General features: G+C 39.0%; 45 protein-coding genes, 2 pseudogenes and 1 other annotated feature (1 of these 48 running past the window's edge). Of the genes and pseudogenes, 40 read left to right on the top strand and 7 right to left on the bottom strand.

Features of this window, described 5'->3' with window-relative positions; genetic code table 11:
* The 6 genes from sppA to yihA form a co-directional block, all read left to right on the top strand.
* Positions 1 to 675: the 3' portion of a signal peptide peptidase SppA gene (gene sppA / locus ACH0AK_RS10355; RefSeq protein ID WP_077151451.1), read on the top strand. The gene continues 351 nt to the left of window position 1, outside the view; only the last 675 of its 1,026 coding nucleotides appear in the window; the start codon falls outside the window, past its left edge; it ends in the stop codon at positions 673 to 675.
* Between the two features lie 188 nt (positions 676 to 863).
* The gene (locus ACH0AK_RS10350; RefSeq protein ID WP_224434897.1) at positions 864 to 1,541 is read left to right on the top strand and encodes an RDD family protein; all 678 of its coding nucleotides are present in this window, start codon (positions 864 to 866) and stop codon (positions 1,539 to 1,541) included.
* Positions 1,542 to 1,629: 88 nt separating this feature from the next.
* The gene (locus ACH0AK_RS10345; protein WP_010735251.1) at positions 1,630 to 2,565 is read left to right on the top strand and encodes a hypothetical protein; all 936 of its coding nucleotides are present in this window, start codon (positions 1,630 to 1,632) and stop codon (positions 2,563 to 2,565) included.
* 151 nt (positions 2,566 to 2,716) lie between these two features.
* Positions 2,717 to 4,003 carry a trigger factor gene (gene tig, locus ACH0AK_RS10340; protein WP_010735252.1) on the top strand — a complete coding sequence of 429 codons (1,287 nt, stop codon included), beginning with the start codon at positions 2,717 to 2,719 and terminating at the stop codon, positions 4,001 to 4,003.
* Between the two features lie 187 nt (positions 4,004 to 4,190).
* Positions 4,191 to 5,438 carry an ATP-dependent Clp protease ATP-binding subunit ClpX gene (gene clpX, locus ACH0AK_RS10335; protein ID WP_499796885.1) on the top strand — a complete coding sequence of 416 codons (1,248 nt, stop codon included), beginning with the start codon at positions 4,191 to 4,193 and terminating at the stop codon, positions 5,436 to 5,438.
* Positions 5,439 to 5,553: 115 nt separating this feature from the next.
* Positions 5,554 to 6,141, top strand: coding sequence for a ribosome biogenesis GTP-binding protein YihA/YsxC (gene yihA / locus ACH0AK_RS10330; protein WP_029594239.1), 588 nt, complete (start codon positions 5,554 to 5,556; stop codon positions 6,139 to 6,141).
* A 67-nt stretch (positions 6,142 to 6,208) separates the two neighbouring features.
* Here yihA and ACH0AK_RS10325 read toward each other — a convergent pair whose 3' ends face one another.
* Complete coding sequence (locus ACH0AK_RS10325) at positions 6,209 to 6,358, bottom strand: SPJ_0845 family protein (RefSeq protein WP_010735255.1); 150 nt, start codon at positions 6,356 to 6,358, stop codon at positions 6,209 to 6,211.
* Between the two features lie 126 nt (positions 6,359 to 6,484).
* Here ACH0AK_RS10325 and ACH0AK_RS10320 point away from each other — a divergent pair, with 126 nt between their 5' ends.
* The 15 genes and pseudogenes from ACH0AK_RS10320 to ACH0AK_RS10250 all read left to right on the top strand — a co-directional run bounded on the left by ACH0AK_RS10320 (position 6,485) and on the right by ACH0AK_RS10250 (position 25,152).
* On the top strand, positions 6,485 to 7,810 hold the full coding sequence (locus tag ACH0AK_RS10320) for a hypothetical protein (RefSeq protein ID WP_438725207.1): 1,326 nt from the start codon (positions 6,485 to 6,487) through the stop codon (positions 7,808 to 7,810).
* Positions 7,811 to 8,064: 254 nt separating this feature from the next.
* The gene (locus ACH0AK_RS10315; RefSeq protein ID WP_153829773.1) at positions 8,065 to 8,817 is read left to right on the top strand and encodes a DeoR/GlpR family DNA-binding transcription regulator; all 753 of its coding nucleotides are present in this window, start codon (positions 8,065 to 8,067) and stop codon (positions 8,815 to 8,817) included.
* Positions 8,814 to 9,728, top strand: coding sequence for a 1-phosphofructokinase (gene pfkB, locus ACH0AK_RS10310; RefSeq protein WP_010735258.1), 915 nt, complete (start codon positions 8,814 to 8,816; stop codon positions 9,726 to 9,728). The genes ACH0AK_RS10315 and pfkB overlap by 4 nt, the downstream gene beginning before the upstream one ends.
* A gap of 18 nt (positions 9,729 to 9,746) precedes the next feature.
* Positions 9,747 to 11,678, top strand: coding sequence for a PTS fructose transporter subunit IIABC (locus tag ACH0AK_RS10305; protein ID WP_226076920.1), 1,932 nt, complete (start codon positions 9,747 to 9,749; stop codon positions 11,676 to 11,678).
* Positions 11,679 to 12,277: 599 nt separating this feature from the next.
* Positions 12,278 to 14,521: a DNA helicase PcrA gene (gene pcrA, locus ACH0AK_RS10300; protein ID WP_010735260.1), complete on the top strand. Its 2,244-nt coding sequence runs from the start codon at positions 12,278 to 12,280 to the stop codon at positions 14,519 to 14,521.
* A gap of 20 nt (positions 14,522 to 14,541) precedes the next feature.
* Entirely contained in the window at positions 14,542 to 16,584 is a 2,043-nt protein-coding gene (ligA, locus tag ACH0AK_RS10295; RefSeq protein WP_153829774.1) for an NAD-dependent DNA ligase LigA, read from the top strand.
* Between the two features lie 93 nt (positions 16,585 to 16,677).
* Complete coding sequence (gatC, locus tag ACH0AK_RS10290; protein WP_010735262.1) at positions 16,678 to 16,983, top strand: Asp-tRNA(Asn)/Glu-tRNA(Gln) amidotransferase subunit GatC; 306 nt, start codon at positions 16,678 to 16,680, stop codon at positions 16,981 to 16,983.
* Positions 16,983 to 18,455: an Asp-tRNA(Asn)/Glu-tRNA(Gln) amidotransferase subunit GatA gene (gene gatA / locus ACH0AK_RS10285; RefSeq protein ID WP_010735263.1), complete on the top strand. Its 1,473-nt coding sequence runs from the start codon at positions 16,983 to 16,985 to the stop codon at positions 18,453 to 18,455. Before gatC ends, gatA begins: the two co-directional genes overlap by 1 nt.
* Positions 18,452 to 19,882, top strand: a complete 1,431-nt coding sequence (gene gatB / locus ACH0AK_RS10280) for an Asp-tRNA(Asn)/Glu-tRNA(Gln) amidotransferase subunit GatB (RefSeq protein WP_010735264.1) — start codon at positions 18,452 to 18,454, stop codon at positions 19,880 to 19,882. The genes gatA and gatB overlap by 4 nt, the downstream gene beginning before the upstream one ends.
* A 9-nt stretch (positions 19,883 to 19,891) precedes the next feature.
* Positions 19,892 to 20,938 (top strand): diacylglycerol kinase, encoded by a 1,047-nt coding sequence (locus ACH0AK_RS10275; protein ID WP_499796884.1) that lies wholly within the window; start codon positions 19,892 to 19,894, stop codon positions 20,936 to 20,938.
* Positions 20,939 to 21,101: 163 nt separating this feature from the next.
* Entirely contained in the window at positions 21,102 to 22,466 is a 1,365-nt protein-coding gene (gene rlmD / locus ACH0AK_RS10270; RefSeq protein WP_023519797.1) for a 23S rRNA (uracil(1939)-C(5))-methyltransferase RlmD, read from the top strand.
* Between the two features lie 343 nt (positions 22,467 to 22,809).
* A pseudogene (locus ACH0AK_RS10265) lies at positions 22,810 to 23,307 on the top strand (GNAT family N-acetyltransferase); the annotation flags it as partial.
* Between the two features lie 627 nt (positions 23,308 to 23,934).
* Positions 23,935 to 24,060, top strand: a complete 126-nt coding sequence (locus tag ACH0AK_RS10260) for a hypothetical protein (RefSeq protein WP_264083012.1) — start codon at positions 23,935 to 23,937, stop codon at positions 24,058 to 24,060.
* A 383-nt stretch (positions 24,061 to 24,443) separates the two neighbouring features.
* Complete coding sequence (locus ACH0AK_RS10255) at positions 24,444 to 24,572, top strand: hypothetical protein (protein ID WP_010735268.1); 129 nt, start codon at positions 24,444 to 24,446, stop codon at positions 24,570 to 24,572.
* A gap of 253 nt (positions 24,573 to 24,825) precedes the next feature.
* Positions 24,826 to 25,152 (top strand): DUF3114 domain-containing protein, encoded by a 327-nt coding sequence (locus tag ACH0AK_RS10250; RefSeq protein WP_438846544.1) that lies wholly within the window; start codon positions 24,826 to 24,828, stop codon positions 25,150 to 25,152.
* A 481-nt stretch (positions 25,153 to 25,633) separates the two neighbouring features.
* Here ACH0AK_RS10250 and ACH0AK_RS10245 read toward each other — a convergent pair whose 3' ends face one another.
* Positions 25,634 to 27,121 carry an AcpB/EbpR/MafR family transcriptional regulator gene (locus tag ACH0AK_RS10245; RefSeq protein WP_194179803.1) on the bottom strand — a complete coding sequence of 496 codons (1,488 nt, stop codon included), beginning with the start codon at positions 27,119 to 27,121 and terminating at the stop codon, positions 25,634 to 25,636.
* Between the two features lie 308 nt (positions 27,122 to 27,429).
* On the opposite strand from ACH0AK_RS10245, the gene ACH0AK_RS10240 reads away from it, so the two are divergent.
* A complete protein-coding gene (locus tag ACH0AK_RS10240; RefSeq protein WP_499796883.1) occupies positions 27,430 to 30,159 on the top strand; it encodes a bacterial Ig-like domain-containing protein in 2,730 nt (909 codons plus the stop codon).
* Positions 30,160 to 30,224: 65 nt separating this feature from the next.
* Here the strand turns inward: ACH0AK_RS10240 and ACH0AK_RS10235 are convergent, their stop codons facing one another.
* On the bottom strand, positions 30,225 to 32,012 hold the full coding sequence (locus ACH0AK_RS10235; RefSeq protein WP_499796882.1) for an ABC transporter ATP-binding protein: 1,788 nt from the start codon (positions 32,010 to 32,012) through the stop codon (positions 30,225 to 30,227).
* Complete coding sequence (locus ACH0AK_RS10230; RefSeq protein ID WP_194179806.1) at positions 31,999 to 33,747, bottom strand: ABC transporter ATP-binding protein; 1,749 nt, start codon at positions 33,745 to 33,747, stop codon at positions 31,999 to 32,001. Before ACH0AK_RS10230 ends, ACH0AK_RS10235 begins: the two co-directional genes overlap by 14 nt.
* A gap of 97 nt (positions 33,748 to 33,844) precedes the next feature.
* Here ACH0AK_RS10230 and ACH0AK_RS10225 point away from each other — a divergent pair, with 97 nt between their 5' ends.
* Together ACH0AK_RS10225 and ACH0AK_RS10220 are read left to right on the top strand one after the other, a co-directional pair.
* Complete coding sequence (locus ACH0AK_RS10225; RefSeq protein ID WP_226076913.1) at positions 33,845 to 34,609, top strand: MerR family transcriptional regulator; 765 nt, start codon at positions 33,845 to 33,847, stop codon at positions 34,607 to 34,609.
* A 45-nt stretch (positions 34,610 to 34,654) separates the two neighbouring features.
* Positions 34,655 to 34,886: a binding site (T-box leader), on the top strand.
* 83 nt (positions 34,887 to 34,969) lie between these two features.
* Positions 34,970 to 36,100, top strand: a complete 1,131-nt coding sequence (locus tag ACH0AK_RS10220) for a 5-methyltetrahydropteroyltriglutamate--homocysteine S-methyltransferase (RefSeq protein ID WP_194179807.1) — start codon at positions 34,970 to 34,972, stop codon at positions 36,098 to 36,100.
* A 426-nt stretch (positions 36,101 to 36,526) separates the two neighbouring features.
* Here the strand turns inward: ACH0AK_RS10220 and ACH0AK_RS10215 are convergent, their stop codons facing one another.
* Positions 36,527 to 37,555, bottom strand: a complete 1,029-nt coding sequence (locus ACH0AK_RS10215) for a LacI family DNA-binding transcriptional regulator (RefSeq protein WP_023519788.1) — start codon at positions 37,553 to 37,555, stop codon at positions 36,527 to 36,529.
* A gap of 114 nt (positions 37,556 to 37,669) precedes the next feature.
* Between ACH0AK_RS10215 and ACH0AK_RS10210 the strand changes: the two genes are divergently transcribed.
* The 3 genes from ACH0AK_RS10210 to ACH0AK_RS10200 are packed head-to-tail and all read left to right on the top strand — an operon-like array spanning position 37,670 to position 42,699.
* A complete protein-coding gene (locus tag ACH0AK_RS10210) occupies positions 37,670 to 39,904 on the top strand; it encodes an alpha-galactosidase (protein ID WP_010735278.1) in 2,235 nt (744 codons plus the stop codon).
* The gene (locus ACH0AK_RS10205; RefSeq protein WP_224434820.1) at positions 39,888 to 41,765 is read left to right on the top strand and encodes a glycoside hydrolase family 2 TIM barrel-domain containing protein; all 1,878 of its coding nucleotides are present in this window, start codon (positions 39,888 to 39,890) and stop codon (positions 41,763 to 41,765) included. The genes ACH0AK_RS10210 and ACH0AK_RS10205 overlap by 17 nt, the downstream gene beginning before the upstream one ends.
* Entirely contained in the window at positions 41,746 to 42,699 is a 954-nt protein-coding gene (locus ACH0AK_RS10200) for a beta-galactosidase small subunit (protein WP_010735280.1), read from the top strand. Before ACH0AK_RS10205 ends, ACH0AK_RS10200 begins: the two co-directional genes overlap by 20 nt.
* A gap of 145 nt (positions 42,700 to 42,844) precedes the next feature.
* On the opposite strand, the gene ACH0AK_RS10195 is transcribed toward ACH0AK_RS10200, so the two are convergent.
* Positions 42,845 to 44,572: a cache domain-containing sensor histidine kinase gene (locus ACH0AK_RS10195; protein ID WP_023519785.1), complete on the bottom strand. Its 1,728-nt coding sequence runs from the start codon at positions 44,570 to 44,572 to the stop codon at positions 42,845 to 42,847.
* Positions 44,569 to 46,068 carry a response regulator transcription factor gene (locus ACH0AK_RS10190; protein WP_169058828.1) on the bottom strand — a complete coding sequence of 500 codons (1,500 nt, stop codon included), beginning with the start codon at positions 46,066 to 46,068 and terminating at the stop codon, positions 44,569 to 44,571. Before ACH0AK_RS10190 ends, ACH0AK_RS10195 begins: the two co-directional genes overlap by 4 nt.
* A gap of 225 nt (positions 46,069 to 46,293) precedes the next feature.
* Between ACH0AK_RS10190 and ACH0AK_RS10185 the strand changes: the two genes are divergently transcribed.
* The 13 genes and pseudogenes from ACH0AK_RS10185 (at position 46,294) to ACH0AK_RS10125 (ending at position 57,478) form a co-directional block, all read left to right on the top strand.
* Positions 46,294 to 47,583 carry an ABC transporter substrate-binding protein gene (locus ACH0AK_RS10185; protein ID WP_010735283.1) on the top strand — a complete coding sequence of 430 codons (1,290 nt, stop codon included), beginning with the start codon at positions 46,294 to 46,296 and terminating at the stop codon, positions 47,581 to 47,583.
* Between the two features lie 355 nt (positions 47,584 to 47,938).
* On the top strand, positions 47,939 to 48,808 hold the full coding sequence (locus ACH0AK_RS10180; RefSeq protein ID WP_010735284.1) for a carbohydrate ABC transporter permease: 870 nt from the start codon (positions 47,939 to 47,941) through the stop codon (positions 48,806 to 48,808).
* A 68-nt stretch (positions 48,809 to 48,876) separates the two neighbouring features.
* Positions 48,877 to 49,683, top strand: a pseudogene (locus ACH0AK_RS10175) (carbohydrate ABC transporter permease); the annotation flags it as partial.
* Positions 49,684 to 50,041: 358 nt separating this feature from the next.
* Positions 50,042 to 50,725: a DUF1538 domain-containing protein gene (locus tag ACH0AK_RS10170; protein WP_010735286.1), complete on the top strand. Its 684-nt coding sequence runs from the start codon at positions 50,042 to 50,044 to the stop codon at positions 50,723 to 50,725.
* Entirely contained in the window at positions 50,722 to 51,495 is a 774-nt protein-coding gene (locus ACH0AK_RS10165; RefSeq protein ID WP_010735287.1) for a DUF1538 domain-containing protein, read from the top strand. Before ACH0AK_RS10170 ends, ACH0AK_RS10165 begins: the two co-directional genes overlap by 4 nt.
* Complete coding sequence (locus tag ACH0AK_RS10160) at positions 51,492 to 51,866, top strand: P-II family nitrogen regulator (protein WP_010735288.1); 375 nt, start codon at positions 51,492 to 51,494, stop codon at positions 51,864 to 51,866. Before ACH0AK_RS10165 ends, ACH0AK_RS10160 begins: the two co-directional genes overlap by 4 nt.
* A gap of 1,045 nt (positions 51,867 to 52,911) precedes the next feature.
* On the top strand, positions 52,912 to 53,076 hold the full coding sequence (locus ACH0AK_RS10155) for a hypothetical protein (protein WP_010735289.1): 165 nt from the start codon (positions 52,912 to 52,914) through the stop codon (positions 53,074 to 53,076).
* Between the two features lie 10 nt (positions 53,077 to 53,086).
* Positions 53,087 to 53,374: a hypothetical protein gene (locus ACH0AK_RS10150; protein ID WP_010735290.1), complete on the top strand. Its 288-nt coding sequence runs from the start codon at positions 53,087 to 53,089 to the stop codon at positions 53,372 to 53,374.
* Between the two features lie 211 nt (positions 53,375 to 53,585).
* Positions 53,586 to 54,257 (top strand): LCP family glycopolymer transferase, encoded by a 672-nt coding sequence (locus ACH0AK_RS10145; RefSeq protein ID WP_010735291.1) that lies wholly within the window; start codon positions 53,586 to 53,588, stop codon positions 54,255 to 54,257.
* Positions 54,258 to 54,323: 66 nt separating this feature from the next.
* Positions 54,324 to 54,746 (top strand): hypothetical protein, encoded by a 423-nt coding sequence (locus tag ACH0AK_RS10140; RefSeq protein ID WP_226076911.1) that lies wholly within the window; start codon positions 54,324 to 54,326, stop codon positions 54,744 to 54,746.
* A gap of 54 nt (positions 54,747 to 54,800) precedes the next feature.
* Positions 54,801 to 55,421 (top strand): HAD-IA family hydrolase, encoded by a 621-nt coding sequence (locus tag ACH0AK_RS10135; protein ID WP_175401363.1) that lies wholly within the window; start codon positions 54,801 to 54,803, stop codon positions 55,419 to 55,421.
* A gap of 52 nt (positions 55,422 to 55,473) precedes the next feature.
* Positions 55,474 to 55,878, top strand: a complete 405-nt coding sequence (locus ACH0AK_RS10130) for a DUF1149 family protein (RefSeq protein WP_019724590.1) — start codon at positions 55,474 to 55,476, stop codon at positions 55,876 to 55,878.
* A 208-nt stretch (positions 55,879 to 56,086) separates the two neighbouring features.
* Positions 56,087 to 57,478: an L-cystine transporter gene (locus ACH0AK_RS10125; RefSeq protein ID WP_019724480.1), complete on the top strand. Its 1,392-nt coding sequence runs from the start codon at positions 56,087 to 56,089 to the stop codon at positions 57,476 to 57,478.
* Positions 57,479 to 57,671 lie beyond the last annotated feature (193 nt).

Raw genomic sequence — 57,671 nt, 5'->3', positions numbered from 1 at the left:
GAAAGTGCAGAAATTGCCAACTTACTCAACGAGGTCCGAACAGAACGTGATCTACCGATGTATGTCAGCATGAAAAATATGGCTGCCAGTGGTGGTTACTATATTTCCGCACAAGCAGATAAAATCTTTGCAACGGAAGAAACAGTAACTGGTTCAATCGGTGTCATTATGTCCGGACTCAACTATTCGGGCTTACTTGAAAAAATCGGTGTCGAAGATACAACAGTAAAAAGTGGCGCACTAAAAGATATGGGATCGGCTACTCGACCTGAAACTGAGCAAGATCATGCAGTGTTGCAAGCTTACATCGATAACGCCTATAATCGTTTTGTTAAAGTTGTTAGTGAAGGAAGAAACAAATCAGAAGATGAAGTGAAAAAAGTCGCAGATGGTCGTATTTACGACGGTGTACAAGCGAAAGAAGCAGGTTTGGTGGACGAAATCGGCTATCCAACAGATGCTTTAGCTGCGATGAGAGAAGATCTTGATCTACAAGATGCTGAGTTAGTCGAATACTCAACTAGTTCTACTGGATTTGGCAATACTTGGTTTGGTGCAAAATTAGCAGAATTACAAGGGTTGCAAGCTTCTGAAACAAGTCAGATCTTGTCATTACTTGAAAGTCTAGGAACAGCAGAATCTCCAAGAGCAATGTATCTATATGGAGGTGAGTAAGCATGAATGAGAAATCAACGAACGCGTCAACACCCGAAGAACGCTCAAAAACCAATGAGGAACCGAAAGTAGCTGAACGTACAGAGGGATCATCTAAACAAGTTTTTAAGGTAGAAGAAAATAAATTAGTAGATCCTACTAGTAGAAACCAGGATACAGTAGACGCTTTAGTCGCTCCTAAAGACGAAATTACAGCTGACAAAAACACAAGTAGCTCTTCGGAAGAACTTGAGTTTGCAGCACAAGCAAAAAATGACCAACCGGCTGTAGGACCAGATGCGGGATTTTCTCAAAAGGTGCTAAGTTCCTTTGAAGAAAAACCACTGTCAGAAACTGAGATCAAAGAAAATCAGAAAAAATGGAAAAAATATACAGAACAAAAAACCGAGGAACCAAGTATCAATCGTTTTCCTTATTATTTCTTTGCCGGTTTTTGGGTTCGTTTTGCTGCGTTTTTGGTTGATTTGATTTGTATCGGGTCAATCACTCGCTTAACGTTAGGTATCGCAGTGAACCTAGGATGGCTTCAAGTTTCTGATTCTTATTTGAGTATCTATGGTAGTTTGTCGTTGATCGCCTATTTAGCTTATTTTATTTTATTGACGAAATGGAATCACGGACAGACGATTGGAAAAATGATTTTTGGTATTCGAGTGATCAGTTTTGATGAAGAGGAACTTTCATGGAGTACAGTATTAGTCCGTGAGGGCGCTTGTCGCTTCATTTTGAGATTTCCGTTACTTTTTATCGGCTATCTCCCAGTTATCTTTAGTAAGAAAAAACAACACATCGGTGATTATTTCTCAAATACGAGTGTAGTAACCATCAATATGATCAAAGCATTTAATCAAGAGATGAATGCTTGATGCTTTAGGTAGAGAAAATGGCTGAATATGGTTATTATTCAATAAGTCGTGTCAGACAAATGATAAAACAGTGAAGGGAAGAACCTAAGTGAGACCGATCGATTTTCCTGATAAATACGACAATTTGATGCGTATTGGCCAACAGGCATTAACAGATCATCAATACAGTCAAGCAAAAGAGCTGTTTGAACGTGCATATGAACTTGAAGCAACATTTGAAGCAAATACGTTATACGTGTTGGCACTATCAGAATTGGATATGTGGGAAGAAGCACTTCATCAAGCACTTTTGCATGAAAAACAGTATTTGATGAATGAAGAATTGGCTACTTTTTACTTTGATCTACTGATTACAGCAAAAGATTTTTTATATGCACGAAAATTGATTGCAAGTGCTGATTTTCCCGATGATTTTGAGCAAGCAGTTTTGTTGAAAATCCAACAATCAGAAGAATTAGTCGGACAGATGCGAAGACAGAAGATTCGTGAAATCTATCAACTGGTAGAAAAATTACCTTTTGAAAAACCAACTACCCAGTTGAGTTATATTCAAGAAATCGAGCAACTGCCTTACCACGAATTTATCCAGACCGCTAGAAAGTTGATCGTTTTAAAAACGGTCCATGTTCTTGTAAGGGCTAAGTTGCTTGAGTCGCTCGTTCAAGTCGAAGAAGCAGCACCAGTTGCATACTTGACGATCGAGGAAGAGTTGATCGAAGTGATACCAAAGAAAATGGTGCGTCCAGAAGAGCAAACTTCCTATCGACGAATCAAACAAATGGCGGAAGCATATGAACGAGAAGACGCCTTAATGAGTGAGAACTTGAAAGAAGAGTTTGCGATGCAATCGGCGATCGTTTATCCGATCTATGATAGCTACATTGGAAATCTTGACAAATGGTTCAAACAAACAGTAGCAACCTATACGAATCAGCCGTGTGAGGATCTTTTGGCATCTGAACAACACGAATTCACTGAAAAAAGAAATAAAATAATGACAGAACTATTATTATTCAATACGTAAAAAAACAGAGGAAAAGATAAAAAAGTCATGAAAAACGTGGATTCCCCTCGTTCAATATGTTTACAATTTGGAAGGGTTAGTGTACTATTTAAAGGTATGCATGAAACGTTTTTGATGTATCAAATGAATTTCTAAACTCGGAGGGAAATAAATGACTGCAACATTCGAAAAAAAAGGCACAAATGATGGTGTTTTAACATTTACGATCGGGCAAGATCAAATCCAAAAAGGATTGACAACTGCCTTTAATAAAGTAAAAGGAAACTTGAACGTTCCTGGATTCCGTAAAGGAAAAGTATCTCGTCAAGTATTCAACCGTATGTACGGAGAAGAAGCATTGTACGAAGATGCATTGAACGCTGTCTTACCTGAAGCATATGAAGCAGCTGTTAAAGAAGCAGCAATCGATCCAGTTTCTCAACCTAAGATCGATGTGGCAAGCATGGAAAAAGGTCAAGACTGGACGATCACAGCAGAAGTAACTGTAAAACCTGAAGTAAAATTAGGTGATTACAAAGACTTAGTGGTTGAAAAACAAGACCGCGAAGTAACAGAAGCAGACGTTGAAGAACGTATTAAACGTGAACAAGAAGCGCAAGCTGAATTAGTCATCAAAGAAGATGCTGCAGCTGAAAATGGCGACACTGTTGTCATCGATTTTGAAGGTTTCATCAACGATGAAGCATTTGAAGGCGGAAAAGGCGAAAACCATTCACTTGAATTAGGATCAGGTTCATTCATTCCTGGTTTTGAAGACCAATTAGTTGGCCACAAATCAGGCGAAAACTTAGATGTTACTGTGACATTCCCAGAAGATTATCAAGCAGAAGATCTTGCGGGTAAAGAAGCAGTCTTCAAAGTAACGATCCACGAAGTGAAAACAAAAGAAGTACCTGAACTAGATGATGAGTTCGCAAAAGATGTAGACGATGAAGTATCTACATTAGCAGAATTAAAAGAAAAATACATGAAAGAATTGACTGAAACGAAAGAAAAAGCTGCAGAAGATGCAAAAGATGAAGCAGCAATCAAATTGGCAGTCGAAAATGCGGAAATCGTTGATCTTCCACATGTTATGGTCCATGATGAAGTTCACCGTTCAATGGACGAATTCTTAAACAACATGCAACGTCAAGGAATCTCACCAGAAATGTACTACCAATTAACTGGTTCAACAGAAGAAGACTTGCACAAACAGTTTGAAGAAGAAGCAGAAATGCGTACAAAAACAAACCTTGTGATCGAAGCTGTAGCAGCTGCTGAAAACTTAGATGCAACAGAAGAAGAAATCACTGCAGAGATCCAAGAATTAGCAGAAACTTACAATATGCCAATTGACCAAATCAAACGTGTATTGACAGAAGATATGCTAAAACATGATGTGATCATGAAAAAAGCAATCGAATTGATTACAAGTACAGCAAAAGAAGCAGAATAAGCGAATAGAATTGTTGATCTGCATCTATATGAAAGAGTCCAGGCGCTTAGATGAAGCCTAGACTCTTTCGTTTTGTTTTAAACTTCTTTGATACTTTTGCTTTTTTTTAAATTATGGTATGATAAGGAAAGACTGTAAAGTCTTTGATAGTTTCTTGCGAATCAACGCAAGTTAAGGGGTGAAGACCATGTATGATAATCCAAGTGGTAATGAGACTGTACGCTGTTCTTTTTGTGGTAAAACACAAGAAGAAGTAAAGAAAATCGTAGCAGGTCCGGGGGTCTACATCTGTAACGAATGTATCGACCTATGTAAAGAAATCATTGATGAAGAATTCTATGAAGAAGCAGTACGAGAGTTTACTGAAGTACCGAAACCTTCTGAGATTCTTGAAGTATTGGATAATTATGTGATTGGACAAGAACGTGCAAAACGTTCATTGGCTGTAGCTGTTTACAATCACTATAAGCGTGTCAATCAAGAAGCAAAAGACAGCGATGATGTCGAATTGCAAAAAAGCAATATCTGCCTGATCGGTCCAACTGGTTCAGGTAAAACATTCTTAGCGCAAACATTAGCAAAAACATTGAATGTACCATTTGCCATTGCTGATGCAACAAGTTTGACAGAAGCGGGTTATGTAGGTGAAGATGTCGAAAATATCTTATTGAAACTTTTGCAATCTGCTGATTACAATGTTGAACGTGCGGAAAAAGGAATCATCTACATTGATGAGATCGACAAAATTGCACGTAAAAGCGAAAATGTATCGATCACACGCGATGTATCAGGGGAAGGTGTACAACAAGCCTTACTGAAAATCTTGGAAGGAACAGTTGCCAGTGTGCCGCCACAAGGTGGACGCAAACATCCTCATCAAGAATTCATCCAAATCGATACGACGAATGTGTTGTTCATTGTCGGTGGTGCGTTTGATGGCATCGAAACAATCGTAAAAAATCGTATGGGCGAGAAAACGATTGGTTTCGGTACACAAAACCAAAAACTCTCAGAAAATGAAAGTGTCATGCAACATATCATTCCTGAAGATTTATTGAAGTTCGGCTTGATCCCAGAGTTTATCGGACGCTTACCTGTAATGGCTGCGTTAGAAAAACTAACAACCGACGATTTAGTTCGTATCTTGACGGAACCGAAAAATGCGTTAGTGAAACAATACCAAAAATTACTTTCACTAGATGACACTGCTTTAGAATTTGAACCAGAAGCACTAAAAGCCATTGCGAAAAAAGCAATTGAGCGTAATACTGGTGCACGTGGTTTGCGTTCGATTATCGAAGAAATCATGATGGATGTCATGTTTGATATTCCTTCTGATGAAACGATCGAAAAAGTGATCATTAGAAAAGAAGCTGCCGAACTTACCGGCAAACCAACAGTTATTTACAAAGACTCAGAAAAAAAAGCGGGATAAAATGAAAGGAGCAGTCGTGAAAGTTTTAGCAGCTTTTTCGACTACTCCTTTTCATTCTGTCGAAGAAAGTGGAGAGGGATTGAGCCACTTTGCCGCTTTGAAGGAGAGAGAGCATATGAAAGTCCATCATGCGGATATTGTGATCAGTGCTGTTGCACCGAAACAATATCCAGAAACAGATCTACCAGAGATTGCCTTAGCAGGTCGCTCAAATGTCGGGAAATCTTCCTTTATCAATACGCTGATCGATCGAAAGAATCTCGCACGTACATCAGGTAAACCAGGGAAAACACAAACCCTGAATTTTTATCTGATCGAAAATGCGCTGCATTTTGTCGATGTTCCAGGTTATGGTTACGCGAAAGTTTCTAAAACTGAGCGTGCGAAATGGGGACAGATGATCGAAACTTATTTGACATCGAGAGAACAATTAAAAGCTGTGGTGTCACTGGTGGATGTTCGCCATAAACCATCGCAAGAAGATATCCAAATGTATGAATTCTTAAAATACTATGATATCCCAGTGATCGTTGTTGCGACAAAAGCAGATAAGATCCCTCGTGGAAAATGGAACAAACACGAAAGCGAAATTAAAAAAGCATTGAATTTCGATCGCAATGACACATTCATTTTATTTTCTTCTGTAACTAAACAAGGAAAAGAAGAAGCGTGGAAAGCGATCGAAGACGCGATCAGCGAGTAAACAAAAAAGACTTGATACTTAGGTTGAAAGGCAAACTTTCAAAAGCTAAATATCAAGTCTTTTTTGTTTATTTCTTTTTTTTGTCTTTTTTTGGGTCGCTTTTTGGTTTTAAAAAGCGGTCAATGTCTTCTTTTGGAGCAACGGTCTTTTCCGGATCAACGCCAAAAGATTCAAATAGTTTGTCGAAATTATCTGTACGCTCAAATTTCAATCCCATGTTTATCACCTCTTTCTTTATTTTAACATGCTACCCCTCAATCGGTGGCATAAGACGAAAAGTTTTAGTTTTTTTTTATTATTCGTTATAATTTGATTATAAATAGATTTGAGAGAGGTGAGAAATATGGTGTCGAAAGAAAAAATGATGTTCCGTCTCGTGTTGACCAGAGATCGTACGAACGAAAAAGAAGAAGCCTATGATTGGTCCATGCTGACTCGTATCTTGCTTACTCCTGACTTTTTCCAATCCTCTCGTCATTCGAAAGAATCATATACCTTAATTGCACTAAAAAAAGCCTTAGAAGAAATCTCTGATGAAGAGATCGGTTGGTTTGAAATTTATCAGAATGATCTCACTTGCCGTTTCGAATTTGGCTATCATCATCTCCAAATTGATTATCAGTTTTTGTGGCAGGTATTTCAAAAAAATGAATCGGTGATTCGAAACTATCTTCAAACAAAAATGCAAAAAAATGGTATTTTTGCTTATATGAGAAGTGTCGAAGAATATTTATATCATAATACGAAAGAAATCGAAAAGCGTTTATCCTTTGAATCTGCCGAGAACATCGAGAAGTTGCCTAAAATCAAAGGTCGAAATGGGCAGATTGAGGTAGATTGTAACCAGTTTCCCGGTTATGATCTAATCGTAGAAGGGCGTTATTTTACTTCTTGTTGGGAAATGTATTATAGTCAATATTATTATCGACTGATCCCTAAAGAGATTTTTTTGGAAATGCAACAGGTGGAGGAAATCACCCAATACGAGAATCAAGTCATTGGTATCCAGTTGTATCGCGAGCCATATCGTTGGCAAAGTGAAGCGAATTTAAAATTTCAACAATACTATCGAGATCAATTAGGCTTTGATCATTTGTCGTGGGACAACGGCGTTGGTTTACTGAAAGAGCCATTTGTCGAGTATGCCTATACTCAGGACTCCTTGCAAGCGGTCCAGTATCAAAATCATTTGATGCAACCAACAGAAAAGAAGAAAGCAACATTTTTCGTAACAAGAAGCTATGATTTTGCTACTTACGATTACAAAGAAAAAAGAGCGAGAGGTGTCCTGAATCGTCAAGCATTTTTTCCTTGGGTCGATGAAAGCCATAGCCAGTTGATCTGTTATAAAGTGATCGATCCAACATTCATGTTAGATAAGGGAATCGATGCTTATAGTTATTATATTAATGAATACTTGAATGTTGAAGCCCCCGATGAAATGTACCAAGCCTATTTGACCTCATTGCGCATTTACTTGCCGACCAAGTTTTTAGCTGATTTTCCCATCGAGGAGATCCGCGATCGATTATCAGAGATCCAATTCAAACGAATACGCAAGAGAAGAGGACGTTTAAGCTTTGATGCAGTTCAAGGAAAAAAACGTCTTCGGGTCGTCTTGTTAGATCAAGCGGAATTGTCTGGGAATCTATTGATGCAGAAAAATTAGCTGATTTCAATAATTTGCAAGAAAAGCCGGATCATACTGAGATGATCGGAAAAGTGAAATGGTAAAGTAGTTTAAAATCTAAAATATCAGAAGGCATCCATAAAAATTGAAGTATGATTTTGTGGATGCTTTCTTACTTGTAATTGAAGTTACGTGTGTATTCAAGATTTTTATCGTTTTTGAATGTTTTTGAATGAATATTGTTGAATGTTAAATAAAAATATGCTAGAATCTATCGTGAGGTGATCGTGGAAATGCTTACAGAAGAACGTAAACAGAAAATCCTACAACTATTGGAACAACATAAAATTGTCAAATCCCAAGAGTTAGTAGTCTTGTTAGATGCTTCTGAATCAACGATTAGACGGGATCTCCAAGAGTTAGAAGATGAAGGTTTATTGCAACGTATCCATGGAGGAGCAAAAAAAGAGGATCTTTTAGGTTTTGAACAAAACATGAGTGAAAAAACGCTCAAAAACGTTCATGAAAAGCAAATGATTGCACGATTAGCAGCAGAACTGGTGAACAATGAGGAAGTCATTTATCTTGATGCAGGATCAACCACGTTAGAGATGATTCCTTTTTTAAAAGATAAACAGATCACTGTTGTGACCAATTCAGTGAAACATGCTGCCGCGCTAGTTGATCTACAAATCTCAACGATCGTCCTAGGGGGCCAAGTGAAACTCTCAACGAATGCAGTGTTAGGAGCTAATACACTTAGCCAATTACAGGCTTACCATTTTAATAAAGCATTTATGGGAATGAATGGCGTTCATCTTGAACGTGGGTTTACTACCCCAGATCCAGAAGAAGCAGCGGTCAAACGCTTAGCCATTACAAATGCCCAAGATAGTTATGTTTTACTTGACCATACGAAGTTCAATAAGCAAACCTTTGTTTCTGTTGCACCACTGCAAGATGCCACGATCATAACCGAGCGTTGTCCACTAGAATTTCTTGACGACTACAGTGAACGGACGACAATTAAGGAGGCAAATCAATGATTTATACAGTAACGCTTAATCCATCCATCGATTTTATCGTACGAGTAGATGGATTAAAACTCGGTGATTTAAATCGAATGACCGAAGATTTCAAAGTCCCTGGAGGAAAAGGGATCAATGTTTCCCGTATTTTGAAGCGCATCGATTCTGATTCGACCGCTTTAGGATTTCTTGGTGGTTTCACTGGGAATTTTATTTCTGACTGGTTGAAAGAAGAACAAATCGCAACAGCTTTTACACAAGTGGAAGAAGATACTCGGATCAACATCAAATTAAAGTCTGATTCTGAAACAGAGATCAATGGACAAGGACCAACAATCTCGGATCAAGCCATTGAACGTTTGAAAGCAGAATTAGCAACTGTTGGAGCAGACGATATCGTGGTATTATCAGGAAGCGCACCTGCGAGTTTACGTGCTGGATTCTATCAAGAATTGATTGAGATCATCCGTGAAAAAGGTGCTGAGTTTGTGATCGATACTACCGGCGATGATTTGAAAGAAGCATTAAAAAAAGAACCGTTGTTGATCAAACCAAACAATCACGAGTTAGCTGAATTGTATGATGTGACATTCCGTTCCGTTGAAGATATCATTCCTTACGGCAAGAAATTATTGGCAGAAGGAGTAAAAAATGTGTTGATTTCAATGGCTGGAGATGGTGCTTTATTGTTCACAAAAGAAGGAACCTACCGTTCCAATGTATTAGTTCGACCATTGAAAAATTCAGTGGGTGCCGGAGACTCGATGATTGCTGGTTTTATCGGTTCATATAGCAAACATAGAGATGCGGTAGAAGCGTTCAAGTGGGGCGTGGCATGTGGAAGTGCAACTGCTTTTTCGGATGATTTAGCGGTTCGCCCATTCATTGATGAATTGTTACCAGAAGTAGAAATAACAAAAATTGATTAATATCGTGGGGGATAAATCATGGAAATCAAAGACTTAATGATTAAAGATGCGATGATCATGGATCTACAGGCAACTGATAAAAAAGGCGCCATCGATGAAATGGTCCAAAAAATGTATGATGCAGGTCGTATCTCAGATATCGAAACTTATAAACAAGGGATCTTAGCTCGTGAAGCTCAAACATCCACTGGGCTAGGCGATGGCATTGCAATGCCACATGCGAAGAATGCTGCTGTCAAAGAAGCAACAGTTTTGTTTGCGAAAAGCAATAAAGGCGTAGATTATGAAGCACTAGATGGTCAACCAACTTTCTTATTCTTTATGATCGCCGCACCAGAAGGAGCAAACGACACACATTTGCAAGCATTAGCTGCCCTATCACGTTTATTGATCGATGCAGATTTTGTTGGAAAATTAAAAGAAGCAGGAACACCGGAAGAAGTCCAAGAATTGTTCCAAACAGCTGAACAACAAAAAGAAGCAGAAGCGGTAGCAGAACAAGAAGAAGCAGCACAAACAGCGGCTTCATCTAATAAAAAATTCGTTGTTGCAGTTACTGCATGTCCGACAGGGATCGCCCATACTTACATGGCTGAAGATGCGCTGAAGAAAAAAGCCAAAGAGATGGGTGTTGAGATCAAAGTTGAAACAAACGGTTCAGAAGGAATCAAAAACCGTTTGACTGCTGAAGATATTGCTCGTGCAGATGGCGTCATCATTGCGGCTGATAAAAAAGTCGAAATGAATCGTTTTGACGGAAAAGAATTAGTCAATCGTCCAGTAAGTGACGGTATTCGAAAAACTGAAGAATTGATCAACTTAGCTGTCAGTGGCTCAGCACCAGTTTTCCATGGTGATGGAAAAGAAAAATCTTCTGACGAAGGAAATGCAGATGGAACGATCGGCCAACGAATCTATAAAGATTTGATGAACGGTGTTTCTCACATGTTACCATTCGTTATCGGTGGTGGGATTGCCATTGCATTATCATTCATGGTCGACCAATTCATGGGTGTACCACAAGATCAATTAGCAAACCTTGGGAATTACAACCAAGCAGCAAGCTGGTTCAATCAAATTGGACAAGCTGCATTTGGCTTTATGTTACCAGTTTTAGCAGGATTCATTGCTTCAAGTATTGGTGACCGTCCTGGATTGATCGTTGGTTTTGCAGCGGGAGCATTAGCAAATACTGGCGGTGCTGGGTTCTTAGGTGCCTTGATCGGTGGTTTCTTAGCAGGTTATGTGATCGTCTTCTTACGTAAATTGTTTAAAAACTTGCCTAAGTCACTTGAAGGAATCAAAACGATTCTATTCTATCCTGTTTTTGGATTATTGATTACCGGTTTCTTGATGTTGATGGTCAATGTACCGATGAAAGCACTGAATGATGGTTTGAATAGTTTCTTATCTGGACTTAGCGGTTCAAATGCTGCATTATTAGGTGCGTTACTTGCTGGGATGATGGCTGCCGATCTAGGTGGACCAATCAATAAAGCAGCATATGTGTTCGGTACAGCAACATTAGCAACCACTGTCGCAACCGGTGGTAGTGTTGTGATGGCTTCCGTTATGGCAGGAGGAATGGTTCCACCATTAGCTATCTTCGTTGCAACACGTTTGTTTAAAAATAAATTCAGTAAAACAGACCAAGATGCTGGCTTGACAAACATTGTTATGGGGCTCTCCTTCGTAACCGAAGGATCGATTCCATTCGCCGCAGCTGATCCAATCAGAGCCATTCCAAGTTTCATTATTGGTTCTGCATTGACAGGTGGTTTAGTGGGAGCATTTGGTATCAAATTGTTAGCACCACATGGCGGGATCTTCGTTGTCTTCTTACTAAGTCATCCGATTATGTATCTTGTATTCATTGCAATTGGTGCAATTGTTTCTGGAGTAATTTATGGTGCTTTAAGAAAATCACCAGATGCTGTTAAAGTAGCCTAATCTTTATTAAAAATATAAAACAGACTAAGAATAGTGGGTAAGGTATTCGACGGAATATCTTGTCCACTATTTTCTTGTAATCAAGTATAGTGAGAGTGAAAGGAAGCTCGAACATGATCTCATGGACTTGAAGTCCTTGTAAGGGAAAGTCGAATCGGAATGAATCTGTGAAGATTTTTCAATCAAATAGTGAAGGAGGTTGGGACGGAAGGGTTTAGCCTTATTTCCGAAGAGGGGACTTTTGTTCCCGCCGTTTATTCGGTTATAGGCGTGGGGGAGAACTAATGTCCGACTTCTCTTTTTTTTACTTGTGTTAGTAGATAATCAAATCTGATTCTCTAAGATGTAATTGGTCTGGTATTCTCAATAGGTTGAAAAATTATTTCTAGTGACTGAAGAATAGTATCGCAAAAACGTTAAGTGGCCCTTTATGTTGTCTCAAATTCTGGCTTTTTGCTGAAGCGATTTAACCATGCGTCAGACTATTCTTGAATCAATGACTAATGTGATGTTGAAGACGTTTTACAAGAAGATTCCCTTTATCGAATAGGGGGTTAATGCTATAATTAGAAGGATTGATAATAGAAAGGATGTTGTGAATGTCATCCAAAGAAAACTTATTAAAGGGAATGAACCCTCGTCAAAAAGAAGCGGTTCTACATACAGATGGCCCGCTTTTATTAATGGCTGGTGCCGGTAGTGGAAAAACACGTGTTTTGACTCATCGAATCGCTTATTTGATTGAAGAAAAAGAAGTGAATCCATGGAATATTTTGGCAATCACCTTTACCAATAAAGCGGCGAAAGAAATGAAAGAACGGGTCAATGCCATTTTAGAAACAGGTGGCGAAGATGTCTGGGTCTCTACCTTTCACTCGATGTGTGTCCGTATTTTAAGACGAGATGTGGATTATATCGGCTATAATCGAAACTTTACGATCATTGATTCTTCGGAACAATTATCATTGATGAAACGAATTTTGAAAGAGTTGAATATCGATCCTAAAAAATACGATCCAAGAAGCTTGTTAGGATCAATCTCGCAAGCAAAAAATAGTTTGTTGTCACCAGAGGCTTTTGCCAAAATGCAAGGCAGTTATTATGAAGAAATTGCCGCAAAATGTTATGCAGCATACCAGAAGGAACTCCTATACAACCAATGTATGGATTTTGATGATCTGATCATGAATACGATCCGTTTATTTGACGAGCATCCAGATTCATTGACGTATTATCAAAATAAATTCCATTACATCCATGTAGATGAATATCAAGATACGAACCACGCACAATATACGTTAGTCAATCTATTAGCTGGACGGTTCAGAAATCTTTGTGTAGTTGGGGATGCAGATCAAAGTATTTACGGCTGGCGTGGAGCAGATATGCAAAACATCTTGGATTTTGAAAAAGATTATCCAGATGCCGCGGTGATCTTGTTAGAACAAAATTATCGCTCAACGAAAACGATCTTGAATGCAGCGAATCAAGTCATCGAAAACAACCGCAATCGTAAACCCAAAAATCTTTGGACAGAAAACCAAGACGGTAACAAAATCACGTACTATCGAGCAGACAATGAGCGTGACGAAACACGTTTTATTGTAGAAAGAATGCAAGAAGAGATCCAGACGAATCGTCGCAATTATGGAGACTTTGCTATTCTTTACCGAACAAATGCCCAATCACGTGTCATGGAAGAAACCTTACTGAAAGCCAATATTCCGTACAAAATGGTTGGAGGTCACAAATTCTATGATCGAAAAGAAATCAAAGATGTTTTGGCGTATCTTAATGTGATGGCAAATCCTCAAGATTCATTGAGTTTTGAGCGGATCGTCAACTCACCAAAACGTGGGATTGGACCAGGATCGGTGGAAAAACTTCGTAGCTTTGCCACGATGCACGAATGGCCCTTGCTAGAGGCTGCAAGAAATGTTGAGTTAGCGAACATCGGCGGAAAAGCAGGAACACAGTTAGGCTCTTTTGGCGAGATGATGCATCAATTGACTGAAATGATCCCTTATTTGACCGTTACAGAGTTAACCAAAGAAGTCTTAGAACGTAGTGGCTATTTGGATGATCTAAAAATCCAAAATACATTAGAATCCCAAGCACGTATCGAAAACTTAGAAGAGTTTTTGACGGTGACTCAAGAATTTGATAAACAATTTGAAAAAGAAGGGCTAGAGAATGCTGATTCGCCAGAGGACAAGCTGGTCGTCTTTTTAAATGACCTTGCACTTGTATCAGATATCGATAGCTTAGAAGAAGAAACGAAGCAAGTGACATTGATGACCTTACATGCTGCGAAGGGTCTAGAGTTTCCAGTCGTCTTTTTGATCGGTCTAGAAGAAGGTGTCTTTCCACTTTCTCGTGCCTTGATGGAGGAAAGTGAACTGGAAGAGGAACGCCGTTTGGCCTATGTAGGGATCACCAGGGCAGAAGAAGCATTGTTTATGACCAATGCGTTTTCACGGACTTTATATGGTCGTACGCAATACAATCGACCTTCACGATTTTTAGAAGAAATCGATCAAGAATTATTAGATATCCACGGGATGCGACCAACTTCCAATGCCTCTCAGCCGTCGCCTCTTCGTGCGAATAACGCGACACCTAAGTACCAACAGCCAACAAAAGCAGGTGTATCAGCAAAAGTCGCTACAGGTGGCGAAACAGGTGGTTGGAAGCCAGGAGATAAAGTCAAACATAAAAAATGGGGACCTGGTACAGTGGTTAGAGTTAGTGGTGATGCAAAAGACCTTGAGCTTGATATTGCATTTCCAAGTCAAGGAGTCAAACGTGTATTAGCCGCTTTTGCACCAATCGAAAAAGTTTAGTTCAATAGGGGGAGAAAAAGATGGAACACGAAATGACGATCGATGAAGCGACAAAAAAAGCAGAAGAACTCAGAGTGCAGTTAGATCGTTGGTCTCGTGAGTATTATGTGTTGGACCAGCCAACGGTTGAAGATTATATCTATGACAAAACCTATGCCGAATTAGTGGCGATCGAAGAACAATATCCAGATCTGATCACCGCAGATTCACCGACCCAACGAGTAGGTGGAAAGATTCTTTCCTCATTTGAAAAAGTCACACATGACATTCCATTATATAGTTTGAACGATGTCTTCAATAAAGAAGAACTCTTAGCATTTGATCAACGTGTCCAAAAAGCAATCGGCCGTCCAGTCGCTTATTGTTGTGAACTGAAAATCGATGGACTATCGGTATCTTTACGATATGAGAATGGTGAGTTTGTACGGGGAGCAACTCGGGGAGATGGTTCGGTCGGCGAAAATATCACAGAAAACTTAAAAACGGTGCGTTCTGTTCCAATCAAATTAAAAGAACCGATGAGTATCGAAGTACGTGGTGAATGTTTTATGCCGAAACGTTCATTCGTTAAATTGAACCAAAAAAATGAAGAAGAAGGCAAACCAGTCTTTGCCAATCCTCGTAATGCAGCAGCAGGTTCATTGCGCCAGTTAGATTCCAAGATCACAGCGAAAAGGAATCTTGATACGTTCTTATATACCGTAGCAGATTTTGGACCGATGCAAGCGACGACGCAATACGAAGCGTTAGAAGAATTAGACAAAATCGGTTTCCATACGAACCATGAAAAACGTCTTTGTCATTCAATCGACGAAGTTTGGGCGTTCATTGAAGAATACCATGAAAAACGTAAAGATCTCCCTTACGAGATTGACGGGATCGTTATTAAAGTCAATGATTTTTCATTGCAAGACCAATTAGGTTTTACGGTCAAAGCTCCACGGTGGGCGACGGCCTATAAGTTTCCGCCAGAAGAAGTAGAGACGGTCATCGAAGAAATCGAATGGACGGTCGGCAGAACGGGTGTAGTGACACCGACAGCAATCATGACACCGGTTCGTGTGGCTGGTACGACAGTCAGCCGTGCTAGTCTGCATAATGGCGATTATATCCAAATGAAAGATATCCGCTTGAATGATACTGTCCAAATCTACAAGGCAGGGGATATCATCCCTGAAGTCGCACAAGTCATTTTAGATAAACGTCCAAAAGACAGCGAGCCTTATAAAATGCCCGAACATTGCCCTGTCTGTCACAGTGAGTTGGTTCATTTAGATGAAGAAGTTGCCTTGCGTTGCATCAATCCAAAGTGTCCCGCACAAATGAAAGAAGGACTGAACCATTTCGTTTCCCGAAATGCGATGAACATCGATGGCTTAGGACCAAGAGTCTTGGAACAGATGTATGACAAGAAGTTAGTCGCTGATGTTGCTGATCTCTATAAACTAACAGAAGAAGAATTATTGATGTTAGATAAAATCAAAGAAAAATCAGCGAATAATATTTTAACAGCAATCGACAATAGCAAAGAGAACTCGGTAGAACGTTTGATCTTTGGTTTAGGTATCCGTCACGTTGGCGCAAAAGCAGCGAAAATCTTAGCGGAGCATTTTGGCGATTTAGAAACGTTGAGTCGCAGCGATTTTGAATCGATCATCCAATTAGATACGATCGGGGATATCATTGCAGATAGTGTAGTGACTTATTTTGACAACGAAGAAGTCCACGAGTTGATGGAAGAACTTAAACAAGCAGGTGTCAACCTTGAATACAAAGGCATTCGTTCGACACAGCTGAAAGAAGTAGAATCGCCGTTCAAAAACAAGACGATCGTGTTGACAGGCAAATTAACTCGATTCACAAGAGAAGAAGCCAAAGAAACGATTGAAAACCTTGGTGGAAAAGTCACTGGCAGCGTCTCTAAAAAAACGGATATCGTTGTCGCTGGCGAAGATGCAGGTAGTAAATTAACGAAAGCCCAAGAGTTAGGGGTCGAGGTTTGGACGGAAGATCAGATGGCTGAAGCGTTAGCGGAGAGTCATCCTGCTGAGGAAGCAGAATAATTTTTCAGATAAATTTCAAGAAAGAATTTCAGAATGCGAATTTCTTATGTTAAAATAAGAAGCAAAGTTTTCATTTAGGAAAGAAGGGGTACTATGGCGATTAGTGAAGAACAAGTAAAACATGTAGCGAAGTTAGCCAAATTGAAATTTGCCGACGAAGAGCGCGCAGGTTTTACTGACCAATTAGGAAAAATCATTGACATGGTAGAAATGCTGGAAGAAGTAGACACAGAAGGCGTACCATTTACATCAAACGTCGTTGAGACTGTCAACGTCATGCGACAAGACCGTGCACAACTAGGTTGGAGCAGAGATGAATTATTAAAAAATGTACCAGAAAAAGAAGATGGTTTCATCAAAGTACCAGCAATCATCGATAATGGGGAGGCTGGCGCATAATGACAGAATTATACAATCGTTCATTAGAAGAACTACACGACTTATTAGTGTCAAAAGAAATCACTGCACAAGACTTAGTGAGAGCTACATTTGATCGCATCAAGGAAACAGAACCCGCGATCGATGCATTCATCACATTGAATGAAGAGAAAGCTTTAGCCCAAGCCAAAGCTTTGGACGAAAAAGGTATCGACGAAAACAATGTTCTTTCAGGTATCCCGATCGGTATCAAAGACAATATCGTGACGAAAGATCTTTTAACGACAGCAGCTTCAAAGATCCTTTATAATTTTGAACCGATCTACGATGCGACAGTCATGGAAAAAGTATACGAAGCAGACATGATCCCTGTTGGTAAATTGAACATGGATGAATTTGCAATGGGCGGAAGTACCGAAACTTCTTACTTCAAAAAAACAAAGAACGCTTGGGATCAAACAAAAGTTCCTGGCGGATCATCTGGTGGTTCAGCAGCTGCAGTTGCCGCAGGACAAGTGCCAGTTTCTCTAGGTAGTGACACTGGTGGAAGTATCCGCCAACCAGCCGCTTTCAATGGAATCGTAGGAATGAAACCAACTTATGGTCGTGTTTCCCGTTTCGGTTTGATTGCATTTGCTTCATCTTTAGACCAAATCGGTCCAATGACTCGGACAGTCAAAGATAACGCATTAGCATTGACCGCAATCAGTGGCTACGACGAAAAAGACGGTACTTCATCTGGTGTATCTGTCCCTAACTTTGCAGAAGGTTTGTCTGGTGATATTAAAGGAATGAAGATTGCTTTACCTAAAGAATACTTAGGTGAAGGTGTCGATGAAGGCGTGAAAGAAGCAATTCTTAAAGCAGCTGAAACATTCCGTTCATTAGGTGCAACAGTAGAAGAAGTTAGCTTACCTCATTCAAAATATGGCGTGGCTGTCTACTATATCATTGCTTCATCTGAAGCTAGTTCGAACTTGCAACGTTTTGACGGTATTCGTTATGGATATCGTTCAGAAGATGTCAAGAACTTGGATGACGTTTATGTCAATTCACGTTCTGAAGGTTTCGGAGAAGAAGTAAAACGCCGGATCATGTTAGGAACGTTCTCATTGAGTGCAGGTTACTATGACGCGCATTTCAAAAAAGCAGGACAAGTCCGTACATTGATCAAGCGTGACTTTGAAAAAGTTTTCGCGGATTATGATTTGATCATCGGCCCTTCTTCACCAACAGTTGCGTTCGGTCTTGGTGAAAATATCAACGACCCAATCACGATGTATATGAGTGATATCTTGACGATCCCAGTGAACTTGGCAGGACTACCAGGTATGTCAGTACCTGCAGGCTTATCGGAAGGGTTACCAGTTGGCTTACAGATCATCGGTAATTATTTCGAAGAGAAAACCATGTATCAAGCAGCTTATGCGTTTGAGCAAGCGACAGAGTTCCATCGTCAACAACCAGCTATTTTAGGAGGGAAAGCCGAATGAATTTTGAAACAGTCATTGGACTTGAAGTCCATGTGGAATTAAAAACCAACTCAAAAATTTTCTCTCCAGCTCCTGCGCATTTTGGTGCTGAACCAAACAGCAACACCAATGTGATCGACTGGGGATACCCTGGAGTTTTACCAGTAATGAATAAAGCAGCGCTGGAATTTGGGATGCGTGCAGCGTTAGCATTGAATTGCGAAATTTCGAAAGATACTCATTTTGACCGCAAAAACTATTTCTATCCAGACAATCCCAAAGCTTACCAAATCTCACAATTCGATCAACCAATCGGTCATGATGGCTGGATCGAGATCGAAGTAGAAGGTAAAAAGAAAAAAATCCGCATTGAACGTGTACATTTAGAAGAAGATGCAGGAAAAAACATGCACGGCATCGGTGGATACTCTTATGTCGATCTAAACAGACAAGGAACACCATTGATCGAGATCGTTTCAGAAGCAGACATGCGTTCACCAGAAGAAGCCTATGCTTATTTAGAAGCTTTACGTTCTGTGATCCAATTTACTGAAGTCAGTGACGTGAAATTAGAAGAAGGTTCAATGCGTTGTGATGCGAACATTTCTTTACGCCCTTATGGACAAGAAGAATTTGGGACAAAAGCAGAATTGAAAAACTTGAACTCCCTTTCTTTTGTCAAAAAAGGTTTAGCATTTGAAGAAAAACGCCAAGCAAAAGTATTATTATCTGGTGGAGAGATCCAACAAGAAACTCGTCGCTTTGATGAAACGACGAATAAGACGATCTTGATGCGTGTCAAAGAAGGGTCAAGTGACTATCGTTATTTCCCAGAACCTGATATTCCAAGATTCGTGATCGATGACGAATGGATCCAACGAGTGAAAGCAAGCTTACCAGAAATGCCAGCTTCTCGTCGTGTACGCTACATCAGCGAATTAGGCTTACCAGAGTATGATGCGAAAGTATTGACGCTATCAAAAGAAATGTCTGATTTCTTTGAAGCAACATTGGAAAACGGAGCAGATGCCAAACAAGCTTCCAACTGGTTGATGGGTGAAGTATCAGCATACTTAAACAGTGAGAAATTGGAATTAGCTGAAACGAAACTAACACCTGAAAACTTAGCGGGTATGATTCTTTTGATCGCAGATGGCACGATCAGCTCTAAAATTGCGAAAAAAGTCTTTCGTGAGTTGATCATGAATGGCGGAGATGCACAAAGTGTTGTTGAAGCAAACGGTTGGGTCCAATTATCTGACCCAGCGAAGTTATTACCGATCATCAATGAAATCTTAGATAATAATCAACAATCTGTTGATGATTTCAAAAACGGAAAAGACCGTGCAGTAGGTTTCTTAGTTGGACAAATCATGAAAGCTACTAAAGGACAAGCAAACCCAGGTGTGGTCAACAAATTGCTAAATGAAGAATTAGCGAAACGATAGAGGGATGCTATGAAAAAAGCGCGTGTGATCTATAATCCGGTCTCAGGTAAAGAATTGTTAAAACGTAATCTTGCCGACATCCTCCAAGCTTTGGAGGAGTCGGGCTATGAAGCAAGTGCTTATGCAACGACTCCGGAAGAGGACTCGGCAAAAAATGAAGCACGACGAGTCGCTGAGTTAGGTTTTGATCTTGTCGTTGCTGCTGGTGGCGATGGGACGATCAATGAAGTCGTTAATGGTATCGCCTCATTGGAAGTTAGACCTAAAATGGCGATCATTCCAGCGGGAACGACCAATGACTATGCTCGCGCCTTGAAGATTCCTAGAGATAATATCAAGGCAGCAGCAGAAGTCATCAAAAAGAATCAAACAGTCAAAATGGATATCGGTCAATCCGATAATAGCTATTTCATCAATATTGCAGCTGGTGGCTACTTGACAGAATTGACCTACGAAGTTCCTTCCGAATTGAAAAGTATTTTTGGCTATCTTGCATATTTGGCAAAAGGAGCAGAAATGTTACCACGTGTCAAACCGATCAAGATGCACTTGAAGTATGACGAAGGCGAATATAATGGCAATGCTTCGATGTTCTTTTTAGGGTTGACGAATTCCGTTGGTGGCTTTGAACAAATTGCGCCTGATGCAAAGCTAGATGATGGAAAATTCTCTTTGATCATCGTCAAAACGGCGAATATTTTTGAGATCCTACACATTGCTGCCTTAATGCTCAATGGAGGGAAGCATGTCGATGATCCAAGAGTCATCTATACGAAAACAAGTTCTCTTTATGTTGAAACCGAAGATAATGCGAATCGCCCTGTCATGATCAATTTAGATGGCGAATACGGTGGGAATGCTCCGATGCATTTTCAAAATCTTCATCAGCATATCGAGTTTTATGCAAATACAGATCAAATTCCAGATGAGGCAATCACTGGTTTTGAGGAAGAAGAGCTAGAAGAAGTTAGCAAAGAATTCGTCAAAGAAGTAGAACGTTTGGCGGATGAAGATATCGATGGCGATGGCAAAATTGCTGACAAGGATCAGAACTGAGCAGGATTGGACGACTATTAGAAGGAAGAAGCAAAGATCATAGGATTACTTGTTTTTTCCAATAGACTGAAGAAAAAAGGGCTGGGAATGAATGGATCTCCCAGCTCTTTCCTTTGTTGAACGGACAAAATTAGAAACCATTCAAAAGAATAGGAGTAATGAAATGACACAAACAATTAAGAAAAATGAACGGTATACTGTTGATATCATCGATTTAAGTTACGAAGGATTAGGTGTTGCGAAAATTGATGGCTATCCATTATTTATTGAAAATGCTTTGCCAGGTGAACAAGTGGAGATCCTTGTCGTAAAAGCAGGCAATAAATTTGGCTACGGTAAGGTCGAAAACTGGTTGACGACGTCACCAGACCGTCAAGAAATCACTAGTAATGTTCTATTGCGTACAGGAATCGCTCCTTTAGCCCATTTAAGTTATGAGCAACAATTAGTATTCAAACAAAAACAAGTCGAACATGTTTTAGCTAAAATCGCTAAAATGCCTGAAGTCACAGTACAACCAACGATCGCTATGGAAGAACCTACAGGCTATCGGAATAAAGCACAGATTCCTGTTCGTCGCGTCGAAGGCGAATTAGTGACTGGTTTTTACAAGAAAAATAGTCATGACTTAGTGGAAATAGAAGATTTCTTCATCCAAGACCCACAAATCGATCAAGCCATCATCAAGGTAAGAGACATCTTGCAACGTTTTCAAGTACGTGGCTACAATGAAGAAAAAAATGAAGGACAAATTCGTCATATCATTGTTCGTAGAGGTCATTACACGCATCAAATGATGGTGGTTTTAGTCACTCGAAAAGAAAAATTCTTCAAATCGAAAGAAATCGCTGAAGCTATCCATGAAGCTTTACCGGAAGTAGTGTCAGTGATCCAAAATATCAACGAAGAAAAAACGAATGTCATTTTAGGAGAAAAAGAAAAAGTTCTTTTTGGTCAATCGTATATCGAAGATCAGTTACTTGGTAAGACCTATCGTATTTCTTCTAAATCCTTTTATCAGGTCAATACATTACAAACCGAAGCATTGTATCAAAAAGCGATCGAATTTGCTGAATTGAAAAAAGAGGATGTCGTGATTGATGCATATTCAGGAATTGGAACGATTGGTTTATCCATAGCGGATCAAGTAGCAAATGTTTATGGCATGGAAATCGTACCAGCAGCGATTGAAGATGCGCAGTTCAACGCGTTGACAAACAAAATCGAAAATGCGCATTATGAAGTTGGAAAAGCGGAAACAGTCATGAAAAAATGGCAAGAAAAAGGAATCAAACCAACTGTTTTAGTTGTCGATCCTCCAAGAAAAGGCTTAGACGCACGCTTTATTGATTCAGCGATCGAGATGGCTCCTGAGCGAATCGTTTATATCTCATGCAATCCTGCAACTTTTGCTAGAGATGTGAAGTTGTTTGCAGAAGACGGTTATCAGTTAGAAAAAGTCCAACCAGTTGATTTATTCCCACAAACGCACCATGTAGAATGTGTCGGATTATTACGCAAAGGGTAAGTGATTTAAATAGATGAGCGCAAGGCATTATATCCTATACACTCATTTTAGAAGACGTTTCTGTCAAAAGAAACGTCTTTTTTTATACAATTGTTTGAGTGAAATAAGCGATTTGAAAGTAAAGAGAGTTATTTTAAGACTGACATAAATCTTTTAATGCTTTATAAATATAGTGTATAATAAATAGAGAGTATATCGTTCAGTTATAAAAAAATTTCGAGTAAACGTTCTTTCTCATCAGAGGACAGATAAAAAAATAAAAATCCAATGTGTAAAAGGAGTCCTTACATGATAAAAATAAAAATGGTGGCCAAGCAAATGGTAGAACTTTCAGCAAGTCGAGCACTTATATCATTCAGCTTTTCCAAAATCTGAACAAGTGCCTATGGGAACATTGCTGAAGCGTTCAAAGAGAGAGGGTATCGATTTTATTGCTTATTACGATGAAGAAAAGTTTATCGGTCTAGCGTATCTCATTACATTTGAAAACTTGACGTACCTCTGGTATTTAGCGGTAGTTCAAGACTTACGCAGTCAAGGCTACGGGGCGCAAGTATTATCACATATCAAAGAGAACTATCCAGATAATTGCATTGTATTAAATTTAGAGGCAGAAAATCCAGCTGCTAGCAACAATGAGCAAAGAAAAATCCGTAAAGCATTTTATCTTAGGAATGGCTATCGACCAGACCATCACATTGTGAAGATGGGGGGAGAGAAACTAGAGATCCTTTTTACTAATGGAGTGTTTGAAATTGAAAACTATCAAAAGATTTTTAAACGTTTTTGGGGTCCAATCTTGAATATACTGGCAGGGCCAAAGATTGTGAAAAATAACTAAAGTTTGTCGAATGATGACTCATATCTATATAGGGTCAAAGTAACTTTAGATCATTTTCCTAAAAATTACCATAATTTATGCTCTGATAAAAAGCGCTAGAAATACAGGATAAATCGATTATAGGGAAACTTATCAAATATCAACATGATTGGATGTGGCTTGGGACTGGATGATGAAGACGCTTCTGATATCACGAGCGAGTTCTTTTCCGTCGTGGAGTCTTCTCAATGAACATACATGATTAAAATTCGACATGTGGGGCGGTAGTTCCCATATGACTTCTCTTAGTCATACTGACAGGGATTCCTATCGGCGTCATATTTTATCGTGCTTTAGTCTATGATGGATCACTGGATGTAGGAAAAACGATCATCAGTACGTTGTTATTAAGCATTGCAGTCGTGATCTGTTCGACTGTGCTTGCGTTACTATTAGCTTTTTTGACGGTCAGGACAAAGATCACAGAGAAAAAAAGGCTAGATATCGTTTTGCTGATACCGTTTATGAAACCTCTATATATTGCAACCATTGACTGGATCTTATTTACCTAACGTCGTGAGCTATTTCAATAGCTGCTTACTTTTATAAGAGATTTATCAGAAAACTTTTTGGGGTCTTGTATTAACGATGAGTTTTCATCTTTTTTCTTTTATTTTGACGATCTTAAAAAATGCGTTACTGAACCTCGGTGCTGCTCTAGATGAAAGTGCAGTGATTTTTGGTGGTGGCATTTTTATCGTTTGCGCCGAGTGAATTTCCCGTTGATCACTGGAAATTCTACCATTGGTGCTTTTCTTGCGTTTGTCAAAGCAGTTTAAGCGTATCGCACACCGCAACGATTGGCCAAAGCATTGGTTTTTCTAGTTGTTACGGCGATTCCTCATCATGCCACGATTGCACCAATCAACTTCCAGGCAGCAACAAGTTAGTGCTCTTCATCTGCTTTTTGTATTAGGTTTTTATAATGAGAAAAGTTACGTGATCTTATCCTGTGATGAACACACAAAAACCGTGCGCTTTTATGATAAAATCATAAAGAAATCAATAAGTTTGAAGTTTCCAAGTAAAAATGTGTTACAATAACGAAGTGTGTATCACAGTAGTAAAAAAGTGAATAGAGTAAAAGAGGGAAACAGATGAATTCAAAAGAAAAAATGCTTGAAATAATCAAAAAGAAACAAGGTGGCGGTCGAGTAGAAAAGATGGCTACTCCAAAAAATGATCGTAGCAATATGAGAAAAGGACCTAAAATCTATAATAAATAGTAAACGCCTGACGAGTATCGGCTAAATTATTTGTTAATAAAAACTGACATCAGTGATTAATCACTGGTGTTTTTTTGTCTTAAAATAAAGAAGTAGGTCTTTAAAAACATAAAAGTTCATACAAATATAAAGGATTAATGGTTAAAAAAGTAGAGAGAACTGATTACTTGAAAAAAATACGTTATCTATTTTAATTTTTTTAAATTACATTAATTGAGAGGAGGCATTAGCGGAATATGGGAAACGATGGGGAGTGGAACAGCAGTATTCTCCCGCTCGATTTCACAATAAATATCCCAAAAACAAAACATTCAAAGAAAGTATCATCGGCAGAGAAAACCGAAAAATATTGGTTAATAGAGGCTTTCACTCTGAATTTATCTTGAATCCTGAAGGGGACTTTGTGAGTAGCTGGAATGTATTAAAAATGGAAAATGGTCGAGTAGATAGTAACCCGGCACACTATTCATTTCATTTCGACTTGCGAAAAGAATTACTTGATGGAGAATCGTTTAATTATGCCAGCAAAAATGATCGATTGCATAAACTTTTAGATAGTTCCCCCCTCAAAAAAACTTGATCATCAGGTTCGTCAACAAGCAAAAAAAGGTTGGATCAGCGCGAGTATCACAGAATACTTCCATCGGCATCCTAATATTTCGCCGATGATTCTTGGATTGTTACTCTTTTTGGCGTTTCATTTTTTTGTTCTTTTTTGTCATAGACAAAGAAAAAGAACAATGAACAAAAAAGTCAGATGAAAGGAGAGAACCTTCTATGCAGACGAGAACATATAAACAGATCGATGTCTTTGTTTTAGTGCTTGTGGTGACCATTTTAAGTGTTTATCTTATACGTAACCACAAGGAAGATTTATTTCAAGTGTTTCGCTGTCTTAAACTATTTTGAAAGACTCTCACACTTCGTTTTACCTTCTTTGGTTGGCATCCATAGTCTAGTAGCTTCATTTGTGAATAGCCGCAAGTCTTAGACTTAGGGGGGGATTTTAGACGTTTCTCCCTAAGTCTACAGCAAAAGTCGAGTGGTTCCTGGATACTATGCTATGAATGACTTGAAGCCCGTTCAATCAAGTGTAGTTTCAAATCTTTCCACTCCTCATGGGTCGGTATTTGGGCAATTTGAATCACTTCACAGGTCATTTTCTCCGTAAGATCATAGTTGCTGACGATGAGACAAGCTTCTAACTCGTCGATCTTTGTTTGTTTAATCGGTTGATCAAAAAGAAAAAGAGGGTGATACGTTTCAGGTAGCCACTTTTGGATCATAGCCATTAAAAAATTATCATAGCCAGCATCTCCATGAAAAGTAAAGACGATTGTTTGCTTTTTCCTTCTTTGGATTTGCTGATAGGAGGATTGGATCATACTTAAGGATAGTGCAACGTCTTTTATGCAGGTCATTGGTAGGATCTCTTGCCATTTGAGTTGCTGCAATCGGTCTTGCCAGGAGTGATAGAGTAATTCAAAGGATGGATCGACTAAATGATCAATTGCCAATGGGTGATTCTCAAAACCATCAGTGATTTTATTAAGCAAGCGTAAATTAGCTAAGTAAGCACTCATTTGCTCAATACCTTCCTTTGTTGTACCGTCAATCAGCGCTTCGTCGAGTAAAAATTGCTTGATCCATTTTTTGGCTGGTGCTTCTTCTTGGTAATGGGTCGCTTTATGCGATCTTGTCTCTTGATAGTTCGATGAGCTATAGGAAATACAGTGTAAAGCAATCAAATAAGCCCAAACTAGTTCATTTACAGACAGCTGTTGAATCCCAAGAATCTCTCTCAGAAAAGGAGTGATTTTTTTTGAGAACCTTTTGAAGCTTTTTCTAGACTGGATCATACTCAATGTTTCTGAGGGGATTTCACCTTGTTTACGACGCAACCATCTTTCTTTTAAGATGGACAACCATAACGTTGCACGAAAATTACTAATATGTAAATGAGACTGAAATACTTGCTCTAGTTCAGCGAACATGACTTTGTATGTTTCCTGAGAGAATAGATAGGAATGATCTGTTATGATCGTTCGTCGAAAACTCGTATAAAAGTTAAAAAAGAAAAAACGAATCTCGTTTTCTTTTCCAACAAGATCACCATTTTTGGGAGAGAGTTGGATTCGGTAGTTTTTTAGTTCATGGTTCATGTGTTGAATGATTTTGCGTAAAGCCGAACTAGACAAATGATACTCCAAGCGCATGGCTTCGAAGGATTGTTGATTTCCCTTAAGGCTACGGTCAATGATTTTATAAGTAATCGTTTCTCTAACAAGAGATAAAAGATAGGTATCCAGTGTTTCCCCATCGGGTATTTTTAAGCGGTAACCGATCATTTTGATTGATTGCAAATGAATCGATGGTGGTAATTTGGCACGCAATGCTTGGATATCTGAACGTAGAGTTGGAGGTGTACAGCCTATTTCTTGAACTAGTTCTGTGATCGAAGTGATGTCATTTCGTTTTCTCAAATAAGTAAGAATATTGATTTGGCGATGTAATTGTTTATTTTCATGTAGTTTGAAAAAAGGTTCCATTAATTGCTCCTTTCGTTTGGGTGACTCTTATTCGATTGTTTTATTTTATCTTTCTTATTATGGAAATACAAATCGATTCTCAAATATTTTTTTCAAAAAAAAAAAATAAAAAATTTTCTTTCACAGATTACGTTAGAATTTAGTTGTATGTTTTTTTATCTTTCTATAATTTGAGGAGTTGAATAAGGAATGGACCACAGAAAAATAGTAAAAATGACAGCTTCAATGTTATTACTTATGAACGCATCCCAACAGAGTATCACGACATTTGCTGATCATTTAGACAGTGGACAACAGATGTAACCACCGTGACAGAGCAATCGACTACGGATTCGACTGTTGCTTCAACTGTTGGAGAAGAAGTCACTAAAGCTGCGAGTGAACCAGTGATCCCAGATCCAGATGCTCGCACAGTTTGTGAGATACAGGAGGTAGATGATCAAGTTGATTCTGGCATATTCGGTACCAGCCAATGGCGAATCGACCAAGAAGGTATATTGTACATAGATGCAGGGACATTAGGAGAAACAACGTCGGCGGCTCGTGCACCTTGGTTTCCTCACCGTTCACTCATCAAAAAAATTGTTCTTACTGGACCCGTGGTAGCAAATGCTGAATCATTAGGATTGTTTTTTGATTTGAATCAGCTAACGACGATCGAGAATTTATCCAGTTTAGATACAAGTCAAGTCACGAATATGGATTATTTCTTTGCATGGTGCCAGCAGCTGACCTCATTGGATCTTACAGCTTTTGATACCCAAAATGTTCGTTCGATGAACTATATGTTCAATGGGGTGTCTTCTGTTAGCACGCTCGATCTAAGCAACTTCAATACAGCGAATGTCACTGAAATGAGTCATATATTTTATGGGATGAGCGGATTGACTTCATTAGATTTATCCAGTTTTAACACGATGAACGTGTCGAACATGAGCTACATGTTTTATGATTGCTCTGCCTTGACGACATTGGATGTAACTGGTTTTCAAACAGCCAACGTGACGAATTTTAGTCATATGTTCCGCGGTTGTTCCGGATTGGCTCAACTGGATCTTTCTAGTTTTGTAACGAGTCAAGCAACAGAAATGTCCTTCATGTTCCATGGCTGTTCGGGATTACAAGCGTTAGATGTGACACATTTTGATACGAGCAACGTTATGTACATGCATTATATGTTCCATGGCTGTTTCGGTTTGACAGAACTTGATGTTAGCCACTTTGATACGACAAACGTGACTTCCATGTACTATATGTTTTTCGGTTGTTCCGGTCTGACAGCGTTAGATGTTACGAACTTTTCAACAACTAACGTGACAACAATGAGTTTTATGTTTGCAGAATGTCTCAATTTAGAAGCAATCGATGTCAGTGGTTTTGATACGGAGAATCTTCGATTTATGCGAGGAATGTTTAGAAACTGCAAAAAGATCACTGAATTGGATCTATCTCATTTTAAAACTGGCAAGGTGCAATTGCAGCAAGAGATGTTTGCTGGTACAACCTCTTTATCCAAAATTTCTTTAGGTATCCAGTTCTATTCTTTAACTGATACCAATATTCCTGAGTTGCTCGCTACAGAAGAGCATACGGGGTATTGGCAAAATGTGGGATCTGGTACAGAAGATGTCCCACTTGGTGAATATGTATTAAGCTCCTCTTCACTGATGACAACTTATCAAAATAGTATGGCGGATACTTATGTGTGGCAACCAATTGCTAGTGAGTCGATCCGGGCAATGGATTCAACGATCTATGTTGGTGATAGTTGGGAACCGATCGACAATTTTGTCTTAGCGACCGATCCAAATGGAGAATCAATTCCTTTTGATGAAAGTATGGTCACTGGTACAGTGGATACGACGACAGCAGGAGTCTATCCAGTGACTTATACCAATGGATCTGCAAGTCAACAGATCAATGTGACTGTCGAAGAAAGTCAAGAAACCCTTAAAGTCACAGATTCGACGATCATTGTAGGGGATGCTTGGACACCAAGTGATAATTTTGTTTCCGCTACTGATAAAACGGGAGAAGCTGTTGCCTTTGATGAAAATATGGTCAGCGGCGAAGTCGATACGACACAAGTAGGTGAGTACAAGATCACCTATACTTTTGGGAGACTCAGTCGTGAAATCACAGTGACCGTCATTGCTAGTCAAGAAGCGATCAAGGCGATCGATTCAAGAATCCACACAGGGGATGTTTGGCATCCAAGCGATAATTTTATCTCAGCGACCAATAGAGCAGGTGACACTTTGCCATTTGATGAAAGTATGGTGTCAGGCACCGTTGATACCGGACGAACAGGAAACTTCATCATTACTTATACGAATGGAGAAGCCTCTCAAAAAATCACAGTGACCGTGGTTGAAAATAGAGAAACGATCCAAGCAAAAAATGGCAGCATTTATGTCGGTGATAAGTGGGCGCCAAGTGATCAATTTGTATCTGCTACAAACAAAGATGGGGAAATGATCGTTTTTGATGAAAGCATGGTTAGTGGTACGGTAGATACAACTAAAGCTGGCGATTATCCGTTGACTTATACCAACGGTCGAGCAACAGAAGAAGTTGTGGTGGTTGTAAAAGAAAACGGAGAAACGATTGTAACAAAGGATCTTCAATTATATATCGGTGATACGTGGGACCCAAGCGATGGCTTTGTCTCCGCAACAAATCGCGAAGGGTTCACTCTCGCATTTGACCAGAATATGGTGTCAGGCGATGTTGATACCAACAAAGAAGGAACCTATACGATCACTTACACGAATGGTTCAGTTTCAGAAACAAGTCAAGTGACAGTGAGTAAACGAGGGACTGCCGGAGGAAATGCCAACACAGGCGGAGGGAATACTCAGCAAAAGAAAACAGCCAACACCTCTGCAACCTCAAAAAAACAAGTCCAAGGAAATGCAGCAAAAAATTTACCAAAAACTGGTGAGATCCGATCTAGTGCAACCGTTCTTGGTTTTGCTCTTGTTGGAGGAGCAATCGGAACCTATATCTACAAGAAAAAGAAAAATCGTAAAGATTGATTCTTTAAAATCAAAAAGCCAACTTAGTTTCGGAGTGATCCTAGACTAAGTTGGTTTTTTATCGCTCAACTATTTTGAAATTGGCTATTGTATAAGCTTGCATAAAGTGTTGGTTGTTGCAATAGCTCTGTATGCGTTCCTGTTTCAATGATGTCTCCGTTTTGCATCACTACGATCATATCCGCATGTTCAATCGTTGACAGACGATGGGCAATCACAAAGCTGGTCCGGTTTTTAGTTAAAGCATCCATCGCTTCTTGGATTAAGGCTTCCGTACGTGTATCGACACTTGACGTTGCTTCATCTAAAATGACGACTGCAGGATTAGCTAAAATGACTCGTGCAATCGTTAAGAGCTGTTGTTGCCCTTGAGATATCGACCCATTTTCGCTTGAGATAATGGTGTCATAACCTTGTGGCAGCGTACGGATAAAATGATCACATTGAGCAATTTTAGCTGCTTGCATGATTTCATCTCTGGTTGCTTCTTTTTTGCCGTAAGCAATATTTTCTGCAACAGTACCTTCGAATAACCAAGTATTTTGTAGTACCATGCCAAATAGATTCCGCAATTCATGGCGCGGCAAATCGGTGATGTCATGACCGTCGAATAAAATCTGACCGTCATTAATTTCATAAAAACGCATCAAAAGATTGACAAGAGTTGTTTTTCCAGCACCAGTTGGCCCAACGATGGCAACCGTTTGTTGTGGCTTGACCGAGAAGTTGACATCTTTCATCAATGGTTTTTCTGATGTATAACCAAAACGAACATGTTTGAATTCAATTGCTCCTTGTGGTGCAATGATGGGATTTTCTACTGCATGATCAATTGCTTCTTCTGGTTCATCCATGATCTCAAAGATTCGTTCGATGGATGCCATGGCTGATTGTACAGAATTGATGACATATGAAGCAGTGGAGATTGGTTCTGATATTTGATTGATATACTGCAAATACGCTTGTAAGAAACCAATGGTGATCCCACCAGATAAAACGGCTATTGCCCCAATGACCGCACTTGCGATAAATGCTAATTGATTGATCAAACGGATGGCTGGATAAATCGCAAAATTCATGAACTGCGCTTTTTTGAAAGCTTGCGATTGTTTTTCATTTGCTTTCTTGACTTCATCAATCGCTAATGCTTGTTGGTTGAAGGTTTTGATCACCAAATTCCCAGTTAGATATTCTTCTGCTTTATTATTCAAATCTCCCAGTTCTTCTTGGTTATGATCAGAAATTTGTTTATTCTTGTTTGCGAATTTTGTTGTAACAGTTGTGCTGATCATAATCAAAATAAGAACAAGTAAAGTCAATTTGATATCGATGTAAAACAACATGATACCAGCTAATAGGATCGTTACAAGAGAGGTGAAAAGTTGATTGATCCCTGTGAGCAATACTTGTGATAGCTGATTTAAACCTGTAGTTGTTCGACTGATGATATCACCAACTTGATGACGGTCATAGAAAGCCATTGGAAGAGCTTTGAATTTTTTTGTAACTTCTTTACGGACACGTAAGGTCACTCGTTCACTTAATGAAGCCATCGCTCGTTCTTGAATAAAGGAAGTGATACTACTTAGTAAGGAGAAGAGTATCAACAGGATCACTGGTAAAAGCAATGTTTCTTTTACATCTGTTACTGTCATATGGTTAAGTCCAACCTCTTTGATCCGCCCGAGTAGTTGATCGATCCCGATACCCATGATTAGTGGCATAGCAACGACTAATGTATTACCGACCAAGCTGCAAAGTAATGAACCATAGAAGATTTTATGTTCAGGCTGGATCATTCGCCAGAAACGTTTCAAGCTTTGTTTTTTTATCGTTGTTTTAGTCATTTCCATCGACTCCCTCCTTTAACATACCTTGTGATTTCGCAAATTCTTGATACGAACGATTATTTTTCAACAATTCTTCATGAGTGCCTTGTCCAACGATCCGTCCTTCATCTAAAACGATAATATTATCAGCATTTATGATGGTACTTAGACGTTGTGCAATGATAATCAGTGTTTTATCTGCCATTTCACGTTGCAACGCCCCACGTAACTTAGCATCGGTTCGATAGTCCAATGCAGAGAAACTATCGTCAAAGACATAGATTTCAGCAGATTTGACTAACGCTCTAGCAATACACATCCTTTGCTTTTGGCCGCCAGAATAATTATCTCCGCCTTGAGCCACAAAGCTGTCCAATTGATCCGGTAGGTTTTCTAATACTTCATCCAATTGTGCGATGCGAATTGCTTTGGTTAGTTCTTCATCTGTCGCATGTTCGTTCCCCATCAATAGATTACTGCGAATCGTTCCACTAAATAAAAATGCTTTTTGGGGAACATAACTAATATAGCTTCGAAGCGTTTCTTGGTTCATTTCTGTGATCGGGGTGCCTGCGAATTTGATTTGTCCATTTGAAACATCGTTTAGACGTAACAGTAATTTTGCAATCGTGCTTTTTCCTGAACCTGTTCCACCAACAATGGCTGTCGTTTTTCCTTTTGGTACAATAAAATCAATGTCTTCCAATACAGGATCGGCGTTTTCGTTGTAGCGAAACGTCACATGTTCGAAGGATAAGAAAGTATCATCGACTGAATCGAAGGATAAAGTTTCTGGTTGGTCGGGGTCTTTGATTTCGATTTCAGCTTGTAATACTTCTTCGATTCGTTTAAGACAAGAGATTGATTTTGGTACGATAACAAAAACCATTGCGGCAATCATTAAATAGGCAAGTGTCAACATCGAATATTCCACAATGGCAGTTACTATACCGATTTGTAAGCTACCATTAGCCACCAAGCCTCCACCAAACCACAAAATGGATGCATAAACGATACCCATGAGTAAAAAGGCGATCGGTGTGACCCAAGCAAAGATTCGATTGACTCGGATCATCTGTTGCGCGTAATTTTCAAAGGTTTCATTTGTTCTTTTTTCTTCATAGTCTTGATTGTTGAAGGCACGGATCATATTGACACCTGTAAAGAATTCACGCAACGTTGTCGTGACACGATCCATCTTCGGTTGAATACTCAAAGATAAAGGGGTTCCTTTTTTCATCAAATAATACGTGATCAGCGCATAGATGAAGATCGAGCCTAACGTAATCAATGTCAACTTGACGGAATGCTCCAACATCATCAGAATCGTAAATAATGAAATAATTGGTGCAGGGATGATCATCTGACAGAACATGACGATCATTTGTTGGACGTTATCTACGTCATTGGTCATCCTGGTCAATAGTGAACCGGTATTAAATTGATCGACATCTTTCATCGACAATTGTTGGAATTTATTGAAAAAACTTGCTCGTGTCTGATAGCCAAATCGTGCGGCTAACAAAGCAGAACAGTAGCTTGAGGCAACTGCAGCAAAAGAGCCTAATAGAGCAACAAGTAACATTTGAATTCCAATCTGTTGGATTTGTTTCACTTCGCCACTTGCAATCCCTGTGTCTATGAGATCAGCTACTAACTTTGGCACACCAAGGGTTCCTAGCAGTTGTAAACAGATAAATAAAAGAGTAAGTAAAGCAATTCCTTTATTGTTTTTTATAGATGTTTTTAATAATGTCATTGTGTTTCCTCCTTTTCCCGACAAATACGCATTCTACACCTTAAAGTTACTTGAAGGTCAAGAAGAAAAAGCATAAACTATCATTGAGGTGAAAGGTATGAAACGATTGTATTCGATTGGGGAAGTATCGGAGTTATTGGATATCCCTCGATCAACCATTCGGTATTGGGATGCAGAAGGGTTGATCCATGCAGCAAGAGAAGAGGAAAACGGGTATCGGTTGTTTGATATCGATGCTATTTTTCAAGTATATGACATCAATTTTTATCGAAAACTCGATATTCCCATGAAGCAAATGAAAAATCTATATAGTAAATCGTTAAATGAGATGTACGACATTTTAGCTGAAACGGAACAGCGTTTGGATCATGAGAAAAAAATCTTAGAACAAAAACATAAAGAAGTATTATCAAGAAAAAAACAGTTGAAAGAAATGATCGATAGTGAACCAGATAAATTTCCTGAAGAAGAAATTCCCTTTCAAAAAATCGTCGTGGCAGCATCTGATGACCTCTTATATTCAAAGGAATATCTAAAAAATTATTCAAGTTTCGTGATTTATTTTCCAGAAAATAATCAGAATAGTATTTATGGGTTCTGTACGGACGAGCACACGAAAGAACTCCCAGGTTCACAGACGATCTGGCAGAATGATCCTGCGAAAAAGTACGTGCGATTTCTACTAAAAGTCGAAGTGAACAACACAAAAAATAATAATCTATCTGAAGTAAAAGACAGGTTGCAAAAGCAAGGCTATCGATTAGGACAAACGATTGGTCAATACTTGTTGACCCATACGACAAAGGAAAATATTTCCTTTGAATATTACCGAGCTTGGATCGAAGTGAATGAGGGAAAGTAGGATTAGTTGACATTCGGAAGTAAACATGGGATAGTAATTGACAATATCAAAGCGTAGAAGAGAAGAGTAACTAACGGTCAACGGTAAAAAGAGACTCCGGTGGGTGAAAAAGGAGACCAGAAACCTTAGTGAAGATGAACTTGGAGCTTGTTTTACTAGTAAATGAGTAAAACCGGACTGCGACCGTTAACTCGCCGGATATCTGATGGTATTGTTGAGGCATTATTTGTGAGGATAATGCAAATAAGGGTGGTAACACGACGCATTCGTCCCTTTTGTCAAGACTTGGCAAAAGGGATGAGTGTTTTTTTGTTTTCATCAGGTCTTTATCTACTACGCAATCTAAGGAGGAATTTTTTTATGACTACTCGTTCAACATCCCCATTTCGTTATGACATCGTTGGGAGCTTTTTGCGCCCAGAAAAGTTAAAAAAAGCACGAAAAGCATATAACGAATCGCTTATTTCTGCTACTGATTTGAAAGAGATAGAAGATGAAACCATTATCGAACTGATCAAAAAACAAGAAGCTGCTGGCTTACATGCGGTGACAGATGGTGAGTTTCGTCGGAGTTGGTGGCATTTGGACTTTTTCTTTGGTTTACAAGGTATCGAGTTTTTTGTACCTGAGCGTGGTTATCAGTTTCACGGAGAAGAGACACGTCCAGGAACGGTGATTGTAACAGAAAAAATCACAGGAGAGAGCCATCCTTTTGTGGACCATTTTCGGTTTACCCGTAACTATACGACCGAGGGCATCGAAGTAAAGCAAACCATTCCAGCTCCAGCTCAACTGTTAGTGGAGTTGTTACGTCCAGACATTTTGCCTCATGTTCGTGCCATCTATCCGACAAACGAAGAACTTTTTCAAGATATCGTAACAGCTTATCGGCAAGTGATCGCAGATTTATATGAAGCAGGCGCCAGAACGATCCAATTGGATGATTGTACGTGGGGCGTATTAGTAGCACCTTTACCAGAAGGATTTTTAGCAGAGAGTGATAAAGAGGAAAGCAAGATTCGCAAAGAGTTGGCGCAGACCTATTTACAAATCAATAATGCGGTTCTTGGAAATCAACCACAAGATTTGATTTTGAATACCCATGTCTGTCGAGGGAATTACCACTCCACCTGGGCAGCAGCTGGCGGGTATGATGCTGTAGCTGAGCCATTATTTACGGAAGAAAATGTTCATGCCTATTATTTAGAATATGATAACGATCGTTCAGGCGGTTTTGAACCACTTGCGAAAGTTAGTGAAGAAAAACTCGTAGTATTAGGACTGATAACCTCAAAATCCGGCGAACTTGAAGATCGTCAAACAATCATTGAGCGAATTTATGAAGCTACTCGTTACATCCCTTTAGATCGATTATGTTTAAGCCCACAATGCGGGTTCGCCTCCACCGAAGAAGGGAATATCTTGACAGAAGAAGCGCAATGGCAGAAAATTGCGTTGATCAAGAGTATTGCAGAAGAGGTCTGGAATTAAGTAAACGCCGATAAACCAAGTATTCAGAAAAACCGTTAAGAACAACCCAGTTGTTTTTAGTGTTTTTTTTTTTGCTGAAAAAAATCAATTATTGGAGCTGATATTCAACACTAAGCTAAAAAATCGAAAAATATGAGAAGCTATTTTCCGATTTCCTATCTTACTGCTCAGGTCAAAGCGCTCATTTCACGACCTTCGATAAACGGTGTTCGAAAGCCAACTCCTACGACATTAAGTCGAAAATTGAAAAAATATGAGAAGCTATTTTCCCAATTTCCGCCTTACTGCTCGGAGCTGACCGGCTTTCTCACGATCTCTGATAAACGGTGTTCAAGGCGCAACACTTCGGACATAACCCAAAAAAATAAAAAATGAAAGAGCCATTTTCTATTTTTTTATCTTATGCCTCAGTGCTGAACGCGCCTTTCACGACCTCTTTGGCACAAAGCTTTCTCTTACCACTAATCGGGTGGGGTAGGTCAAAATAATGGGTTCGTCGCGGATTTGGTCGATTCTTTCGACGGCTAAGCGTACGGCGGCTTTACCGATGGAATTGGCATTGATTTGGACGGTGGTCAAGCCAGGAGTTAGTTTACTGGCTGCTTCAATGTTGTCGAAGCTGGCGATCATGATGTCTTTACCGATGGCCAAATGGTGTTTTTTCATTGTGCGATAGACGCCGATTGCCATTGGATCGCTTCCTACAAGGAGTGCGGTTGGTAGTGGATCAGAGCTTTGGATCAGCTCTTCAGCTAATCGTTCACCGTCTTCTTCGGTCCAATTTCCCAGATAGTGCGTACTGTAATCTTGTAACTGGTGATCGGACATGAAATGCAAATAGGCACGGATGCGTTTTTCATCTGGATTGATCGTCTTGCCTCCTCGTTCATCCATATCGACTTGGTAGCCACCGATATAGGCGATCCGTTGATGCCCACTCTCTAGAAACAACTCTAAAACAGCTTTGGTCATTCGCTCCAAATCTCCATAAACCATATCGACTTCTTGTTGGATATCAGGATTATCAACAACGATCAAATGCTGATTTTGTGTCAATAGATCAGTGATCGACTGCTTCGTCACTGTTCCAACTACGATGATCGCTCCTAGTTGATCTAAGTCTTTCCATTCCTTGGGATTGTCAGAGAGATTGTAGATGCGATTCATGCCAATATGCAGGCGGTTTGCTTCTTCTTCTAATCCCATGCGTAATTCTTTGTAATAGACATCTTGTGCTTCACTTGCCTTACTGATCGTCGAGATCACACCGATCGATGGCATTCGTTTTTTGATATATTTTCGTTTATTGATATCATAGTTCAATTTTTCTGCAACTTCAAAAATCCGTTTCTTTGTTTCTGGTGCGACATGGATTGTCTTATCTTGATTCAATATGCGTGAAACAGTTGCAGGAGAGACATTCGCTTTTCGAGCGACATCACGAATCCCTACCATAAAATCACTCCTTTAAGAAATATAAAAAAAAGTTATTGACAAATATGTTTAGTAAACAGTATACAGGAGTTAGTTAAAAAGTAAACGGTTTCTAAAAATTTGTGAGGTGAAGAAATGAAAAGACAATCGTTGATTGCATTCGATTCGGATACAAATGTTTTTCATTTGTCGAATCCATTGATTTCTTATGTGATGAAAATTGAAGAATCTGGTGTGTTGACCCATGTTCATTTTGGTAAAAAAGTGAGTAACTATACTAATAACAAAAAATACCCAAGAAGAGATCGTGGTTTTTCAGGAAATGTTCCTTTGCATGATGAGCGGGCATTTTCAAAAGATACGCTGCCACAAGAATTTTCGGGACACGGAAGTATGGATTATCGCATTCCAGCCACGATCATCACACGTGAGAATGGCTCTAGCTTGCTTGATTTAAGATATGAAACGTATCAGATCATCCAAGGTAAACCAAAGCTTACAGGATTACCACAAACCTATGTATTGGATGAACAAGAGGCACAAACGTTATGTGTTACATTGAAAGATCGCGATTTACCAATTTATGTAGATCTATTTTATACGATCTATGAAAAACGAGGAGCCATCGTTCGATCTGCTAAGTATCGTAATCAAACGGAACAAATGATCTGGTTAGATAAAGCAGCTTCTTTTCAATTAGATATGACGAATTCGGGCAGATTTACTGAAGTGATCGCCTTACCTGGAGCCCACGCTAGAGAGCGTTTGATTTCAAGACAACGGATCACTGAGGGGGTGAAATCATTTGAAAGTCGACGAGGAAGCAGCAGTCACCAAATGAACAATTTTATCGCTTTGACACATACCCATACAACGGAAGTTCTTGGAGAAGCCATCGGTCTACAGTTTATCTATTCTGGCAATCATGCGTTCGAGATCGAAAAAGATCAAATCGATCAACTAAGAATCGTTGGTGGCATCAATGCGTATCAGTTCCAATGGCAACTTTCAACCGATGAAGCGTTTCAAACGCCAGAAATGATCCTTTCTTATTCAGACGAAGGATTAAATGGCATGAGCCACATACATCATGAGCTGTTGCGAGAACGTGTGGCACGTGGGAAGTATCAGTACGAACCACGTCCAATCTTGGTCAATAATTGGGAAGCGACTTATTTTGACTTTACTAGCAAAAAAATCGAAGCACTGATCGATGAAGCAGCAGCGTTAGGTATGGAAATGTTCGTCTTAGATGACGGCTGGTTTGGGAAAAGAGATGCAGATACTTCTTCTTTAGGAGACTGGTTTGAATATGAAGGGAAATTGGCGAATGGATTGAAGGGAATTGCAGAGTATGCTCATGAAAGAGGCCTCAAATTTGGGCTATGGGTGGAGCCTGAAATGATTTCGATCGATTCTGAATTGTATCGTCAGGCGTCTGATTATTTGATGCAAGAACCAGCACGCACGCCTGCAGCATCTCGGTCGCAATTTGTTTTGGATTTTACACGAAAAGAAGTGCGAGATTCGATCAGTCAGCAATTACGAAAGATTTTGGATAAGGTACCGATCGATTATGTGAAATGGGATATGAATCGCTCCTTATCAGATGTTTACTCTGCTTACGTGGAGAATCAAGGAGAGGTCTATCACCGGTATGTTTTAGGATTATATAACCTTTTAGAAGAGTTGATCACAGCTTACCCAGATATCTTATGGGAAGGATGCTCAGGTGGGGGTGGCCGTTTTGACGCAGGAATTCTTTACTATATGCCACAATCCTGGACAAGTGACAATACCGATGCAATGGAACGGATCGATATCCAATATGGCACGAGTCTCGGCTATCCCATCTCATCCATGGGTGCCCATGTCTCTGCATCGCCTAACCATCAAAGTGGACGTGTGACAGATTTAAAGACACGCGGGGATGTAGCGATGAGCGGGGTATTTGGTTATGAACTAGATTTGACCGCATTAGACGAACAAGAAAAGAAAATCATCAAAGAACAGATCAGCACGTATAAAGAAATTCGTCAAACAATCCAACAAGGAAAATTTGACCGCTTAGAAAATCCCTTTGAACAAAACATTGCGGCGTGGCAATTTGTTTCTCCAAATAAAAAGGAGATCGTGGTCTTTATGGCACGACGATTAACTTCTGGACAACCGCCTTTTCATGAGATCCGCTTGGTTGGTTTGGAGGAAGGGATGTATCGTGAACGTAAAAGTTCATTGATTTATTCAGGCTCGGAGTTAATGACGATGGGGTTTTATCTCCCTGATTTTCACGGAGATTTTCAAACAGAAATTTTTCACTTTGAGAAAATAGTTACAGGAGAGGAAGAAGAACATGCAAGCATCAATTGATTGGTTAGATGATCCACAAGTTTTTCGTGTGAATCAGCGAAAGGCACACAGTGATCATACGGTCTACGGTTCAAAAGAAGAAATAAGAAGTCAAAGTTCCCGACTACAGTCGCTAAATGGTGAATGGCGCTTTTATTTTTCTGAAAATGCAGAAAAGCGCCCCAAAGAGTTTTTTGAACAAGATTTTGATGATCGTTCATTCGACACGATCCATGTGCCTGGCCACATTGAACTAAGTGATTTTGATAAGATCCATTACATCAACACGATGTATCCTTGGGAAGGTCATGAGTTTCGTCGTCCCGCTTATACAACTGCTTCAGAAAAGGAAATGGCAGGGATGTTCTCTCAAGCTGAAGAAAATCCAGTAGGGTCCTATGTCACGACTTTCCAATTAGCAGAGGGATTGAAGGGAAAAGATGTCACGATTCGTTTTGAAGGTGTCGAACAAGCCATGTATGTGTGGTTGAATGGTCATTTCGTCGGTTATGCAGAAGATTCATTTACACCGTCCGAATTTGATTTGTCCCCTTATCTTGAAGAAGAGAATCGTTTGGCAGTCGAAGTCCACAAACGTAGCACAGCTGCCTTTTTAGAAGACCAAGATTTTTTCCGTTTCTTTGGGATTTTTCGAAATGTCGTCTTAGTTGCTCGTGGCAAGAATCATTTAGAAGACTTGTGGTTACGTCCTCAATTAGATGACACGTATCAAAAAGGAAAATTGGATGTGTCCTTATCTTTTGAAAATCTTACAGCTGAAAGCGACTTACAGGTACGGGTCCTTGATTTAGACAGACAAACGATCTATGAAGAAAAGCAAGCGATAGGCGAAACAGTGCAGCTCAGTATTGATTTAGGTGAAGTGGTATTATGGGATCATTTTGCGCCGAATCTCTATACGTTTGAAATTGAAACCAGGGACCGTGACGGAGTGACTGAATATGTCGAGTATCCATTCGGGTTTCGCAAGATCGAGTTAAAAGATAAAGTGATGTATCTGAATGGAAAACGCTTGATCATCAATGGAGTCAATCGTCATGAGTGGAGTGAAAAAACAGGACGTGCGATCACCTTAGATGACATGGAAAAGGATTTGGCAGTGATTAAAAATGCCAACATCAATGGCGTCCGGACCTCACATTATCCCAACCAGATTCCTTGGTATTTCCTCTGCGATCGAGCAGGTATCCACGTGATGGCAGAAACCAATCTAGAATCACATGGGTCATGGCAAAAAATGGGTGCTTTTGAGCCATCCTATAATGTACCAAGAGGCATTTCGCAATGGCGAGAAGTGGTGCTAGATCGAGCAAAAACCCATTTTGAAACGTTCAAGAACCATACAAGTATCTTGTTCTGGTCCTTAGGCAATGAGTCCTATGTAGGGGAGAATATTCGGTTGATGAATGAATACTTCAAGAAGGTTGATCCAGACCGTTTTGTTCACTATGAGGGGAATTATGTTGATCCCACATTTGAAGCTTCTGTTTCGGATATGAAAAGTAGTATGTACGCAACACCTGCGGCGGTCGCTGATTATCTAGAGAATCAGGCAGATAAACCATATATCTTGTGCGAGTACATGCACGATATGGGAAATTCTTTAGGTGGATTAGGTTCTTATATGGCATTATTAGATGAATACGAGATGTATCAAGGCGGATATATTTGGGATTTTAAAGATCAAGCACTTGAGGTACTTGATCCAGTGACCAATCGAAAAGTCATGCGTTACGGCGGGGATTTTGATGATCGTCCAAGTGATTATGAGTTTTCCGGAAACGGCATCGTTTTTGCAAATGGACAAGAAAAACCAGCATTACAGGAGGTAAGATACTATTATGGCAAATACAGATCCTAAATTGAGAATCATTTATGGCGACTGCACTTTAGGAATCAAAACAGAAGAAAAACATTATATTTTCTCTTACACCAGAGGTGGTTTGGAATCACTTAAAAAGAATGGAAAAGAATGGCTTTATCGTGAAACGCAACCGACTTTTTGGCGAGCATTGACAGATAATGATCGAGGAAATGGCTTTGGGTATCGCTCTAGTATGTGGCTTGGCGCAGGGTTGTATCTAAAAGTGGAAGCAATCCATGTTGCAATAAACGACCAAGCCATCGAACTGCCGATCGCACCAGTCAACAATCGTTATAGTAACCAAGAGTATGCAAATACAGTCGAGATCACTTTCACATTGGCAGTCAACACAACCCCACAAACGACCGTCGATATGACGTATCGTGTCAACGAACAAGGGGATCTACACGTGAACATGTACTATCATGGCAAGGAAGGATTACCCGAGCTGCCAGTATTAGGATTTCGCATGATCATGCCAACAAAAGCCACTCATTTCGATTATGAAGGCCTGTCAGGTGAAACTTATCCGGATCGTAAAGCTGGTGGCGCACCAGGGGTCTATCATGTGGAGGGCTTGCCAATCCCACCTTATTTAGTGCCACAAGATTGTGGCGTCCATATGGATACCAAGTGGTTAGAGATTACGCGCAAGACAACCTTGAATAATGCAGATAAAAGTCAGGAAGAGTTTTCCTTAAGATTTGAACAAAAGGATTCGCCATTTGCTTTTGCGGCATTACCATTCAAAGCAGAAGAATTAGAACAGGCGACACACATGGAGGAACTACCACCGGAACGGCGAACGGTTGTCACGATGTTGGCGAAAGTCCGAGGAGTCGGAGGTATTGATTCATGGGGAGCGGATGTAGAAGAAGCCTATCATATTAGTGGTGAAGAAGACCACGAATTTAGTTTTATCATTAAATAATGTAAATTGGAACATCAAAAATAGGACCCACGAAAGATCCGTAGAATGGATTTTTAGTGGGTTCTATGAGTTGCGGTTGATACTTAAAAGTCATGAAAGAAGTAGTTCGCCTGATTTTATGAAGGGATTGTTTCTGTCTCCACGTTCATTCAGTATTACTCTCTTTTTTTATGATCGGTAACGTAATCGTTACCGATGTACCCACACCAACTACTGAATCAATGTGTAAGCCATAATCTTCACCATAAAGTAATTGGATTCGTTCATGAACATTTTTGCTACCTATACCTGAAAAATAGTCTCTGTTTTTCGTTGGCTGTTCCGTATCAAAGCCATCACCTGTATCCATGACTTCAAACGTCAATTTATTCTCTCGGATCATCCCATACAAAGTGATGTAGCCATTTTTCTTCGTTTGGAACGCATGCAAATAAGCATTTTCGATGATCGGTTGGATAATCATATTGGGCATATATAAAGAATAAAGTTCCTCTGGTACCATGATTTTGGTTGAGATCGTATCACCGTAACGCAGTGTCAAGATCGCAATATAACTTCTCACACTGTTCAGTTCTTCTTCTACAGGGATAATTTCATTTTTATTGCCAATCGTACTGCGCAAAAGGTCGATAAAACTATCGATGCCTGCGACTGCTTTTTCATTTTCTTGTTGCCACACTAAAAATTTGAGGCTAGTTAACGTATTATATATAAAATGAGGCTGGATCTGTGCTTGCATCGCTTGTATCTCTAATGTCCGTTTTTTCTTTTCATTTTGTAAAGATTTCGTATGATTGTCACTGATCGTTGTTAGCAGCTGATTGATCGTAGTAGCGAGTGTTCGGATCTCATATGTTCCTTGGATCGGAACAGTAGCTGCTACTGGTTCTTTGATTTGGTTCAATGAATCTACTAATTGATAGATGGAGCGAGTGTTGCGATTTAAATAGATCGCCACTAAGATACCGCCTAAAATCAGCGTTCCAATATTATAAAGGATGATCGGAATAATGACATTCATTTGATCGGCGATCGAGTGGACATTGACCTCACTGACCAAAGCCGAGTTTTGTCGGTAAAGTGGTAAACGAGTGATCCGCTGATTGGCTTTGGTCAACGTCTCGTGTTCGACTAACTCATCAAATGAATCAAACGTCGTTCCGATCCGGTTCTGAACATTTGAAGCAAAGATTTTTTTCTCATCTGTCACAAAATCGATTTGCGTGGTTTCCGGATCGACCGATTGGCTGAATATTTTTGCCAACTCATCAGAAGTGATGGCTACGACAGCGTAACCATAAGTTTGGTTCAAAGTAGATCTAAGCTTTTTGATAAACAAGACACTTGGTGAATGTTTATCGCGTTTCGTCAGTCCGAACTGAGTAAAGACCATTTGTGTCGCTGTTGGATTCTCATTGACTTTCTGGATCAACTCTAATTGGAAAAAGTCATCAGCAGTGAGATCACTCACCATGTCATTACTAATGAACATCCGACCATTTTCCCCAAAAAGAAAAATATCATCTTTGATGTTTGGAAAGATCGGTGCCAATGAATCATTCATTTTTTGCACCGTACGTAGTTGATTGATTTTCTCCAAAGTCGTTTGTTGGCCTTCTTTGAAATACCCCTCTACAGCAGAGCTTTCAGCCAATAATGTCAAAGTGTTCTCTATATTGTCATTCAATGTTTCAAAATCATGTTGGATCTTTTGTAAGGTCATTCGATTGGATTGATCGAATTGTTGGATGTAGGCATCTCTTGAGCGTTGATAAATAAACAAAGAAATCGTCGCTGCTTGAGTGAATAAAGCAATAAAAAGAATGATCAAAAGTTTGGTCAAAAGCTCGTGTTCTCTTAGCTTTTTAATCATACGGTCAGTATTCCTTTACGATATTGTGAAGGAGTCAATCCAGTTTCTTCTTTGAATACTCGAGAAAAATAACCAAGTTCAGTAAATCCAGTTTGCTGACCAATATCACTTAACGAAAGATTCGATTCTTTCAACAATAGTTTTGCCTGGTTGATACGGACTTTTTTTAAGTACTTCGTAAAATTGATCCCATACTTTTCTGTAAAGATCGTTGATAAATAACTATAAGAAAAATGATATTTTTCGGATAGCGTTTGTAGACTGATGTCTTGATGATAATTCTCTTGGACATACTCATAGATCAACGTCAACACATCTGAGTTGTCTTTTCTGAATGTAGTGGTGACTTCACGTAATAACTTCGTCGTATTATTGACGATCAAAACCAGATCATCCCACCGTTCTGCTTGCGTGATCTGTGCTGGAATTGTGATTTTTAGTGTCATGATTTCTTCTCTTTTTTCATGTTCGTCCGCGATCGCATTGATCAAGGCATAGAGTCGATTGATGATCTCGTGTTTCAGATAGCTTGGTTGCAAACGTTGATCAAGCACCTTACTCATGTAATTGTCCAATTCTTCGATGGCAGACGTAAAATCTTTGTTCATGATCTTGGTCAAATAACTTTTTGTTTGTTGTTCATAAGAAGAGAGTAGGGGAGATAATAGCTTTTCACAAATAACGCAGTGATCTGTCAGATAAAAGTGCTGTCCGCTACTTTTTTGCTTTAATGTAAGGAATTCAGAATAAAAGTTTTCAAAATCCAGAACATCAGATAGAACATAGAGACAAGAATCTGTCTGGTGTTCTTGCTGAAATCGTTCAATCAGCTGATCGAATGCCTTCTTCGAAGCGACATTGATAAAATAACCAATATCATTTGCTGTCGTAGAAAAAGGGAAGACAGAGGCGAGCTGATTTGTATATTGTGGTGCTTCTGCAATCAATTGTTCACTTCGACGCAGTTTTTCCGATTGCTTTTCTTCACAATAGACTAAAAAAAAGTAGTCATGTGGGAATTGTTCGCGTGATATACCTAAATCAAGAGAAGTTCCGGACAAATAAGTGCTGAGTAGCTGACTCATTTTTTCGAGTTCTGTCAAACGTGGTTTCTTTACTTCTGTAGATTGTTCCACCAGACTCTTTAAAGAAGCTAAAAACTCACTAGGATTCAATTTTGGCTTAAGTAAATAATCTGAAACGCCTTCTTTGAATGAATCTTTGACCAATTGAAAGTCATCATAGCTAGATAAAACTAAGATTTTTGCTTCAGGTTGTTCCTTCTTGATCAATCGAGAAAGTTCGATACCATTTAAATCTGGCATCATCAAATCCGTTACGACGATATCAAGAGGCTGATGCTTAATAAATTCGAGCGCTTCTAGTGGTTTTGAAAAGGCCCCTTTGAGATGGAAGTCGTGCGCTGGCCAATCGATCAGGGTACTTAGACCAGAGAGAATGGTCTGTTCATCATCGATCAATACGATATTTTTCAATGTTTTTCCCCCTATTCCTTTGTTACGTAAGTTAAAAATACTGGGAAACGTTTACAAATGCAAGTCTAAAATTTCATTTACTAAATCAAAAGATGACAAAATTGTACTTTTTTCTTATTTTAGGATATTTTTCTTGAGAACGATCATCAACGAAGAAAACGTTTGCAAGTCTGTTATGATAAGCATGTAAGAAAAAAACAAACACTAAAAAGGGTGGGTATAAAAATGAAAATAAAACAAATTTTAGCTAGTGCTTTCGTCCTAACAGCAGCAGTTACACTTTTTGCCGGGTGTGGCAATTCTTCCAGTGATGCTTCGGGAAACGAAGATAAAGTAACGGTCTGGGCATGGGATGAAGCCTTTAATATCAAAGCCGTCAATGAAGCCAAAGAGTTTTACGAAAATGAGGATGTTGACGTAGAAGTAGTAACGATGTCTCAAGATGATATCGTACAAAAACTGAATACGGCATTAGCTAGCGGAAATACCGATGGTTTACCAAATGTTGTGTTGATCGAAGACTACCGTATCCAAGGGTATCTGACCTCTTACCCAGATGCGTTTGCTGATTTGACAGATATTGTGGATGAAAATAACTTTGCCGCATATAAATTTGCAGTCAACAAAGTTGACGATAAAATTTACGGTGTACCTTTTGACTCAGGTGTGACAGCCAATTTCTATCGGACAGATATCTTAGAAGAAGCTGGTTATTCAGAAGAAGATATGAAGAACTTAACATGGGATGATTATTTACAAGTTGCACGAGATGTCAAAGAAAAAACAGGAAAAAAAATCTCTGAAGTCAATCCTTCCGATTTAGGTCGTGTGCGCATGATCATGCAACAAGCCGGAGAATGGTATACCTCGGAAGATGGAGAAACAGTGACGATCGAAAATAATGAATCATTAAAATATGGGTTAGAACTCTTTGCTACCTTGCTTAAAGAAGATCTAGTCGAACAAACATCTGACTGGAATGCTGGGGTTACGGCGGTCCAATCAGGAGCTGTTGCTTCTACACCAACTGGTGCTTGGTATTCTTCAACCATTCAAGGGGCAGAAGATCAATCAGGTAAGTGGAAGATCGCACCGATTCCAGCTCTACCTGCTAACATGCAAAAAGCACAAGCTTCCAACTTGGGTGGTGCCGGCTGGTATGTGATCAAGGGCGTAGCTGGTGAAGAAAATGCGAAAGATTTCTTGGAAAAGACATTCGCAACGAATGAAGAATTGATGGGCAAATTAGCAGAAGAGATCGGTTTAGTATCGACTATGTTGAGCGCGAATGACCAAGAAGCTTATCAACAGCCGTCTGAGTTCTATAGTAATCAAAAAGTATTCGATGACTTTTCAAAATGGACAGCAGAAATCCCTGAAGTGAACTATGGTCATGAAACTTATGCCATTGAATCTGTTGTGGCGGAATCCTTGAGCCGAATCATCAATGGTGAATCAGCAGAAAAAGTTTTGGCAGATACGCAAAAACAAGTCGAAGCTCAATTAGCCAATTAAGTCATATTCAGCGTCAACAGTAAACCTATGATGAATGGAATAACAAAGAAATAAGTGGCGATCTCTTCAAACGGATCAACGAGAGTATTGTTCTTTCGTTTGAAGGTATCGTTTATAGAATAAGCAATTAATTGAAATGTCGATAGGGGACATTCGCACCGTTAGCTATCCCGTATAACTTTAGCAATGGTATTCGAAAAAATAAGAAGTTCCACTCGTTTGCTATTCTCTGTCCGATGGAACTAATCATTGAGGCAGTGGTAAAAAGCTTAGAAGAAAATAACTAGCAATTTTGTCTGACTTTCTGTGAGGCATGTATTTCTTCGACATATGTGTAATGAAAGTGGGGAATAATATGAAACAAAAGGATTTATTTAAAAATGGCAACGCGTTTTTAGTCCTTCCAGTGATCATGATCTCAATTTTAGTTTTTATACCAATGGGGTTAGCGCTGATCACCTCTTTTCAAAGTGGACCTCCGGTAAACATGACATTCAACGGATTAGGAAATTATCAACGAATGTTAGGAGATTCAACTTTCCGTAAAGCATTTTTCAATACCTTTTTATACTTATTAGTACAGGTTCCTGTCATGTTGTTTTTGGCATTGTTTATTTCCAATCTATTGAATGATAAAAAATTGAAGTTCAAAGGATTGTTCAGAACAGCGATCTTCTTGCCATGTATTACCTCAATGGTCAGCTATTCTTTGATCATGAAAAGTTTATTTTCCCAATCAGGTTTAATCAATAACCTTTTAGTTGGAATTGGCTTGATTGATAACCCGATCGGTTGGTTGACTCATCCATTCTGGGCAAAAGTATTGATCATTATTTCCATCACATGGCGTTGGACAGGGTATAATATGATTTTCTTTTTATCTGGTATGCAAAACATCGATCCAGAAATATACGAAGCTGCTGATATTGATGGCGCATCAAGGTGGCAACAGTTCATTAAAATCACGATACCTAACTTGAAACCAATCATTTTGTTTACGTCGATCACTTCAACAATCGGTACCTTGCAATTATTTGATGAGGTACAAAATATCACTGGTGGTGGGCCAGCAAATGCAACAACGACATTGTCACAATATATCTATAATTTGAGTTATAAATTCACTCCGAATTTTGGTTATGCCGCAGCTGTTTCTTTCGTTATCGTACTATTTATTGTCTTGTTATCAGTGATTCAAACTAAAATAGGGAGTGAGAGCAAATGAGAGAAATGACAAGTAGTCAACCCCGGTCAATTACAAAAAAGCAAGTGAGTATCGGACAGTTACTCTTAAGCATTTTTAAATATACCTCTTTAGTCATCGTTTCCTTTATTTCAATTTTCCCGTTTGTTTGGATGATTTTAGGGATGACAAATACAGCAGTCGATATTAGTTCAGGTAAACTGATGATCGGTGAAAATTTAGTGATCAATTTCCAAAATCTCTTTTCGAATGACTTGAATTTTTCACGCTCTCTACTTAATTCTGCAATGATCGCTGTGGTTACAACGATTTTTGCTTTATTGATCTCCTCCATGGCAGGTTATGGCTTTGAGATCTATAAGAGTAAAAGAAAAGAAGTCGTCTTTAATATTTTGTTATTATCGATGATGGTCCCTTTTGCGGCATTGATGATCCCGCTATATCGGATGTTTTCACAATTGAATGGTACGATATTAGGAATCAATAGTTTTCTAGTCGTCATCTTACCTTCAGTAAGTACCGCTTTTTTGATTTTCTTTTTCCGCCAAAACGCGAAATCCTTTCCTAAGGACCTAGTAGAGGCGGCTCGTTTAGACGGTCTTAAAGAATTAAGTATTTTCTTTCGTGTCTATTTACCAACAGCTAAAAATACGTATGCCGCAGCGGCGATCATCACGTTTATGAGTAGTTGGAACAATTACCTCTGGCCTTTAGTGGCATTACAATCTCCAGATAAACGAACAGTTCCATTAGTATTATCAGCCATGGGGGCATCCTATACACCAGACTATGGCATGATCATGAGTGGACTGGTGATTGCGACCTTACCAACTGCACTCGTGTTTTTCGTTTTACAAAAACAATTTGTTCAAGGGATGATTGGTTCTGTCAAATAGACAGAAATAAGCCTGAAATTTCATGTTCAGGCACTATCACTTGAATGATCAAAAATATGAAAAACGTCACCGTTAGATTTACAATATGCGGATAACTTTTGTTATAAAATAAACTTATTTAAAATAAGCGGTAAAAGCCAGAAATAGTTTATCTATTTCTGGCTTTTATTGCTTATAGCATGTATTTTAGCCTTTTTTTGCATAGATATAAAACAATATTCGTCGATTTTTTTTGATGCTCTAGTTAGTTTTTTTGCTGTTTTTTTTTACCGTTTTTACATAAAAATGGTATCGCTTACTGTTTTTCCTCGTAAACTTACTTTTAATCAGGTAAACTAGAAGTAAAGGAGGAGGATACATGAGAAAAAATTTTAAAGAAGTAATCATTGCGATCATGCCCATGACGATATTGATCGTTATCCTGACCTTTGTATTTGCACCATTAGATGTTGAAAGCATGGGAAGATTCATTTTAGGAGCAATCATGATGATGGTTGGTATGAGTCTCTTTTTGTTTGGTGCGGATTATTCGATGATGGAAGTTGGTGATTTAGTTGGTAAATATATGATCAAAAAGAAAAGTCTACCAATCGTTATTAGTTTGGGTTTTCTGATTGGAATCGTGATCACGATTGCCGAACCATCTGTACAAGTATTAGGTCAACAAGTATTTGATATTTCGGATGGAGAGATTGGTCGAGTCTTATTGATCGGTATAGTCAGTGTGGGAACTGGTGTATTTTTAGCTTTTGCCCTACTAAGAGTCGTATTTAAACTGTCGTATTATCGATTGATGGTGATCGGTTATCTTGCGGTACTCATCGCTTCCTTTTTCACAAGTAATGAATTTATGCCAATTGCTTTTGATGCAGGTGGAGTCACAACCGGCCCAGTGACTGTTCCGTTTATTCTAGCCTTGGCTGGTGGAATGACAAGCATGATCCGCCAAGGGAAAAATGAAAATGATAGCTTTGGAATGGTTGGTATTGCCTCACTTGGTCCTATCTTGGCTGTCATGATCTTGGGGGTGATCTTCCAATGAATTTTTTGGTCACTTTTTTTACAGGTATTGGACAAGTCGGATATGAAGTCATCCTTGCGGTGGCACCAATCGTGATCTTATTTGTACTGATGAACTTTCTTTCATTTAAATTAAGAAAAAAACGTTTTTTGGATATCATGAAAGGTTTTTTGATCACAACTATCGGATTAATTCTATTTTTACATGGTGTAAATGTTGCTTATGTACCAGTGGGACAACACCTGGGGAGTGCAATTGCTTCTTTAGCGAATAATCAGATCCTGATTCCTTTAGGGTTTGTTATGGGATTTTTAGTAGGTTTTGCAGAGCCAGCCATCCATGTGATGGTCAAACAAGTCGAAGAATTAAGTGAAGGTCGGATTCATGCAAAAGTAATGTTAGCAGTGATCTCGATTGGGATCGGTTTAGCAGTCGGTCTGTCCATGTGGCGCTTATTAGCTGGTTTTTCTCTTTATTATTTCTTGGTCCCTGGATATGGCTTAGCATTTGTCTTAGGTGCAAAAGTTGACAAGATTTTTCTATCGATGGCTTTTGATAACGGTGGCGTCGCCACAGGACCGATGTGTTCTACCTTTATTTTGTCTATGAGTGTGGCAATCGCCACACAGATCGATGGTCGAGATCCAATTATTGATGGTTTTGGTGTGGTGGCAATGATCGCATTGACACCGATACTATCGACATTAGTCTTAGGGTTCATATATAAACAAAAAGACAAAAAAGATCAGAAAAACAAAGAAAAATTACAACAAATGGAGGAACAACAATGAATGATTTAGTCGCACTAAATCTCGAGATGATCGTCACGATCGTGGATGGTGGTATTGGGGAAGATGTGATCGATTACTCAAAGAAGGCTGGCGCATCTGGGGGCACGATTTTACATGGACGTGGTTCTGGAGTCCATGACACAGGAAAATTCTTAGGGTTGGATATCTCACCGGAAAAGGATATCGTTCTGACATTAGTACCAGATACTTTGACAAATGAAGTGATGGATGCGATCGGAAAAGGTATCAAGATCGATGTTCCGGGCAATGGTATTTGTTTTAGTATTGATATCGATAAAGTGATTGGTATTACGAAAATCCATCAATATCGCGAAGTCGTTGACATGAAAGATTTATTAGAAGATAATTGAAACTCATCCAAATGCAAGTTGCTAAATTTGGAATAGAACTTACCTTGAAATATACTAAAATTTGATAATCTTATTTTGACAATAAGTCGAAAAAAACAAAATAGACCTTGTGCTATTTTAAGTTTTTTACGGCTTTTTCTTTTACCAAAAATCCTTGTCTATTTTGCTGGATCAGTATTTTTTTAGGTTATAACTTAAAATTATGAATAAAGAAAGTTTTGATTAGATAAACTTTAGATGATTTGGGATTGATGATTTCAGAGACAGGTAGAACCTATATCAAGAGTTTGTCCCAGAATTCCCGTCTTCTGTAATTAGTGGTGAAGCTAAATTAAGAGAGCTAATTACTTCAGCGATTAAAGGGGATTTCCCCGAAGATTCAAATCCGAATTATCGTGTATTTTCTGGTATCGATATCACTAAAGCGCTAGAATCACTCAAACCATTTCTAGAATAATTTACTGTAGAGTTTAAAAATGCGCAGGAAGATTTCCAGAAATTTATAGAGAAGGAACTATCAAAAGAAGAGACTCTTGCAACTACGCCTGCGGAAGCTTACTTAATCGAAAGGTTTAGACGAGGTGATGCAGAAAATCAAGAACAAATGTAAAAAAAATTATGAAGCGCTTGTTATCAGTTGAAAAAAAGTGCACAGCTTCTTCAACAAATAGAGGATTTTAATTTTAAAAAATATTTGGCTTGTTTCTACTGATTTATTGCATGATGGGGTGACAAAGAATCACTACTCACAAATTAAAGGATTCATGAGTGCACATGCGTTTGTCATGCGGTTTGCCCCTGAATGTCGAATTATTTTCATGCTTGATAGTTTTTCATGTGAATCCAGCTACTAGACCAAGGATTCAAGTGCAGCCAAGTCCCAAGGATACTCTTATGCACGAAGTGACCCATATTGTCGCATCATCGGACGATTTGATAAGTTATCTAAGGAGTCCGATAGGTTTCAGGGATAGTGGAGAAGATCTTCGAAAGAGATACGAAAAAATTTCTGAAGCTAATTCATGGCGAGGGGGTTAATTCTTTTGTGGAAAATGTAAGTGACATGTTAAAATTGCCGACTGTCACGAAACAAGCTGTCTTGAATGCTGTACTGACTGACAAAATGTTAAAAGCAAACCTTCAAATAACCGATGCTGAGATGCTAATGGCTTGTCTTCGTGATAATTGGATTAGGACGAAACTTTTTTGAGCGCGCACCAATGAAAAGAAGTCTAGCTGACCAACTAGGAAACGGCGACCTATTGTTTGTTCTTGCTGTGATGAAAGTAGTTAATGTGGAGAATTTAATATACGAGCATCCATTGGAAACTACCTTAGAAAACGCGGAAATAACGACAGCAATCAACGTCTCACAGCTTACACAGGCCCCTTCGGGAAATAGCATTTTTTCAACAATTAAAAATATAGGTAAAACAAATAGTAATGATACGAATACAAGGCTTATTAACGAGCAAAAAATCAGAAGGCGCGCCGAAATGAATCTATAAGTTGTCAGACACCTTTAGATTCAGATACTCGGTAACGGTTATCGAATCTCCCATAATATCAAATACATGAATAAAAAAACTAATAGAGCCATGAAAAAGTTTTTTATATGCGCATAAAATTCAAAGAATAAGATTTTATGAAATCTTCAGCATATTTGCACACAAACAGTTGAAAATATGCTATTTTGTAGTAGAAAAAAGGGGGAAAAGAATGAATTTTTTAGTTGTTTTAAAAGATACGATTCTCAAACGGTCGACATTCATCTATACGCAAATCGATGAACAAAAAACAGTCTTGCATTTTTCGCCGGAGTTTCATTTAGAAGGGTTGACGATTGGGGAAATTTATGAACAAGGTGGCATTCAAGCTGCGAAGCAATTTTTTGTTCAAGAACTTCAACTGCCATTGAATGACTATCTTGAAGTATCATTAAATGAGTGGGACAAAGCAATTTCAGAACTTTTCCCTCAAGGAATCAACGTAGAGTCAGGTACCACTGAAGTACATCTATCGGTGAAAGATCTACAACGTCAGATGCGTTACCAGATCGATGAAGAAGGCTCTCTTTCAATCTTTCAGCGGCAGCAAAAGATATTAAAAAGTTTTTTAAAACAAATCAGCCGAAAAAGAAATTTGTTTAAAACAACGCAGTTACTAAAAAAATATCCAGAATTATTACACACATCGATCCAGTTTCCACAATTGCTCTCATTGATCCGTCGTTTTGTACGCTTGAAGGAAATCCAATCTAAGAAGTTAACATTCCCTTTACAAGATACCTTTCGAGTAGTAAAACGTGAAGATGAAAAAAAACTGATCGTGATCGATTTTATGAGGAACCGTCATGTGTTACAACAAATGACGATGGAAAAGGCCAACTAAGGCTTTTTCTTTTTGAATAAAAGAGAAATGGAGAAAAAAATGGGACCTATTTGGATACAACGTATAATGAAAGCTCAACAAAAATATCAACAAGTCATGAAAGGGAGATATGCGCGTCTTGATCCATTGAATCGTTTATTTTTAGTTTTAGGATTATTTTTCTTTGTCGTTAGATATTGGTTGCCTCTCAGTTTAGGCTATCTACTCTTCTTCGTTTTTATCGCTTTGACCATCGCTCGATTTAGTTCAAAGAAAATCTATGTTCGTTCAAACGAAAATCAAGCGTATTTACAAAAAACAGTTGCGATCAAAAGCTGGTTTACGAAAATGAAAAATAAACTGAAACGTCAATCCGAACAACAAGCTAGCACTACCTACACGATTTTTTCATGTCCAACTTGTCAACTCAAGCAAAGGGCGCCGAGAGGCAAGGGTGAGATTCGAGTGACTTGTAAAAAGTGCGGCACGCAATTCACAACAAAGGTATAAGAAAAAATATTAGGCAAAGGTCTAGTGAAATGAGTAAAAAGGAGTAAAAGAATGATTAAAAATTACATTTGGGATTTTGATGGGACATTGTTCGATACGTATCCGGCGATGGTTGAAGGAGTATCTCAAGCATTACAAGATTTTGGTATCGAACGACCAAAAAAGGAAATATATCGCGTGATGAAGCAAGAATCGGTGAGAAAACTACGAGAAAGTTATCAATTAGAAGAAGCCTCCTTCAATCAATTGTTTCATCAATATGAAGAACAATATCAAGAACTCTCAGTACCGTTCAAAGAGACTGAAATGGTTTTACGTCGTTTAAAACAGAAGGGAGCAAAACATTATATTTTAACACATCGTGTAACGGCTTCTACTTGGAAACTTTTAAAAGTCTTTGAGCTAGCAGATTTGATCGAAGAAGTGATTGGTATCGACCAAGGATTTGCCAGAAAACCAGCACCTGATGCAATCAGTCACTTGATCGATCGTTATCATTTAGACCCAGAAAAAACAATGATGGTAGGGGATCGAAGATTAGATATTGAAGCGGGGATCAACGCAAAGATCCACACTTGCCTATATGATATCGATCATTTCTTAGGGGAGATTCCTGCCGACCATATTGTGGCGAATCTAGCGGATATTTTAGCAATCGAAAAGAATGCAGAATAAGTATCCCCTTTCAACTTTAGTTATGCTATAATTTAAACAGAGGAGTGATAAAATGGAAATTAGAAGACAAAAAGAAGTAGTAGAAGCTTTTCATTATGATTTTTTAAAACCTGATCAAGAGGTACAAACTGACTTAAAAGTAGGTTTTTCACCACTAAAAGAGACAATTGAAAACTATCCGAAAGAACATAGCATCGTTGGTGCCCGTTTAGAATTTCGTTTAGTATTTGATACATATGTGTTATCTGGAAGCGTTAGTCAAATCAACCACATCTTGAATCGCAAAGTCCAAGATCAAAATGATGTGACGCAAGAAGAGGTCGATGAATTAGTGGCCCCACTTTTTGAAATGGTCAAACGTCTGGCCTATGAAGTAACAGAGATCGCCTTGGATGCGCCAGGTGTGAAATTGAACTTCCAATCAGAAAAAGAAGAAAAAGCCAAAGAAGAAAATTAAGAAAAAACACCAGTGATAGTTATTAGCTATCACTGGTGTTTTTTTCTATTACTAATTGTAAGCAAAAGTAAGGAAAAATTTCGGAAAATAGTCTAGAATGAATAAGTCACTGAAAAAAATATTTTCAGGAGAAGAGCTGAAGAGTTCTTCTCGGGAACCTTTACTTCCTTAGATGGACTTGTCATTACAAATTAAGAGGAGGATGAAAATGACAACACTCATCACAGTTTTAGTGGTTCTAGTTTTTGCGGCATTATTATATGTGTTTTATCGTATGCAAAAGCGCCATGCAAAATTTTCAACGCGGGTTTACACTGCGCTAGCTGCCGGTATCGTATTCGGGGGCGCGTTGCAACTGATTTTTGGAGTAGAAAACGAGGTTATTACGCAATCCATGGATTGGATCAGTATCGTTGGGAACGGCTACGTTAGTTTCTTACAAATGTTGATCATGCCTTTAGTCTTTGTTTCAATCGTTGCGGCTTTTACAAAAATGAAAGTATCAGAAAAATTAGGTAAAATCAGTGCAACGGTGCTGACCACTTTATTAGCAACAACGGCTATTTCCGCATTGATCGGGATCGGTGTGACGATCGCATTTGGTCTTCAAGGTGCTGAATTTACGCAAGGAGCGGCCGAAACTGCTCGTATTTCTGAGTTAGCGACACGACAAGAAACAGTGGAAGGATTAAGTATCCCACAACAAATCTTGTCATTTATTCCTAAAAATATTTTTGCAGACCTTGCCGGAACTCGTGCAACAAGTACGATTGCTGTCGTGATCTTTGCGGCATTTGTTGGGGTTGCTTACTTAGGAATCAAACGAAAAGCACCAAAAGAAGCATCATTCTTTGCTGATATGATCGATAGCTTATACCGTATCGTGATGCGTATCGTGACGTTAGTCTTGCGTTTGACACCTTATGGCGTGTTCGCATTGATGACGAACGTGATGGCAACAAGTGATTTTGATGCCATTTTGAACTTAGGTAAATTTGTGTTAGCGTCTTATCTTGCATTGTTTGCAGTGATGATCGTTCATTTCTTGATTTTGATCGGTGTGAAAGTCAGCCCGATCGACTACTTGAAAAAAACATTTCCAGTACTAAGTTTTGCATTTACTTCACGTTCAAGTGCGGGTGCTTTGCCATTGAATATCGAAACACAAACAAAAGCACTTGGTGTGGATGAAGCCACAGCAAACTTTGCTGCCAGCTTTGGTCTGTCGATCGGTCAAAATGGCTGTGCGGGTGTTTACCCAGCCATGCTAGCGACAATCGTTGCACCAGCAGCTGGAATGGATGTCTTTAGCATTCAATTCATCTTGCTACTAGTAGCCATCGTAACAATCAGCTCATTCGGAGTAGCAGGTGTCGGTGGTGGGGCAACCTTTGCCTCATTGATCGTATTAGGTTCAATGAACTTACCAGTAGCGATCGTTGGTTTAGTTATCTCAGTTGAACCATTGATCGATATGGCTCGTACAGCTGTCAACGTAAGTGGCAGTATGGTAGCAGGTATTGTTACAAGTGCACGTATCAATGACCTTGATCGAGATGTGATCAAAGATGAAGCAAAAGTCGTTGACGTGAATGCGTGATCGAAAAAACGAAAAGTGAGAGCAGATTGCTCTCGCTTTTTTTATACTAAAATATATTCCGAAAAGTGTAAACATGAAATAATTGATTCAAAAATCTATAAAAAAATAAGGTAACGAGACCTATCTAATACAATTCTCATCCAACGAAAGGTTATGTATTGTTATAATGAATATGTAAGCGTTCTATACAGCC

Origin of the sequence: Enterococcus pernyi, assembly GCF_045371165.1 — a bacterium.
Lineage (GTDB): Bacteria > Bacillota > Bacilli > Lactobacillales > Enterococcaceae > Enterococcus_B > Enterococcus_B pernyi.
Note: the sequence above shows the minus strand (reverse complement) of the source record. Positions and strands in the feature narration are given on the sequence as shown.

Excerpts from the sequence above, each read along its gene's own strand:
- tig (WP_010735252.1), top strand. The coding sequence starts at position 2,717 with ATGACTGCAACATTCGAAAAAAAAGGCACAAATGATGGTGTTTTAACA.
- clpX (WP_499796885.1), top strand. The coding sequence starts at position 4,191 with ATGTATGATAATCCAAGTGGTAATGAGACTGTACGCTGTTCTTTTTGT.
- yihA (WP_029594239.1), top strand. The coding sequence starts at position 5,554 with ATGAAAGTCCATCATGCGGATATTGTGATCAGTGCTGTTGCACCGAAA.
- ACH0AK_RS10325 (WP_010735255.1), bottom strand. The coding sequence starts at position 6,358 with ATGGGATTGAAATTTGAGCGTACAGATAATTTCGACAAACTATTTGAA.
- ACH0AK_RS10320 (WP_438725207.1), top strand. The coding sequence starts at position 6,485 with ATGGTGTCGAAAGAAAAAATGATGTTCCGTCTCGTGTTGACCAGAGAT.
- ACH0AK_RS10315 (WP_153829773.1), top strand. The coding sequence starts at position 8,065 with ATGCTTACAGAAGAACGTAAACAGAAAATCCTACAACTATTGGAACAA.
- pfkB (WP_010735258.1), top strand. The coding sequence starts at position 8,814 with ATGATTTATACAGTAACGCTTAATCCATCCATCGATTTTATCGTACGA.
- ACH0AK_RS10305 (WP_226076920.1), top strand. The coding sequence starts at position 9,747 with ATGGAAATCAAAGACTTAATGATTAAAGATGCGATGATCATGGATCTA.
- pcrA (WP_010735260.1), top strand. The coding sequence starts at position 12,278 with ATGTCATCCAAAGAAAACTTATTAAAGGGAATGAACCCTCGTCAAAAA.
- ligA (WP_153829774.1), top strand. The coding sequence starts at position 14,542 with ATGGAACACGAAATGACGATCGATGAAGCGACAAAAAAAGCAGAAGAA.
- gatC (WP_010735262.1), top strand. The coding sequence starts at position 16,678 with ATGGCGATTAGTGAAGAACAAGTAAAACATGTAGCGAAGTTAGCCAAA.
- gatA (WP_010735263.1), top strand. The coding sequence starts at position 16,983 with ATGACAGAATTATACAATCGTTCATTAGAAGAACTACACGACTTATTA.
- gatB (WP_010735264.1), top strand. The coding sequence starts at position 18,452 with ATGAATTTTGAAACAGTCATTGGACTTGAAGTCCATGTGGAATTAAAA.
- ACH0AK_RS10275 (WP_499796884.1), top strand. The coding sequence starts at position 19,892 with ATGAAAAAAGCGCGTGTGATCTATAATCCGGTCTCAGGTAAAGAATTG.
- rlmD (WP_023519797.1), top strand. The coding sequence starts at position 21,102 with ATGACACAAACAATTAAGAAAAATGAACGGTATACTGTTGATATCATC.
- ACH0AK_RS10260 (WP_264083012.1), top strand. The coding sequence starts at position 23,935 with ATGAGTTTTCATCTTTTTTCTTTTATTTTGACGATCTTAAAAAATGCG.
- ACH0AK_RS10255 (WP_010735268.1), top strand. The coding sequence starts at position 24,444 with ATGAATTCAAAAGAAAAAATGCTTGAAATAATCAAAAAGAAACAAGGT.
- ACH0AK_RS10245 (WP_194179803.1), bottom strand. The coding sequence starts at position 27,121 with ATGGAACCTTTTTTCAAACTACATGAAAATAAACAATTACATCGCCAA.
- ACH0AK_RS10235 (WP_499796882.1), bottom strand. The coding sequence starts at position 32,012 with ATGGAAATGACTAAAACAACGATAAAAAAACAAAGCTTGAAACGTTTC.
- ACH0AK_RS10230 (WP_194179806.1), bottom strand. The coding sequence starts at position 33,747 with ATGACATTATTAAAAACATCTATAAAAAACAATAAAGGAATTGCTTTA.
- ACH0AK_RS10225 (WP_226076913.1), top strand. The coding sequence starts at position 33,845 with ATGAAACGATTGTATTCGATTGGGGAAGTATCGGAGTTATTGGATATC.
- ACH0AK_RS10220 (WP_194179807.1), top strand. The coding sequence starts at position 34,970 with ATGACTACTCGTTCAACATCCCCATTTCGTTATGACATCGTTGGGAGC.
- ACH0AK_RS10215 (WP_023519788.1), bottom strand. The coding sequence starts at position 37,555 with ATGGTAGGGATTCGTGATGTCGCTCGAAAAGCGAATGTCTCTCCTGCA.
- ACH0AK_RS10210 (WP_010735278.1), top strand. The coding sequence starts at position 37,670 with ATGAAAAGACAATCGTTGATTGCATTCGATTCGGATACAAATGTTTTT.
- ACH0AK_RS10205 (WP_224434820.1), top strand. The coding sequence starts at position 39,888 with ATGCAAGCATCAATTGATTGGTTAGATGATCCACAAGTTTTTCGTGTG.
- ACH0AK_RS10200 (WP_010735280.1), top strand. The coding sequence starts at position 41,746 with ATGGCAAATACAGATCCTAAATTGAGAATCATTTATGGCGACTGCACT.
- ACH0AK_RS10195 (WP_023519785.1), bottom strand. The coding sequence starts at position 44,572 with ATGATTAAAAAGCTAAGAGAACACGAGCTTTTGACCAAACTTTTGATC.
- ACH0AK_RS10185 (WP_010735283.1), top strand. The coding sequence starts at position 46,294 with ATGAAAATAAAACAAATTTTAGCTAGTGCTTTCGTCCTAACAGCAGCA.
- ACH0AK_RS10180 (WP_010735284.1), top strand. The coding sequence starts at position 47,939 with ATGAAACAAAAGGATTTATTTAAAAATGGCAACGCGTTTTTAGTCCTT.
- ACH0AK_RS10170 (WP_010735286.1), top strand. The coding sequence starts at position 50,042 with ATGAGAAAAAATTTTAAAGAAGTAATCATTGCGATCATGCCCATGACG.
- ACH0AK_RS10165 (WP_010735287.1), top strand. The coding sequence starts at position 50,722 with ATGAATTTTTTGGTCACTTTTTTTACAGGTATTGGACAAGTCGGATAT.
- ACH0AK_RS10160 (WP_010735288.1), top strand. The coding sequence starts at position 51,492 with ATGAATGATTTAGTCGCACTAAATCTCGAGATGATCGTCACGATCGTG.
- ACH0AK_RS10150 (WP_010735290.1), top strand. The coding sequence starts at position 53,087 with ATGAAAAGAAGTCTAGCTGACCAACTAGGAAACGGCGACCTATTGTTT.
- ACH0AK_RS10145 (WP_010735291.1), top strand. The coding sequence starts at position 53,586 with ATGAATTTTTTAGTTGTTTTAAAAGATACGATTCTCAAACGGTCGACA.
- ACH0AK_RS10140 (WP_226076911.1), top strand. The coding sequence starts at position 54,324 with ATGAAAGCTCAACAAAAATATCAACAAGTCATGAAAGGGAGATATGCG.
- ACH0AK_RS10130 (WP_019724590.1), top strand. The coding sequence starts at position 55,474 with ATGGAAATTAGAAGACAAAAAGAAGTAGTAGAAGCTTTTCATTATGAT.
- ACH0AK_RS10125 (WP_019724480.1), top strand. The coding sequence starts at position 56,087 with ATGACAACACTCATCACAGTTTTAGTGGTTCTAGTTTTTGCGGCATTA.